This is a genomic window from Peribacillus sp. N1 (genome assembly GCF_054600815.1).
In genome coordinates, this window is sequence record NZ_BAAHZO010000002.1 from 1 (window position 1) to 57,671 (window position 57,671).

General features: G+C 42.0%; 61 protein-coding genes and 1 other annotated feature (1 of these 62 running past the window's edge). Of the genes, 11 read left to right on the forward strand and 50 right to left on the reverse strand.

The features are described from left to right. Positions 1-496: 496 nt before the first annotated feature. Positions 497-1,105, reverse strand: coding sequence for a superoxide dismutase SodA (sodA, locus tag ACYP5M_RS08440; protein ID WP_034308436.1), 609 nt, complete (start codon positions 1,103-1,105; stop codon positions 497-499). A gap of 145 nt (positions 1,106-1,250) precedes the next feature. Then, positions 1,251-1,736, reverse strand: a complete 486-nt coding sequence (locus ACYP5M_RS08445; RefSeq protein WP_459735132.1) for a DUF456 domain-containing protein — start codon at positions 1,734-1,736, stop codon at positions 1,251-1,253. 161 nt (positions 1,737-1,897) lie between these two features. Between ACYP5M_RS08445 and ACYP5M_RS08450 the strand changes: the two genes are divergently transcribed. From ACYP5M_RS08450 to ispG, 4 genes are all read left to right on the forward strand, one after another. Beyond that, positions 1,898-2,665 carry a DUF1189 domain-containing protein gene (locus tag ACYP5M_RS08450; RefSeq protein WP_459734910.1) on the forward strand — a complete coding sequence of 256 codons (768 nt, stop codon included), beginning with the start codon at positions 1,898-1,900 and terminating at the stop codon, positions 2,663-2,665. Between the two features lie 373 nt (positions 2,666-3,038). Continuing rightward, positions 3,039-3,173 (forward strand): anti-repressor SinI family protein, encoded by a 135-nt coding sequence (locus tag ACYP5M_RS08455; protein ID WP_286141409.1) that lies wholly within the window; start codon positions 3,039-3,041, stop codon positions 3,171-3,173. A gap of 114 nt (positions 3,174-3,287) precedes the next feature. Further along, positions 3,288-3,620: a LysM peptidoglycan-binding domain-containing protein gene (locus tag ACYP5M_RS08460; protein WP_230177020.1), complete on the forward strand. Its 333-nt coding sequence runs from the start codon at positions 3,288-3,290 to the stop codon at positions 3,618-3,620. 214 nt (positions 3,621-3,834) lie between these two features. After that, positions 3,835-4,947 carry a flavodoxin-dependent (E)-4-hydroxy-3-methylbut-2-enyl-diphosphate synthase gene (ispG, locus tag ACYP5M_RS08465; RefSeq protein WP_185116202.1) on the forward strand — a complete coding sequence of 371 codons (1,113 nt, stop codon included), beginning with the start codon at positions 3,835-3,837 and terminating at the stop codon, positions 4,945-4,947. A gap of 104 nt (positions 4,948-5,051) precedes the next feature. Here ispG and ACYP5M_RS08470 read toward each other — a convergent pair whose 3' ends face one another. Next, positions 5,052-5,522, reverse strand: a complete 471-nt coding sequence (locus ACYP5M_RS08470) for a DUF4190 domain-containing protein (RefSeq protein ID WP_232782915.1) — start codon at positions 5,520-5,522, stop codon at positions 5,052-5,054. Between the two features lie 168 nt (positions 5,523-5,690). Here ACYP5M_RS08470 and ACYP5M_RS08475 point away from each other — a divergent pair, with 168 nt between their 5' ends. After that, positions 5,691-6,275 carry a 5' nucleotidase, NT5C type gene (locus tag ACYP5M_RS08475; RefSeq protein WP_260358089.1) on the forward strand — a complete coding sequence of 195 codons (585 nt, stop codon included), beginning with the start codon at positions 5,691-5,693 and terminating at the stop codon, positions 6,273-6,275. Positions 6,276-6,311: 36 nt separating this feature from the next. On the opposite strand, the gene ACYP5M_RS08480 is transcribed toward ACYP5M_RS08475, so the two are convergent. The 3 genes from ACYP5M_RS08480 to ACYP5M_RS08490 are packed head-to-tail and all read right to left on the reverse strand — an operon-like array spanning position 6,312 to position 8,370. Further along, positions 6,312-6,737: a Fur family transcriptional regulator gene (locus ACYP5M_RS08480; protein WP_101222584.1), complete on the reverse strand. Its 426-nt coding sequence runs from the start codon at positions 6,735-6,737 to the stop codon at positions 6,312-6,314. Positions 6,738-6,750: 13 nt separating this feature from the next. After that, positions 6,751-7,584, reverse strand: a complete 834-nt coding sequence (locus tag ACYP5M_RS08485) for a metal ABC transporter permease (protein ID WP_063233033.1) — start codon at positions 7,582-7,584, stop codon at positions 6,751-6,753. Between the two features lie 21 nt (positions 7,585-7,605). After that, positions 7,606-8,370: a metal ABC transporter ATP-binding protein gene (locus ACYP5M_RS08490; protein ID WP_053535720.1), complete on the reverse strand. Its 765-nt coding sequence runs from the start codon at positions 8,368-8,370 to the stop codon at positions 7,606-7,608. 215 nt (positions 8,371-8,585) lie between these two features. Between ACYP5M_RS08490 and ACYP5M_RS08495 the strand changes: the two genes are divergently transcribed. Beyond that, positions 8,586-8,846, forward strand: a complete 261-nt coding sequence (locus ACYP5M_RS08495) for a DUF2624 family protein (protein WP_063233031.1) — start codon at positions 8,586-8,588, stop codon at positions 8,844-8,846. A gap of 90 nt (positions 8,847-8,936) precedes the next feature. On the opposite strand, the gene ACYP5M_RS08500 is transcribed toward ACYP5M_RS08495, so the two are convergent. Both ACYP5M_RS08500 and ACYP5M_RS08505 read right to left on the reverse strand, forming a co-directional pair. Next, the gene (locus ACYP5M_RS08500; protein ID WP_459734911.1) at positions 8,937-9,833 is read right to left on the reverse strand and encodes a deoxyribonuclease IV; all 897 of its coding nucleotides are present in this window, start codon (positions 9,831-9,833) and stop codon (positions 8,937-8,939) included. Positions 9,834-9,845: 12 nt separating this feature from the next. Continuing rightward, positions 9,846-11,159: a DEAD/DEAH box helicase gene (locus ACYP5M_RS08505; RefSeq protein WP_434167405.1), complete on the reverse strand. Its 1,314-nt coding sequence runs from the start codon at positions 11,157-11,159 to the stop codon at positions 9,846-9,848. A gap of 517 nt (positions 11,160-11,676) precedes the next feature. Here ACYP5M_RS08505 and vrrA point away from each other — a divergent pair. Both vrrA and ACYP5M_RS08515 read left to right on the forward strand, forming a co-directional pair. Further along, positions 11,677-12,363, forward strand: coding sequence for a VrrA/YqfQ family protein (gene vrrA, locus ACYP5M_RS08510; RefSeq protein ID WP_459734912.1), 687 nt, complete (start codon positions 11,677-11,679; stop codon positions 12,361-12,363). Positions 12,364-12,489: 126 nt separating this feature from the next. Continuing rightward, positions 12,490-13,434, forward strand: a complete 945-nt coding sequence (locus ACYP5M_RS08515; protein WP_101222589.1) for a 4-hydroxy-3-methylbut-2-enyl diphosphate reductase — start codon at positions 12,490-12,492, stop codon at positions 13,432-13,434. A 48-nt stretch (positions 13,435-13,482) separates the two neighbouring features. On the opposite strand, the gene ACYP5M_RS08520 is transcribed toward ACYP5M_RS08515, so the two are convergent. From ACYP5M_RS08520 to rpsU, 26 genes are all read right to left on the reverse strand, one after another. Continuing rightward, positions 13,483-14,601, reverse strand: a complete 1,119-nt coding sequence (locus ACYP5M_RS08520) for a Nif3-like dinuclear metal center hexameric protein (RefSeq protein ID WP_260358098.1) — start codon at positions 14,599-14,601, stop codon at positions 13,483-13,485. After that, entirely contained in the window at positions 14,598-15,305 is a 708-nt protein-coding gene (locus tag ACYP5M_RS08525) for a tRNA (adenine(22)-N(1))-methyltransferase (RefSeq protein WP_459735133.1), read from the reverse strand. Before ACYP5M_RS08525 ends, ACYP5M_RS08520 begins: the two co-directional genes overlap by 4 nt. A gap of 214 nt (positions 15,306-15,519) precedes the next feature. Beyond that, positions 15,520-15,888, reverse strand: coding sequence for a cytochrome c550 (cccA, locus tag ACYP5M_RS08530; RefSeq protein ID WP_101222591.1), 369 nt, complete (start codon positions 15,886-15,888; stop codon positions 15,520-15,522). A gap of 219 nt (positions 15,889-16,107) precedes the next feature. Beyond that, entirely contained in the window at positions 16,108-16,644 is a 537-nt protein-coding gene (locus tag ACYP5M_RS08535; RefSeq protein WP_452444807.1) for a hypothetical protein, read from the reverse strand. 170 nt (positions 16,645-16,814) lie between these two features. After that, positions 16,815-17,948 (reverse strand): RNA polymerase sigma factor RpoD, encoded by a 1,134-nt coding sequence (gene rpoD, locus ACYP5M_RS08540; RefSeq protein WP_034308477.1) that lies wholly within the window; start codon positions 17,946-17,948, stop codon positions 16,815-16,817. Between the two features lie 35 nt (positions 17,949-17,983). Beyond that, on the reverse strand, positions 17,984-19,789 hold the full coding sequence (dnaG, locus tag ACYP5M_RS08545) for a DNA primase (protein WP_101223468.1): 1,806 nt from the start codon (positions 19,787-19,789) through the stop codon (positions 17,984-17,986). Positions 19,790-19,840: 51 nt separating this feature from the next. Next, on the reverse strand, positions 19,841-20,296 hold the full coding sequence (locus ACYP5M_RS08550) for a YaiI/YqxD family protein (protein ID WP_101223469.1): 456 nt from the start codon (positions 20,294-20,296) through the stop codon (positions 19,841-19,843). Positions 20,297-20,808: 512 nt separating this feature from the next. Beyond that, positions 20,809-21,618: a pyruvate, water dikinase regulatory protein gene (locus ACYP5M_RS08555; protein ID WP_101223470.1), complete on the reverse strand. Its 810-nt coding sequence runs from the start codon at positions 21,616-21,618 to the stop codon at positions 20,809-20,811. A 28-nt stretch (positions 21,619-21,646) separates the two neighbouring features. Further along, positions 21,647-22,285, reverse strand: a complete 639-nt coding sequence (locus tag ACYP5M_RS08560) for a helix-turn-helix transcriptional regulator (protein ID WP_034308483.1) — start codon at positions 22,283-22,285, stop codon at positions 21,647-21,649. 160 nt (positions 22,286-22,445) lie between these two features. Beyond that, positions 22,446-24,515 (reverse strand): glycine--tRNA ligase subunit beta, encoded by a 2,070-nt coding sequence (gene glyS, locus ACYP5M_RS08565; RefSeq protein ID WP_459734913.1) that lies wholly within the window; start codon positions 24,513-24,515, stop codon positions 22,446-22,448. Then, a complete protein-coding gene (gene glyQ, locus ACYP5M_RS08570) occupies positions 24,502-25,398 on the reverse strand; it encodes a glycine--tRNA ligase subunit alpha (RefSeq protein WP_034308488.1) in 897 nt (298 codons plus the stop codon). The genes glyS and glyQ overlap by 14 nt, the downstream gene beginning before the upstream one ends. Positions 25,399-25,495: 97 nt before the next feature. Continuing rightward, positions 25,496-25,672: a binding site (T-box leader), on the reverse strand. 58 nt (positions 25,673-25,730) lie between these two features. After that, the gene (gene recO / locus ACYP5M_RS08575; protein ID WP_101222595.1) at positions 25,731-26,483 is read right to left on the reverse strand and encodes a DNA repair protein RecO; all 753 of its coding nucleotides are present in this window, start codon (positions 26,481-26,483) and stop codon (positions 25,731-25,733) included. Between the two features lie 33 nt (positions 26,484-26,516). Beyond that, the gene (locus ACYP5M_RS08580; RefSeq protein ID WP_101222596.1) at positions 26,517-26,660 is read right to left on the reverse strand and encodes a YqzL family protein; all 144 of its coding nucleotides are present in this window, start codon (positions 26,658-26,660) and stop codon (positions 26,517-26,519) included. Positions 26,661-26,759: 99 nt separating this feature from the next. Further along, positions 26,760-27,689 (reverse strand): GTPase Era, encoded by a 930-nt coding sequence (era, locus tag ACYP5M_RS08585; protein ID WP_101222597.1) that lies wholly within the window; start codon positions 27,687-27,689, stop codon positions 26,760-26,762. Then, entirely contained in the window at positions 27,682-28,080 is a 399-nt protein-coding gene (locus ACYP5M_RS08590) for a cytidine deaminase (RefSeq protein WP_101222598.1), read from the reverse strand. Before ACYP5M_RS08590 ends, era begins: the two co-directional genes overlap by 8 nt. Positions 28,081-28,119: 39 nt before the next feature. Beyond that, positions 28,120-28,497 (reverse strand): diacylglycerol kinase family protein, encoded by a 378-nt coding sequence (locus ACYP5M_RS08595; RefSeq protein ID WP_137019114.1) that lies wholly within the window; start codon positions 28,495-28,497, stop codon positions 28,120-28,122. Continuing rightward, positions 28,475-28,951 (reverse strand): rRNA maturation RNase YbeY, encoded by a 477-nt coding sequence (gene ybeY, locus ACYP5M_RS08600; RefSeq protein ID WP_101222600.1) that lies wholly within the window; start codon positions 28,949-28,951, stop codon positions 28,475-28,477. The genes ACYP5M_RS08595 and ybeY overlap by 23 nt, the downstream gene beginning before the upstream one ends. After that, complete coding sequence (locus ACYP5M_RS08605; RefSeq protein WP_101222601.1) at positions 28,948-31,122, reverse strand: HD family phosphohydrolase; 2,175 nt, start codon at positions 31,120-31,122, stop codon at positions 28,948-28,950. The genes ybeY and ACYP5M_RS08605 overlap by 4 nt, the downstream gene beginning before the upstream one ends. Before the next feature lie 190 nt (positions 31,123-31,312). After that, positions 31,313-32,275 (reverse strand): PhoH family protein, encoded by a 963-nt coding sequence (locus ACYP5M_RS08610; RefSeq protein WP_034308506.1) that lies wholly within the window; start codon positions 32,273-32,275, stop codon positions 31,313-31,315. Between the two features lie 3 nt (positions 32,276-32,278). After that, positions 32,279-33,466 carry a sporulation protein YqfD gene (gene yqfD / locus ACYP5M_RS08615; protein WP_459734914.1) on the reverse strand — a complete coding sequence of 396 codons (1,188 nt, stop codon included), beginning with the start codon at positions 33,464-33,466 and terminating at the stop codon, positions 32,279-32,281. Positions 33,467-33,481: 15 nt separating this feature from the next. Further along, a complete protein-coding gene (gene yqfC, locus ACYP5M_RS08620) occupies positions 33,482-33,766 on the reverse strand; it encodes a sporulation protein YqfC (protein ID WP_034308511.1) in 285 nt (94 codons plus the stop codon). Positions 33,767-33,891: 125 nt separating this feature from the next. Then, complete coding sequence (locus tag ACYP5M_RS08625; RefSeq protein WP_260358109.1) at positions 33,892-34,386, reverse strand: hypothetical protein; 495 nt, start codon at positions 34,384-34,386, stop codon at positions 33,892-33,894. 22 nt (positions 34,387-34,408) lie between these two features. Then, positions 34,409-35,398: a flotillin-like protein FloA gene (gene floA / locus ACYP5M_RS08630; RefSeq protein WP_413020384.1), complete on the reverse strand. Its 990-nt coding sequence runs from the start codon at positions 35,396-35,398 to the stop codon at positions 34,409-34,411. Between the two features lie 50 nt (positions 35,399-35,448). Beyond that, positions 35,449-36,768: an NfeD family protein gene (locus ACYP5M_RS08635; RefSeq protein ID WP_397315433.1), complete on the reverse strand. Its 1,320-nt coding sequence runs from the start codon at positions 36,766-36,768 to the stop codon at positions 35,449-35,451. Positions 36,769-37,072: 304 nt separating this feature from the next. Then, positions 37,073-37,516, reverse strand: coding sequence for a GatB/YqeY domain-containing protein (locus ACYP5M_RS08640; protein ID WP_101222605.1), 444 nt, complete (start codon positions 37,514-37,516; stop codon positions 37,073-37,075). A 14-nt stretch (positions 37,517-37,530) separates the two neighbouring features. Then, complete coding sequence (rpsU, locus tag ACYP5M_RS08645; RefSeq protein WP_028391853.1) at positions 37,531-37,704, reverse strand: 30S ribosomal protein S21; 174 nt, start codon at positions 37,702-37,704, stop codon at positions 37,531-37,533. 235 nt (positions 37,705-37,939) lie between these two features. Here rpsU and ACYP5M_RS08650 point away from each other — a divergent pair, with 235 nt between their 5' ends. Next, complete coding sequence (locus ACYP5M_RS08650) at positions 37,940-38,872, forward strand: Na/Pi symporter (RefSeq protein ID WP_459734915.1); 933 nt, start codon at positions 37,940-37,942, stop codon at positions 38,870-38,872. A 278-nt stretch (positions 38,873-39,150) separates the two neighbouring features. On the opposite strand, the gene ACYP5M_RS08655 is transcribed toward ACYP5M_RS08650, so the two are convergent. The 14 genes from ACYP5M_RS08655 to gpr all read right to left on the reverse strand — a co-directional run bounded on the left by ACYP5M_RS08655 (position 39,151) and on the right by gpr (position 54,618). Further along, positions 39,151-39,387 carry a hypothetical protein gene (locus ACYP5M_RS08655; RefSeq protein ID WP_459734916.1) on the reverse strand — a complete coding sequence of 79 codons (237 nt, stop codon included), beginning with the start codon at positions 39,385-39,387 and terminating at the stop codon, positions 39,151-39,153. A 51-nt stretch (positions 39,388-39,438) separates the two neighbouring features. After that, positions 39,439-40,110: a deoxyribose-phosphate aldolase gene (deoC, locus tag ACYP5M_RS08660; RefSeq protein WP_230177031.1), complete on the reverse strand. Its 672-nt coding sequence runs from the start codon at positions 40,108-40,110 to the stop codon at positions 39,439-39,441. A gap of 162 nt (positions 40,111-40,272) precedes the next feature. After that, positions 40,273-41,610: a tRNA (N(6)-L-threonylcarbamoyladenosine(37)-C(2))-methylthiotransferase MtaB gene (mtaB, locus tag ACYP5M_RS08665; RefSeq protein ID WP_459734917.1), complete on the reverse strand. Its 1,338-nt coding sequence runs from the start codon at positions 41,608-41,610 to the stop codon at positions 40,273-40,275. 6 nt (positions 41,611-41,616) lie between these two features. Further along, positions 41,617-42,369 (reverse strand): 16S rRNA (uracil(1498)-N(3))-methyltransferase, encoded by a 753-nt coding sequence (locus ACYP5M_RS08670; protein WP_101222609.1) that lies wholly within the window; start codon positions 42,367-42,369, stop codon positions 41,617-41,619. A gap of 138 nt (positions 42,370-42,507) precedes the next feature. Next, positions 42,508-43,449 carry a 50S ribosomal protein L11 methyltransferase gene (prmA, locus tag ACYP5M_RS08675; RefSeq protein ID WP_101222610.1) on the reverse strand — a complete coding sequence of 314 codons (942 nt, stop codon included), beginning with the start codon at positions 43,447-43,449 and terminating at the stop codon, positions 42,508-42,510. A 36-nt stretch (positions 43,450-43,485) separates the two neighbouring features. Continuing rightward, positions 43,486-44,601, reverse strand: coding sequence for a molecular chaperone DnaJ (dnaJ, locus tag ACYP5M_RS08680; RefSeq protein ID WP_101222611.1), 1,116 nt, complete (start codon positions 44,599-44,601; stop codon positions 43,486-43,488). A 302-nt stretch (positions 44,602-44,903) separates the two neighbouring features. After that, entirely contained in the window at positions 44,904-46,736 is a 1,833-nt protein-coding gene (gene dnaK / locus ACYP5M_RS08685) for a molecular chaperone DnaK (RefSeq protein WP_452444804.1), read from the reverse strand. Positions 46,737-46,772: 36 nt separating this feature from the next. After that, the gene (gene grpE, locus ACYP5M_RS08690; protein WP_101222613.1) at positions 46,773-47,363 is read right to left on the reverse strand and encodes a nucleotide exchange factor GrpE; all 591 of its coding nucleotides are present in this window, start codon (positions 47,361-47,363) and stop codon (positions 46,773-46,775) included. A gap of 99 nt (positions 47,364-47,462) precedes the next feature. Next, complete coding sequence (hrcA, locus tag ACYP5M_RS08695) at positions 47,463-48,491, reverse strand: heat-inducible transcriptional repressor HrcA (RefSeq protein ID WP_101222614.1); 1,029 nt, start codon at positions 48,489-48,491, stop codon at positions 47,463-47,465. A gap of 124 nt (positions 48,492-48,615) precedes the next feature. Then, positions 48,616-49,767, reverse strand: a complete 1,152-nt coding sequence (hemW, locus tag ACYP5M_RS08700) for a radical SAM family heme chaperone HemW (protein ID WP_101222615.1) — start codon at positions 49,765-49,767, stop codon at positions 48,616-48,618. 89 nt (positions 49,768-49,856) lie between these two features. Beyond that, complete coding sequence (gene lepA / locus ACYP5M_RS08705; RefSeq protein WP_095389815.1) at positions 49,857-51,692, reverse strand: translation elongation factor 4; 1,836 nt, start codon at positions 51,690-51,692, stop codon at positions 49,857-49,859. A gap of 176 nt (positions 51,693-51,868) precedes the next feature. Then, positions 51,869-52,192: a YqxA family protein gene (locus ACYP5M_RS08710; RefSeq protein WP_053535740.1), complete on the reverse strand. Its 324-nt coding sequence runs from the start codon at positions 52,190-52,192 to the stop codon at positions 51,869-51,871. Positions 52,193-52,213: 21 nt separating this feature from the next. Further along, the gene (gene spoIIP, locus ACYP5M_RS08715) at positions 52,214-53,413 is read right to left on the reverse strand and encodes a stage II sporulation protein P (protein ID WP_101222616.1); all 1,200 of its coding nucleotides are present in this window, start codon (positions 53,411-53,413) and stop codon (positions 52,214-52,216) included. 86 nt (positions 53,414-53,499) lie between these two features. Further along, on the reverse strand, positions 53,500-54,618 hold the full coding sequence (gene gpr, locus ACYP5M_RS08720) for a GPR endopeptidase (RefSeq protein ID WP_230177034.1): 1,119 nt from the start codon (positions 54,616-54,618) through the stop codon (positions 53,500-53,502). A gap of 274 nt (positions 54,619-54,892) precedes the next feature. Here gpr and rpsT point away from each other — a divergent pair, with 274 nt between their 5' ends. After that, positions 54,893-55,159, forward strand: coding sequence for a 30S ribosomal protein S20 (rpsT, locus tag ACYP5M_RS08725; protein ID WP_034308554.1), 267 nt, complete (start codon positions 54,893-54,895; stop codon positions 55,157-55,159). 89 nt (positions 55,160-55,248) lie between these two features. Here the strand turns inward: rpsT and holA are convergent, their stop codons facing one another. Next, positions 55,249-56,262 (reverse strand): DNA polymerase III subunit delta, encoded by a 1,014-nt coding sequence (gene holA / locus ACYP5M_RS08730; RefSeq protein ID WP_230177035.1) that lies wholly within the window; start codon positions 56,260-56,262, stop codon positions 55,249-55,251. A gap of 343 nt (positions 56,263-56,605) precedes the next feature. Here holA and ACYP5M_RS08735 point away from each other — a divergent pair, with 343 nt between their 5' ends. Next, entirely contained in the window at positions 56,606-56,740 is a 135-nt protein-coding gene (locus tag ACYP5M_RS08735; protein WP_081108861.1) for a YqzM family protein, read from the forward strand. Between the two features lie 76 nt (positions 56,741-56,816). Here ACYP5M_RS08735 and ACYP5M_RS08740 read toward each other — a convergent pair whose 3' ends face one another. Beyond that, a protein-coding gene (locus ACYP5M_RS08740; protein WP_459734918.1) for a DNA internalization-related competence protein ComEC/Rec2 crosses the window boundary here: on the reverse strand, positions 56,817-57,671 show its end. The gene runs 1,452 nt beyond the window's last position; 855 of the gene's 2,307 nt are visible here — the last part of the coding sequence; the start codon falls outside the window, past its right edge; it ends in the stop codon at positions 56,817-56,819.

Consider the following 57,671-nt stretch of genomic DNA (forward strand, 5'->3'; position numbering starts at 1 on the left):
GCCCTTATACTGTTTTCCTTAATAGCTTTTCCCTTAAAATCAGAAGAACAGTATAAAGAAAACTCTTCGATTGGCGAGCCAGGATGGCGATGACAGAGAAGTAGTTGCCCTTATACTGTTTTCCTTAATAGCTTTTCCCTTAAAATCAGAAGAACAGTATAAAGAAAACTCTTCGATTGGCGAAGACGAAGGGGATGATCATGAATTTGGAGTGTTTACTCGTGAATTCGATCCTTTTACTCGTGAGTTTCGAGATTTCACTCATGAATTGGAGAGTTTACTCGTGAATTTCGGGCTTTTACTCGTAAGTTTTGAGCTTTTTCTCGTGAGTTGCGAGCTTTTACTCGTGAATTGAATTTCTTTCACTTCTTTTGGCGAAACAGCATACGAGTTGCCTTTATATAGTTTTTCTTCAATGTTCCCGTTCGGATTAGAGAAACAAAAAAAAGACAGGATTCCTTTTCAGAAAAGGAACCCTGTCTTTTTTAATTACAAATTATTTTGCAGCGCTGTAACGTTTTGCAACCTCATCCCAGTTTACAACATTCCAGAAAGAATTGATGTATTCAGGACGACGGTTTTGGTAGTTTAGGTAGTATGCATGTTCCCAAACGTCCAATCCAAGAAGCGGTGTTTTACCTTCTGATAATGGATTGTCTTGGTTTGGTGTACTTGTTACTTCCAACTCGCCATTGTTGACTGCAAGCCAAGCCCAGCCAGATCCAAAACGAGTAGTAGCCGCTTTAGCGAACTCTTCTTTAAAGCTGTCAAAGCTTCCGAATTTTGAAGTGATAGCATCCGCTAATTCACCAGTCGGTTGTCCGCCGCCGTTAGGTGAAAGGATTTCCCAGAATAAAGTGTGGTTAGCATGTCCGCCACCATTGTTGCGTACAGCTGTACGAACAGCTTCAGGTACTGCGTCAAGGTTAGCGACGATTTCTTCAACGCTTTTGCTTAGAAGTTCTTGGTTACCTTCTAGGGCATTGTTCAGGTTTGTCACATATGTGTTGTGATGTTTAGTGTGGTGAATGTTCATTGTTTCTTTGTCGATGTGTGGTTCTAATGCATCATATGCATACGGTAATTGTGGAAGTTCAAAAGCCATAATAAAATTCCTCCCTATGTAAGCTTTTATTTTTTGAGGGCTTCAGTTCTCGAAAGATACATAAAGCTCGCTAGAAATAGAGTATCAAATTTTTGTAACCGTTTCAAACCTTATGCCTCAATTTTTCATTTTTCGATTATATTTCCTATGAGAATACCACGATTAGAAAATATCCAATCATCAAAACTTGGATGATGCCTTTTGTGATGACGCTGCTTATAAAGCCTACAACGGAACCAAGGCCGATTTTCGAAGCAGTAACCGGGTCTTTTTTATGTACTAGGATTTCTGCCAGGAATGCCCCGATGAATGGTCCTATTAGTATTCCGAGGAACGGGATCACGAATGGCCCGACCAGTAGCCCAATCGTACTGCCCCAAATTCCCGCTTTCGTGCCTCCATACTTTTTGACCCCGACCATGTTCGCAATGTAATCAGCTGCGAATAAAAGGATGACGAATAAAATTTGGACCGTCCAGAAAAACCAGCCAAATGGTTCAAAAGAATAAAATAGTCCATATAGCAATATTCCGCCGAAAATGAATAAAACACTTGGGATGATTGGAAAAATCAGACCGACAAACCCCATTATGAACATGAGGGTAATTATTATCCAAAATAGTGTATCCATCATTAACACACCCCTTTCTCATTTTATATAATTTGACTTTATCTCTCCATAATTACCTCATTACTGATGGTTGAAACCAATGAAGCAGAATACAGGTTGTTTTATTTTTCCCATATAGTTAAAATTGGTTAGGAATCTTATATAGTTAGGTGCTGAAAACATTGAACATATTCAAACAACTATGGGTAAGCTTGTATTCTCCTAAAGATATCGCTTCCTTTCAAAACCAAGGTATCGGGAAAACGATATTATTCGTTTTCTTTATAAGTCTCATCGCCTTTCTCCCTTCAGCTTTTTATTTCGGGACAATGATAGTTAACGGGATAGATGCCATGCACGAAACAGTATCCGAAGACTTACCGGCATTTGAAATCAAAAATGGCACGTTGACAACTGAACAAGATGAGCCGTTTAGCCTGAATAAAAACGGATATCAAATTTTTGTAGATGGCACGGGAGCTTTGACCCCGGAAGATGTAGCCACTAAAGCTGATGAAGCTGTCGCGCTTTTAAAGTCTGATCTGGTTTTCGTATCCGGAGGCAATGTGCAATCCTCTCCATATTCAGTTCTGGAGGGAGATAATAAGGAAATATCCACTTGGCTTGATTCAGTTGAATCTGTGCTGCCTATTATCCTTCCATTGCTTCTACTTATATTATACCTGTTTACTGCTAGCGGTATCTTCATTAAAGTGACGATCCTTGCCGCTTTCGGTCTTTTTTTCAAAAATGCTCTTGGCCGTCCTCTTTCCTATAGGCATCTATGGAGAATAGGTGCTTACAGCTTAACGCTTGCCACGGTATTCTTCGCCATCATGGATGCTTTTCAAGCAATGGTACCGTTCGCTTCCATCATTAGCTGGTTTGTGACATTGATGATGTTATTCTTATCGATTAAAGAAACATCAGCCAATAAGATCGGAAATTGACATTAATAAGATTGGACTCAGACTGTAGGGAAGCTCGATGAGAATCGAGTTTCCCTACAGTCTTTTAAGGCTTTGTAAAATTCGAACATTGATTGGAACCAGTGCGGTCTTTGCGCCTGCGGGGTCTCCCTAATACACGCTTTCGCGCAGGAGTCTCGCCCACCTGTTCCAATCAACTTTTTTAAAATTCAGATAGAACCCCATTTAATTCGACCACCGGGTCCGGCTCTTTTTGCTTAAATAAAATCGGGTAATCCATGCCTTTGCAGCATATGACTACAGTCATCATTTTTTTAATCTACTTAATTCGACAAAATACTCACTAAGTTATTCCTATACTTATGGTTGAAATAGTAATTAAGAGGTGATAGATGTGAAGGAGAGTCATATTGATGTACAGTGGTTGTTACTCATAATGGAGGCAAAAAAGAGTGGTCTGACCCCAAAGGAAATTCGCTCCTTTCTTAACACTCATTCAAATAATAAGGATGTTACTCAAATGAAATAGAAAAATTTGAATGGCCACTCTCATATTTCATTTGAAGAATTGCCCATTTTTAGGCATATTTTTTGCCCCCTCCAAGTATAGATGAATTAAAGACAAGCTTGGGAGGATGGAAAATTGAAACGGCTACTGCTTTTTATCTCATTCTGTTTCACTTTATTTATTATTTATTTTGATATGACTACGGGTACCCTGCCGGCTTCCCATCCACCGGCCTCTACAGGCGAACAGGCCGTCCCGGCCAGCAAGCCTGCATCCGCACCATCTGCCGCCTATAAAGAAATTACCATGAAACCGGGTGATACCTTACTTTCCATCGTCGAAACGGAAAAAGGCGGATCCAATCAGCCAATCGAAACGATCATCACTGACTTTCAAAGTTTGAATGAAGGATTGAAGCCCGAGGATATGCAGATTGGCAAAACATATAAGATTCCCGTTTACAAATAACCCCCATAATAGGAATCTCCTCCTTCACAAGAACCATTAAGGGGATTTCCCAGCATCGATTGTATCCAGAAATTAGGGGATGTCTCGTGATGAAAAAACATTATGCGTCCTATTTCCTTGTCAAGCGGTATGTACATTGATACAATATTTCAGAGAAACAAATTAAAAATCAAAACTGATTTTTTCCTAAAGGAGAGAATTCCACTTGAGTGAAATCATACATCGCACCAAGACGCGGCCAATTAAAGTCGGAAACTTAACGATTGGCGGCAATAATGAAGTTATCGTACAAAGCATGACAACGACAAAAACACATGATGTTGAAGCAACGGTTGCAGAGATTCTTCGCCTTGAAGAAGCTGGATGTCAAATCGTACGTGTCGCCTGTCCGGATGAAAGGGCAGCTGATGCAATCTCTGAGATAAAAAAACGGATAAACATCCCTCTTGTAGTCGATATTCATTTCGATTATAAACTTGCTCTGAAGGCAATCGAGGGCGGAGCTGATAAAATCAGGATTAATCCTGGTAACATCGGTCGCCGTGAAAAGGTTGAAGCAGTAGTGAAAGCTGCGAAGGCTAAAGGAATACCAATTCGCATCGGGGTCAATGCTGGTTCTCTTGAGAAGAAAATCATCGAGAAATATGGCTTCCCGACTGCTGATGGAATGGTAGAAAGTGCTTTACACCATATCAAGATCCTGGAAGATCTGGACTTTCATGACATTATCGTTTCCATGAAGGCTTCCGATGTGAATTTAGCCATCGAGGCATATGAAAAAGCTTCGAAAGCATTTGATTATCCTTTACATCTTGGGATCACGGAATCAGGTACGCTATTTTCAGGAACCGTAAAAAGCGCTGCCGGACTAGGTGCCATCCTAAGTCAGGGCATCGGAAGCACGATGCGTGTTTCCTTAAGTGCCGATCCTGTCGAAGAGGTGAAGGTGGCAAGGGAGCTTCTAAAAGTATTTGGCCTTGCTTCCAACATGGCCACTTTAATTTCCTGCCCTACTTGCGGTCGAATCGAGATTGATTTGATTTCCATCGCCAATGAAGTTGAAGAGTACATCCAGACGGTCAAAGCGCCAATCAAGGTATCAGTGCTTGGTTGTGCGGTAAACGGCCCTGGAGAAGCCCGTGAGGCTGATATCGGCATTGCCGGGGCCCGAGGTGAAGGTTTACTGTTTAGAAAAGGTCAAATTGTTCGTAAAGTGCCTGAAGAGACGATGGTCGAGGAACTTAAAAAAGAAATTGACAAAATCGCTGAAGAGTACTATGAAAAACAAAGAGCCGAAGCTGCTGCTGCAGCTTTACTAAATAAATAAAACAAAGAATCCCGAATTTTCATTATCGGGATTTTTTGTTTTATACCATTTGAAAAAACCCTTTGATGCATTTCGGAAAATGACATCAAAGGGTTTAATGGTGTTTAAAAGAACGGCAGGATGAATATGCCAACGATGATGGAGATTGCACCAATGACGATGGCCCAAGTACCTAAGTTCGATCCCCGGCTTCTGGCCACTATCCCTACAATGATACCCACAATCCCTAAAATGAAGGGCATCATGAATAAAGATATAATGGAGATGATCAAAGCTATGACACCAATCGCTTTCCCTCTTGATGCCACATCCCCAGAACCATTATCCTCTGCACGTCCATCATTTTTATATGACCTGATTCTCTGAGGCGGTGTTGAAATTTCGGCAGACGTTTCTTCCTGATACCGGTTATCCATATTGGTTATGGTCCCACGACTTTCATATCGTCTGTCATCTTCAGGTGTATCTTCATTATAATACCGCTCATGATGCTGATCATCCACAACGGTTGGTTCACTGCCCTCTTTCGCCAATTGCATTTCGTCGTCAATACTGGAGTATTGATCTTTTTCCATTCGTGCATCCCTCACTTTCATTTGTGAAGCATTTATAGTGTATGTAAAAATCGCGGATCCCATCGTGAAAATGGTTTCATATCTTGGAAATAAATACGGGTATTTACCAAAGCTATGATGGGATATGTTACACTATTACAAGTATTGAAAATGAGGGAGAGATTCATCATGAAAAAACGTTTTGGCATCGATATAGACGGGACTGTTACAAGACCTGATTCCATGGTCCCCTTTTTAAATAAAGCTTTCCAGCTGAATTTAGCTTATGAGGACATTACCGAATATGACTTATTCCCTTTCGTGAATGTTCCAAAAGAGGATTTCACTAAATGGTTCATTGAGAGCGAGCCACTCATCTATTCGGAATCATTATTGGCTGAAGGTGCGAAAGATGTATTGGAAAAATGGACTGAACACGCTAACCTTTATTTCATAAGTGCCAGAAGTAACCGTTTATTTGATGTAACCAAAAATTGGTTCACGTCGAATGAAGTCCTATATGATCATATTGAGCTTGTAGGCTCACACGATAAAGTGGCTGCAGCCAAAAAATTCGAAGTCGATCTCTTTTTAGAGGACAAGCACGATAATGCAGTGGCGATTTCGGAAGAGTGTAAAATACCCGTGATTTTATTTAATACTCCTTACAACCAAGATCCCGTGCCTGAAAGGGTGATTCGGGTCAACAATTGGCAAGAAGCGTCTGCATGGGTGAATAATTGGATGTCAGGGCAACCGGCAACTATAAAATGAGACAAGAAAAAACCATTGACTGGAGGTCAATGGTTTTTATGCATCCAAAGATACGCTACATGCGGGACAGCGTCCGTAAATTTCAAATTTATGACCCGAAACATCGTAGTCCTTCAAGCTTTCCTGAAGTTCCTGCATCGGGCACAGTTCGATTTCTTTCGTTTTTCCACAATTTAAACAGATGAAGTGGTGATGGTGGGAAGAATGACCGCATGTAAAACGAAAACGCTTTTCCCCTTCCAACTCGGTCGCTTCAAAGATGCCCAGTTCTACAAATAAGGAAAGATTTCTGTAAATCGTATCGAAGCTTAAACCTGGATAATCCTGTTTCATATTCTCCAATACATCTTTGGCCGTTAAATATTTATCGCTGGAAGAGAAAAGCTGCAGCATTTCTTCCCTCTTTCCTGTATGCTTAAAACCTTTATCTTTTAATAGTTGCATGGCAGTAGTTACGTTCATTACATCACCCCATCTATCGATTTTTCCACTTATCAAACAAAATTGACAAGATGAGAATTAGTACAGCTATTATTACAATGGTCCCGCCAGGAGCAAGGTCAAGGTTATATGATAAGAATAATCCGCCTATGACAGACACTTCACCGAATAAGACCGAATATCCAATCATCTGCTTAAAACCCTTTGCAAAGCGGAGACTAGCAGCTACCGGGAGCGTCATGAGTGAAGAAACAAGTAATATACCAATGATTTTCATGGAAGCGGCAATGACCAATGCGACCATTACAATAAAAATAAAATGAATCGCTTTATAAGGTATTCCGGACGCTTTCGCATGCTCTTCATCAAAAGATAACAGAAATAGTTCTTTATACAATAGGGTGAGCATCAAGGCTACGACTATCCCCACTGCCAAAATGACATATAAGTCAGCCCGGCTGACGGCACTGACACTACCGAATAAATAACCGTATAAATCCGTATTGAAACCATCTGCAATGGATATGAAAATGACACTGAGACCCATGCCGCCTGACATTATGATCGGGATTGCAAGCTCTTGATAATGCTTGTACACCCCTCTTAATTTTTCAATGAATAATGAACCACCTACAGAAAAGGCCATTCCTATATAAAGTGGATTCAATCCTGCTAAAGATAGAAAGCTCTTCTGCAGCAATAAACTAAACGCTATCCCAGCAAGCGCTACATGACTTAGCGCATCGGAAATCATCGACATCCGCCTTACCACGACAAAAACGCCCACTAATGGCGCAATCGCTCCGATGATGATTCCGGTCAAAAATGCGTTCTGCAAAAATTCAAATTGCAATATCCCCGATATCATTGGGCTATCCTCCAAAACATATTAATGATCATGATTTAAAAATTGGACCCCATGTCCATAAATGGACGAGAGCTCACCTTCATCCAGCTCATTATATTCACAGGCATCCCCGTGAAAATGAAGCTTTTTATTTAAACAGGCGACATGTGTGACTTTATCGGTAACAGTACCAACATCATGAGTTACTAAAATCAGGGTTATACCTAATTTTTTATTCAACATCTCAAGCATTTCATAAAATTGGTGGACGTTTTTTGAATCAACGCCAACCGTAGGCTCATCCAATATCATCAATTCCGGTTCGCTGACCAGTGACCGGGCAATGAACACCCGCTGCTGCTGGCCTCCGGACAATTCCCCGATATTGCGGTTCTGATATTCCAGCATATCCACGGATTCCAGAGCCTTCTTCACCTTTTGCTTATCCTCTTTGCCTGCAAACTTAAACAAGCCGATTTTTTTGGTCAAACCACTCTGAACCACTTCAAAAACTGTGGCAGGAAACCCAGAGTTGAAGGAGTTGGCCTTTTGGGAAACGAAACCGACCTTTTGCCAATCTTTAAAGCGTCGTATGTCTTCCCCGAATATTTCAATTTTTCCCTTTTGGAGCTTGAACAGACCAAGCAGCAACTTCAAAAGCGTTGACTTACCGGATCCATTCGGCCCAACGATTGCTAAGAAGGCCCCTCTAGGGATTTCAAGAGAAACATGTTCCAGCACTAGATCTTTTGTATATTTGTAAGATATATCTTCAAATTTAACTATGGGGTTTACTACATTATCCAAAGAGATCACCTATTTTTTTAAGAATCATTACGATTAACAATCGTTAGTATAAATCAAAGAAGCCAAGATGTAAAGAAACCGGTCCTCTGAACAAGTGCCGGTACGCTCTGAACCACAAAAAAGTGTGAGCTGAACCAAACTTACCGTAATCAAACAAAGTTTCATGTTCACATACGTCTTCCTCCTTCATATGTTTTAACAAAGGAGGAGATCGTTTGAAATTATTTGAAATGATGGTCAATCATAAAATCAACAGTATTCGCCCCGATGAACTGCTTTCCCTTGCTAAACAGCATAAGGTTGCACTCACTCAAAAACAAGCACAGGATATCACTGCACTTCTAGCAGGTAAAAATATTAACATTTTTGATATACGTCAAAGACAGAATGTGCTTGGTCAAATTACAAAAGTTGCCGGAGCAAGCACAGCCAGGGAAATAGAATCCCTCTTCAACAACCTTACTTCCACTTTTTAGAGATCTTAAGCCAGCTCCCAGCCTTATTTGAGCATACTTATGCAAATGAAAGGACGATTCATCTTTTTCGATGAATCGTCCCTATTATGATTATTGTTGAAATCTGATCTTATCCAATAGATCTTCCTCAAATTGATTATTCTTGAACATATCAATTTCAAATTTATATGGTGCCTTTTTGTCTTTTTTGTCTTCCCCTACATAAGGTGTTTCCAGGATTTTCGGAACACTGCTTAATTGCGGATGGTGAACAATAGCATTCAACGCCTTAAAACCAATATAACCAAATCCAATGTTTTCATGGCGGTCCTTGCGCATGCCGCGTTCATTTTTGCTATCGTTTATGTGAAGGACCTTGATGCGGTCAACACCGACCAATTTATCAAATTCATTCAGTACGCCATCAAAATCCTCGATGATATTATATCCGGCATCGTGAGTATGGCAAGTATCGAAGCAAACCGATAGTTTTTCATTATGGGTTACACCATCAATGATCATCGCCAGCTCTTCGAAAGACCTGCCACATTCAGACCCTTTGCCCGCCATCGTTTCAAGGGCAATCTGAACTTTATCGTCGGCAGTTAGCACCTCATTCAAACCTTCGATGATTCTCTTGATACCCAGTTCACTGCCTGCACCAACATGCGCACCTGGATGAAGTACGATCTGCCTTGCGCCAATGGCTTCGGTCCGATCGATTTCGCTGCGTAAGAAGTTGACTCCAAGCTCGTATGTGGCTGGATTCGTTGTATTTCCTATATTAATGATATACGGGGCATGGACTACGATATCGCTGATTCCATTCTCCTCCATATGCAGTCTTCCGGCTTCGATATTTAAATCCTCGATTTTTTTACGTCTTGTGTTTTGAGGGGCCCCTGTATAGATCATGAATGTGTTGGAGCCATACGAAGCCGCTTCTTGACTCGCAGCAAGTAGCATACCTTTCCCGCTCATTGAAACATGCGATCCGATCTTCAGCATCTGATTTCTCCCCTATTTCTTTCTCTGTATACGACGTTCACGTTTTTTAAAGTTTTCCACATCTCGTTGAATTTTCTTCTTGTATCCTGGTTTGACTTTAGTTGGCTTCTTGACGTGCCTGCTCGCTTTAACATCGATATCAGATTTTTGTTTTTTACGGTTTTTCCTTTTATTACGTTCATCGATATCAACCCAATCACCGTTTTGGATATCCGCATCACGGAATTCAATGCCCATTTTTTCAAGGCGGTTCAGTGAATCTTCATCGGATGTATCGTAAATGGTAGTGGCAATGCCTGAATATCCGGCACGAGCCGTCCTTCCCGTCCTATGGATATAAAAATCCAAATCTGAAGGCAATTCATAGTTAATGATATGACTTACACCTTCAATATCGATTCCACGGGAAGCCAGATCTGTCGCAACGATGAATTGATACTCCAAATCATTGATTTGCTTCATCATTTTTTTACGCTCACGAGGCGATAAATCACCATGAATACGGCCGACATTCAACCCTTTTTCAATCAAGGAGTTAGCCACATGATCCGCCATTTTTTTTGTGTTTGTGAAAATAATCGCCAAATATGGATTATAACGAACGATGATATCATGAAGTAACTGCTCTCTGTTACGGTGACGAAGCGGTACGAGAACATGTTCAATTTTCGAAGCGGTCGCCTGCTTGGGATTCACTTGAACATACTTTGGATTCTCCATATATTTATTTAAAAACGGCTTCAATTTTTCTGGGATGGTTGCCGAAAAGACAAGCATTTGAATTTTTTCAGCCATACGTGATGCAAATATATCGACATCTTCAATGAAGCCCATGTCTAGCATAAGGTCCGCTTCATCGACTACAAGCATTTTTGCTGTATAAACCTGTAATGCCTGAGCTGCAACCAAGTCCTTGATTCGGCCCGGTGTACCGATTACCAATTGCGGCTGTGTCTTCAATTTATCTATCATTCGCTGTTTATCAGTACCACCGATGAAACAACGGACTTGAATCTGCTCATCCTCAGGGAAATGATCAGCAATTTTCAAAGCTTCTTTGTAGATTTGGTTCGCTAACTCACGGGTTGGTGCGGAAATAATCGCTTGAACCTCATTCTTACCGGCATCAAGCCTGTTCATGATCGGCAGCAAATAGGAATGTGTCTTCCCTGTTCCTGTCTGCGACTGTCCAATTAAGCTACTTCCCTTTAAAAGCGACGGAAGCACGCGCTCTTGAATTTCCGTCGGCTTATCGAACCCTAAAGTACGAACCGCATCTAGAATGTAGCTTTTCAAATTAAATCGTTCAAATTGATTTTGTTTCATCAAAAAACTCCTTTATCCTGTCAGTCATTAGACATGTCCTGTTATTATAATAAATTTCACACAAAAAGCGCAAGCGCCTGGGTTGCTCGTGAAGAAAATAGGGATTGACCCATAAGGCGCTTTTTGCCTTATGAGGGCGATCATCTTTTTCACAACGAGCTAGGCGCTGAAGCTGGATTACACAAAAAGCGCAAGCGCCTGGGTTGCTCGTGAAGAAAATAGGGATTGACCCATATTGGGGCAGGCCATCTACTTTTTTCAATGTGACCCATTTACTTAACAAAAGCGCAAGCGCTGAGGTTTTCTCTTAAAATGGACTCTTGCAAACGAAAAGCCCCTGTCCTGGTCATAGCGTATCCCCCGCAGACATGGAGCTAAAAGACTACCGTTACCATCTTACCTTCTTTCCGGTTACTTCACAACTGCCCAGTCACTCTTTCCTCAAACCTTTTTTGTCGAGTTGCATAATTTATATAGAAGATTACACCAGCATATAAAATCTGAGGAGGTGAAACCTATGTTCCCAAATAGAAATCGTCAACCCGGACCCGGTTTTCAGCCACCCAATGGCCGAAGGATGCAGCAGCACCCTGCTCCATTGAGACAGTCACCGCAAATCCCCCACCCTTATCAGCAGATGCAGCGGCCGATGGTACAAAACAGAGGGCAGATGCCACAGGGACCTCAAGGTTTCCGAGGTCCCTTCAACCAACCGCAGCGGCAGGAGATGCCGCCAGCGAAGAAAGAAGGGTTATTGTCAAAAATACTCGGTAAGTCAAAACAAAAAGCAGCTGCGCCAAATTTATTTGCGCCAGCCGGTACCTCTAATCAAAGTTCTTCAAGAAGCAGCGGAGGCGGTATACTTGAAACATTAAAAAACCCAGAGTCCCTTAATAACATGCTTTCCAACACGCAAAAAGTATTGCAAGCGGCGGAACAATTCACACCTATGGTGGAACAATACGGACCAGTGATTAAAAACCTGCCTTCCATGTGGAAAGTTTTCCGGAGCATTTCATCAGCCGGTGATAACGAGGATCAGGGAGTTTCCGTTGAAAGCGAGCCAAATGTTGAGGTACAAAAGAACAGTGTGGTACAAACGGATTCGAAGAAAAAAGAAAAAGCTAAAGAAGCTACCCCTATCGCCCAAGTCCATACCGAAACCAAAAGGGAAAGGTCATCTGGTCCAAAGCTTTATATCTAAAGGCTGCAAAAAATTTACCAATAACTGATTTTATGTAAATATGATGTTTTGTAATATCATCTATGGTCTTATATAATAGAAAGGTATAAAAAGTGAGAGTTTCTTGCCTTGAAGGAGGACACATAGATGAAAGTGATTAAAATTTCCCCGCGCGGCTATTGTTATGGCGTTGTCGATGCCATGGTCATCGCCCGTAATGCGGCTTTAGATAAAACCTTGCCACGTCCCATTTACATTTTAGGAATGATTGTGCATAACAAACATGTGACGGATGCGTTTGAAGAAGAAGGCATCATCACGCTGGACGGCAGCAACCGCAACGATATCATCGAACAGGTGGACAGCGGAACCGTCATCTTTACTGCTCACGGCGTTTCACCTGAGATCAGGAAGATCGCCGAGAAAAAAGGTCTTGTTACGCTTGATGCTACATGTCCCGATGTTACCGCAACACATGACTTAATTCGGGAAAAACAAGCGGAAGGCTATCAAATCATTTATATTGGCAAAAAAGGCCATCCGGAACCAGAGGGTGCTGTCGGAGTTGCTCCTGATGTAGTTCACCTGGTTCAAAAGGATGAAGATGTGGAAGCCTTGACTTTGAATAGTGATAAGATCATTGTTACCAATCAAACAACGATGAGCCAATGGGATGTATTGGATATCATGGATAAGGTCAAGGAAAAGTTTCCACATGCCGAAGTCCATAAGGAAATTTGTTTAGCGACACAGGTTCGCCAAGAAGCGGTTGCCGAGCAAGCTGGTGAAGCTGATGTTTTAATCGTAGTCGGAGACCCCAAGAGTAATAATTCAAACCGCCTTGCACAAGTTTCCCAAGAGATTGCCGGCACGAGCGCTTATCGGATCGCTGACATTTCCGAGCTGAATCTTGAATGGCTAAAAGATGCAGAAACGGTTGCCGTCACTTCAGGGGCTTCCACACCAACTCCGATCACGAAGGAAGTTATCGCATTTCTAGAGCAATATGAAGCAAGTGATGAATCGACTTGGAATACCGAAAAGAAAACGCCATTGCATAAAATTTTACCTAAAATTAAAGTGAAGAAATGATTTCACACAAAAAAAGGCAGCCACTAATGGCTGCCTTTTTCGTGTTATTTAAATGAATTGGAAAGGGTCTGTATTCAGCCGGGATGGAATGAATTCCACATCGTAGCTCTTTTCGCGGCACATTTTTTCAAGGATTCGTGCCACCCCTTTTTTCATCACCTTTTCAACATTGTGGCCTGGATCCACGATATTCAATCCAAGCATCATCGCGTCATGCGCTGTATGGTAATACATGTCACCCGTAACGTATACATCAGCTCCCTTGAACTTCGCTGTTGTAAAGTATTTATTGCCGTCTCCGCCCAACACTGCCACTTTTTTGATTGGGCTTTGCAAATCTCCAACGACACGCACCTTTTCAACATCAAGTGTCCGCTTCACATGTTCGGAAAATTGTTCAAGTGTCATTTCTTCAGGAAGTACACCGATCTTCCCTAAGCCAAGAGACTCCCCTTTATTCTCCAGTTTATATATATCATGAGCAACTTCCTCATATGGATGGGCTTTGATCATCGCAGATAGCACTTTCTTTTCGATATTTTCCGGGAATATCGTTTCGACTCGCATTTCAGCTACTTCTTCAAGCTTTCCTTGGGAGCCAATTACCGGCTCACTGCCATCACCTGGCAAGAAGCGTCCGGTACCTTCCCCGGAAAACGAACAATTGCTGTAATTCCCGATCGCTCCGGCCCCTGCCTTACCTAGGGCTTCCCTCACCTTTTGTGCATCGGTCTTTGGAACATATACGACCAATTTCTTTAGAGTTGTCTCGGTAGTTGGAATCAATACTTCTGTGTCCTGCAATTGCAGCGCTTCGGCAAGTAAATCATTTACTCCGCCCCTAGCGACATCCAAATTGGTATGCGCAGCATAAACAGCGATATCATGTTTGATCAGCTTTTCGATGATGCGGCCTCCAGCAGTGTTTGTATCGATCCTTTTCAATGGTCGGTAAATAAGCGGATGATGGGCGATGATCAATTCCGCGCCATGTTCTATCGCTTCGTCTACAACCTCTTCCAGCACATCAAGGGCAATCAGCACTTTAGTAACCGGCTTATTGAGCTGACCGACATGCAGCCCGATCGGATCTCCCTCCATCGCATAATGCTTTGGGGAGAATTGTTCAAACGTTTCAATGATTTTGTGACCATTCACTGTCTTCACCCTTTAAGCACCTCCTCAATTACGGAAATTTGGGATTTTAATTCATTGCGCTTCGTTTCCAGTCCGCTTCTTCCGCTTTCATCCAATTGTTCGATAATTCTCTCCAAATGTTTTTTCTCTAGCTGCCATTTTTTTATGAAAATGTCACTGAATTGCTCTCTTAAGTATGGACCGAACGTGAGGCCTGCTTGCTTGTTTATCAGATAAGGGCGGAGCGGGTCCCCTTTTTCGGCAATTAAGATTTCATAGATTTTCCCATCTTCTTCAAGGATTTCCTCTCCAATAAGTTCCCAGCCGTTTTCCATTAGCCAGCTGCGAACATTCGCTGCACCGACATTTGGCTGAAGGATAAGCCTTTCTGCCCTGCCAAGTTTCCCTTTTCCACTTTCCAATATACTTGATATTAAAGTCCCTCCCATGCCTGCAATCGTAATGCAGGTCGCTTCATCAGGCTTCAATACTTCAAGCCCGTCTCCTTTACGGACCTCTATCTTGTCCCCAAGCCCCGACATTGCAACTTGCTTGCGTGCTGACTGATATGGCCCTTCTACAACTTCGCCGGCTATTGCACTGTCACACAAGCCGTTAGTCACAGCATAGCACGGCAAATAAGCATGATCGGAACCTATATCTGCAAGGATGCTTCCTTTTGGTATATGTATGGCAACACGTTCTAATCTCATCGATAGTTTTTCATGATTCATATTTATCAACTCTCTTAATTCAAATAATTTCTTACTATAATTAGTTTCCCATTCGATTATACCAAGTTCAATCGAAAAATTACAGAAAGGAGAAAGGACTCTTTCTATCAGTGGGCAGAAGAAACTTTCCATCTGGAATCTTCCTTTTCTGAATAAATGAAAAACTGACTCAAAAAGTTCGCTTTCCAACGATTTCTTGAGTCAGTTTCATGAATTATTTCAGTCCATGAATATATTCGGCCATGGCGTCAATGTTCTGTTCTTCGACTAAACCTGGTGGCATTGCACCTCGTCCATTCGTGATCACTTCTTTGACCTCGTCCACCGATAGACGATCGCCAACACCTTTTAGGGCAGGCCCGACGCCGCCTTGATAGGCGTCACCATGACATGAGATACAGTTTTGCTTATAGATGTCCTCAGGTGATGCTGAGGCACTTTCTGTTTCTTCTGTCTTTTCGCCGCCCTCTTTTTCCTTAGCAAGATCTTTGGCATCACCCAAACCTTTAAACGAAAGTAAAAACATAAGTCCAATACCAAAAACCATGATAATAATAAAAGGCATTACTGGATTGCGATTCATAGTATTTCCTCCCCTATGTAGAACCTAAACTTACCATATTTAATATTATATACAAACAGCTATATATTATTTTACTTGAAAAGAGTTTCAAGTAAAAGCCCAAAAATAGAAGATATTATATAATTTCTTAAAATTGTCAAAAACTTATGTATATTTCCAAACAGTTTTACTTTTTCTTACATATATTTCATAATACCCTAAAATCACTAATTAAAACCGCTAGAATGTCCTAAAAAAAAAGTAAAGAGTGACCATTGCTCCCAGGCCTCCCCCTATGGAAAAATGGAGCAGCTTCAGTTTTTTGCCCATTAAAATCCAAAGTCCGCAATTAATGAACAGGAAAATATAAAGGATACTCACTTGACCAGGTGCCATGAATTCGGCAAAACTGACTGTTAATAAAAGCAAAGATAGCGCCATTCCCATCAAGGCCATTTGAAAAATGATTTTCCTGCCGGCAAAGTGGCGGGCTCCCAGCCCAAAGACAAGAATTGAAATTGTTGTCATAAGCATTTGCATTCTTATGGGTATTTCAGTAAAATAATTCAAAAATACAATAAATGCAAAAAGGGCCCCAATCAACAACCCGGAAAAGATGTCGTTTTTTACGCTCCCGGATTTAGCCGAATTGGGTGGCGGCAGTTCACCTTGACAGTATAATGCAAGCAGATAATTACAATATTGCTCCGGAAGCATACGACTTTCCTTCCAGGAGTTTATTTCTTGAATGATGATTTTCTTTCTCATCTCATCCATGAATCTCACATCCTCATGATGATCATTTCTTTTTATGACTTAGCTTTCAAATTTTTTTACAGTGTATTGGTAATTATTGTTTTTATAGGATATTTTTACATCGGAACTAAAAAAAAGAGCCGCTCCCGAACGCTGGGCATTCAAAGAGGGCTCTGTGAAGGGCATATATTCTATTCCAGGAAATCTTTCAAGCGTTTGCTGCGGCTTGGATGTCTCAGTTTACGAAGCGCCTTCGCTTCGATTTGACGGATACGCTCGCGGGTGACCCCAAATACCTTCCCTACCTCTTCAAGAGTGCGGGTGCGGCCATCATCAAGTCCAAAGCGGAGTCTCAAGACGTTCTCTTCACGGTCAGTAAGAGTATCCAATACATCTTCAAGCTGTTCTTTCAATAGTTCATATGCTGCATGCTCCGATGGAGAAGTTGCATCCTGATCTTCAATGAAATCACCTAAATGTGAATCGTCTTCTTCTCCTATTGGCGTTTCCAATGAAACCGGTTCCTGAGCTATTTTCAAGATTTCACGAACTTTTTCAGGTGTTAAGTCCATATCCTCCGCAATTTCTTCCGGAGAAGGTTCACGTCCTAAATCCTGAAGAAGCTGTCTTTGGACACGGATCAATTTATTGATGGTTTCCACCATATGCACCGGTATCCGTATCGTCCTTGCTTGGTCGGCAATCGCACGGGTTATCGCTTGGCGAATCCACCATGTTGCATACGTACTGAATTTGAACCCCTTGCGGTAATCAAATTTTTCGACTGCTTTGATAAGTCCCATATTACCTTCCTGAATCAAATCAAGGAAAAGCATTCCGCGTCCGACATAGCGCTTGGCGATACTGACAACAAGACGAAGGTTAGCTTCTGCCAAACGGCGTTTCGCTTCTTCATCCCCATCTTCGATTCTCGTCGCCAGAGAGATTTCCTCTTCTGCCGATAAAAGGTCTACCCGACCAATTTCCTTTAAGTACATGCGTACTGGGTCATTGATTTTAACGCCAGGAGGAACACTTAAATCATTTAAGTCAAACTCTTCTTCTTTTGCAAGCTTCTTCTCATCCGGATCATCTTCATCCTCGTCCTCCTCACCATCAGTGAGTATTTCGACGCCGTTTTCTGCTAACACCTCATAGAACTCATCCATTTGATCGGAATCCAATTCAAAACCGCCAATCATTTCAGCGATTTTTTCTAAAGTCAAAGAGCCTCGTTTTTTACCTAGCTCTAGTAATTTTTCTTTCACCTGTTCAAGGCTAAATTCATTATCAACTTGTTTGGAACGTGCTGGTTTTTCAGCCATTAGTTCCCCTCCTTCCAGGACTTACACCTAAACGACTACAACATTTTACGCAATTTAATGATTTCCATGGCAATTTTTGCAGCAGTGACATAATCACTTCGCCTAACTGCATCTTTTTCTTCAACTTGTTTTTCTTTTATCTTTAACAATTTTTCATATTTCAACACTTGATTTATGCAATCGGTCAGTTCTTTATCGGTAACTTCCTCATTCACTGACATCATTTCTATTTCCGAAACGATCCTTCTCAAGTTTGGATCCGGTAAATAAGTAAGGAAAAAGCTTGTATCCGGTTCGTGTCCATCTTCATAGAACGCATATAAATAGGTGATGATTGCCTGATGTTCATCTACATGAAAAACCGTTTGTCCAAGCAATTGCTGAATTTTGAAGGTCATATCCCTGCTTTTTAGCATATGGGCGATCAACTTCATTTCAGCATTATGGTGAGCAGGCTTTAACTTATGCTCATATTGCAGGGACATTTGCTTTTGGGCTGCTGGCTGCGGCAGTGTCCCCTTCTTGCGTTCCGTAAAGAACACCTGACGCTGCTGCTGTTCCAGCGCATCCAATGATAGGGAAAATTCAGAGGATAGCTGCCGAAGATAATGATCCCTCTCCACTGCATTGGGCAATCGTGAAATTTCTTTAAGGACTTCTTCGATATATTGAATTCGATCTCCTTCATTATTTACATTTTTCCCTCGACGCAAATAATGCATTTTGAATGCCATGTAGGTTAAACTGGCCCCTATTACTTCAGAAACAAAGCTTTTTTCACCGAATTCCTTTATGTAGTCATCGGGGTCCAAGTTATCAGGCATGAGAGCGACTTTCACTGAAAACTCATGGTCCTGTAGCATATTAACTGCACGATTGGCAGCGTTTAATCCTGCTGAGTCCGAATCGTAGCATATAAGTATCTGGTCAGTATTTCTTTTTAAAAGCTGGATATGCTGGTCCGTCAGGGCAGTACCCATTGTAGCGACCGCATTCTCCACACCTGCGCCAACAGCTGAAATGCAATCGGCAAAGCCTTCAAAAATGACTGCTTGTTCTTTCTTTCGTATGTGTGGTCTTGCATGATGGAAATTATATAAAGTTTTACTTTTATTAAAGATTGGCGTTTCAGGACTATTCAAATATTTGGGCTCATCGTCCCCCATCGCTCTTCCTGAAAATGCAATCGTATTTCCTTGATGATCCATAATTGGAAACATGACTCTATTTCTGAAACGGTCAAAATATGACTCGTCTTTTTCCCTGTAAATAATAAGCCCTGCTTGCTCCATGTATTCCGCTGGAAAACCGCGTTTTAAAAGAAACTTGGACACGAAATCCCATGAATCCAAAGAGTAGCCAATTTGGAACTTTTCTATAGTCTCTTCAGTAAACCCGCGTTTAAGTAAATATTCGAGAGCATCCTGCCCCTCTTTCGTATTAACGAGGAGATGATGATAAAACTTCCTCAGCAGGTCATGTGCCTCGACCATTTGCTGCGAGCCTGCCGGCATGTTAGAACGCTTGGAATCCTTATTGATTTCAACATCCAAAGGAACATTTCCTTTTTCGGCTAAAACTTTTGCAGATTCCACAAAGCTGTAGCCTTCTATATCCATTAAGAAGGTAAAGATATTTCCCCCTGCCCCGCAACCAAAACAGTGAAAGATTTGTTTTTCCGTTGAAACGGAAAACGAGGGCGAGTTTTCACCATGAAAAGGACATAGGCCAAAGTAATTGCGCCCCTGCTTCTTTAACTGGACATACTCCCCAATTAAATCAACAATGTCAACAGCTTCGCGAATTTGATTAATTTTCTCATCTTCTATACGGCCATTTATCATTTTTCCACCTTGCAATATTGGTGATAGTTTTTAATTCGATACTGTTTTCTAATTCCCTGCAAAGTTCGACAATGTTTTCAAAAGTTTATTTGTGAAACATGCACGATCTTCCTTCGTGAATGCTTTCGGCCCTTTTGTATGCTTACCCTGCCTGCGGAGTTTCGCCGACTGATAGCGCATATCCAAGAGCATGAAAATATTCTCGTCAGTATATTCTTTTCCCCTTGGCGAAAGGACATAAACGTTTTTAGGAAGCAGGGTCCCAGCTAAACCAATATCTGCAGTAACGACAATATCACCCTTTTTTACTGAGTTTACTATATAAAGATCTGCCGCTTCTTTGTCTGCATCGACATATACCCATTTACCTTCAGGGTTATTCATCATATTTTTATATGATGCAACAAAACAGACTTCAACATCGTGCAAACTTGCACAATGAAGGATTTCGTCTTTCACCGGGCATGCATCGGCATCGACGTGTATCGTGGGTTTATTATTCATACCTTCTAATTCTACATCTTTCTGCATAATCCTTTTTCTCCCCTAAACTTTATGAAGATATGGTGAATTTTCAGCATTGATCCAGAGGGTTTCCTCTAAAAGAGCACACATAATTCTTCAAGGAATACCTGTTCATTTAAGTGAAAGCGGATCTTTTGCCTTGAAAAAGACCAGCCCCTCCTGAATTATACGGAACATGTCGAATTATTTTTATGATAAAAACCTTGACATCTCATTAACCTTTAGTTTATTCCTTATTAATTAAGTCTAAACCTTAAGATTACTTTTTTCTCACAATTTTTTATTATAGTCTATTTGATTAGAAGATGCCAACATTTAAATTCCGAATTTGTTTTCATGCAAATCAAAGGATTTACAGTTGGAAACAAAGAGAAATTTTATGTAATTATTTTGAACTTATTCTTTTTATTCCCTATTGAACCTTGGCATTAAAAGGTGAGCTGACACATAAAGTGCCTAGCTCACCTTTTGATTTGCCTTAATTATAAGGATTAACGGTTTTTGTTTTGAAGGATATTGATTATCAAATTGGCTGTTTCTTCAACAGCTTTATTGGTTACATCAATAATAGGACAGTTCAACCTTGATATGATTGTATCAAAGTATGTCAATTCTTCTTTTATACGCTCCACATTTGCATAAATCGCATGATCATTAAGCCCAAGCGACTTTAATCGTTCTTTACGAATATGGTTCAGCTTTTCCGGACTGATCTTTAAACCAATGCATTTTTCAGGAGGTACCAGGAACAGCTCTTCTGGAGGTTCCACTTCAGGCACTAAAGGTACGTTAGCCACCTTATAGCGTTTGTGGGCTAAATACTGTGATAACGGCGTTTTTGAAGTGCGTGAAACACCGACAAGGACGATATCAGCACGTAATATGCCCCGAGGGTCACGTCCATCATCATATTTTACAGCAAATTCAATGGCTTCCACACGCTTGAAATAGTCATCATCCAGCTTTCTTACAAGACCAGGTTCATTAAGCGGCCCTTTTGGCGCCCTTTCCTCAAGGATGTCCATGAGCGGCCCTAAAATGTCATAAGCAGACAGGTTTTCTTTCTCGACCTGTGCTTTCATATACGCTCTAATAGCTGGCTTCACAAGAGTATAAGCAATGATTGCCCCATCCAACTTAGCCAGTGATATCACTTCATCCACGTTTTGTTCATCTTCAATATACGGAATTCTCTTTATGGAAAATGCAGATCCCGAGAACTGGCTTGCAGCGGCTTTTGTAACCAATTCCGCTGTTTCCCCTACCGAATCCGATACAACATATATAATAGAACCGTTCATATTCTCCGTCATTCCTTTTGCAAGCCCCCTAATAGCCTTCATCAGCCAAAGCTACGAATGCTTTCGTAATATTGGTTTTTGTAATTCTTCCAATTACTTCATAGCCTTTTTCTGTGTCCTTGACGACCGGTAATGAGTCGATTTGTTTATCAATCAATTTCTTGGCCACATCAATCAAAAGGTCTTCTTTTGAACACATTGTAATATTGGGCATCCTAGTCATGATGATATTGACTGGAATGGAGTTAAGCTCCTGTTTCCCAATACTCGCACGCAACAAGTCTTTCCTTGATAAGACACCAACAAGCAATGCATGCTTATCGACCACGAACATTGTTCCGACATCTTCTAAAAACATCATGACGATTGCATCATATACGGAAATGCCCTCGTCAACAACGACGGGTATCGATTGGTAGTCTCGTACATAAAGATGGTTAAGGCTATCGGTCAAAAGCTGTGTACCTGACCTGCCTGTATAAAAATACCCCACTCGCGGCCTGGCATCAAGAAAACCTGCCATCGTTAAAATGGCTAGATCTGGACGAAGTGTCGCCCTGGTAAGGTTCAATCTATCCGCAATATGTTCTCCAGTAATCGGTCCGTTTTCTTTTACAATTTGTAAAATTTGCTCCTGACGCTTATTCAATTGGATTATAATCACCACCCCACTGCTTTCGCAGAGTAAAGTAACAAAAGTTATTCATTTAATAATTATATACTAAATTATTTAATAAGGGCATTTTTGTCCTATTTATTGACCATTATCTTTTTAAGAAATCGGAAACCCTATTTAAAGTGTTTCCGATTTCCATACATCCCTTCGATCATGTAAGGATGATTTTATTCATGGCAGCAAAACCAGCAACCAAATCACTGATTTCCTTCATTAAGGATAAACGGTTATTACGGATTGCTTCATCATCTGCCATGACCATTGTATTCTCGAAATACGACTCTATTTCCGATTGAAGCGAAACAAGCTGTTCAAACCGCTCATTCTCATCTCTAGATTCCATATAACGGATTGCCACTTTTTTATATTTTACATATAACGCATTTTCTTGATCATTTTCAAAGGCAGAAGGATCAACTGTCACCTTATTGTCACATTTAACGGCAATGTTCATGACCCGACTTAATGCTTCCAGGCTTTCCTTAAACCCTGCCTCTTCCTTTTTAGCATCCAAGACATGTGCACGTTCCACGATAGAGTGGATATAACCGATCTCATTGAACAGAACTGCATCAATCAAATCGTAACGGATTTGCTGTTCTTGAAGCAGGTGTTTGACACGCGCTTTAAAGAATGTGAACATATCCGCTTTAACTTCTTCAAGATCACGATTTAAGATGCCTTTTGATTCCAGTCCTTTAAGGCCTAAAACAATAAGCTCCTCTAGTGAAATATTCCATTTCTTCTCCGCTAGGATTTGGACGACACCGCTCGCCTGCCTTCTTAATGCGTAAGGATCCTGGGAACCGGTCGGAATGACGCCAATAGCGAAGAATGAAGACAAAGTATCAATTTTTTCAGCTAAACTCACAACCGCACCAATGACTGAAGGCGGTACATTGTCATCCGCATGTCTTGGCATATAATGTTCATTGATAGCCGCGGCCACTTCTTTGGCTTCACCTTTTAAGAGCGCATATTTTTCACCCATATACCCTTGCAATTCAGGGAATTCATAAACCATTTGACTCACCAAATCGAACTTGGCAATTGCCGCTGTCCGAAGCGCCATTTCTTTTTCCGCCTTTAAATTCAAAGCATCCGCAAGGTCACCCGTCAGAGCAGTTACCCGGGCAGTTTTCTCGGCTAATGTACCGATTTCTTCATGATAAACGATGCTGTCAAGCTTTTTCAAAGCATCCGAAATCTCTTTTTTCTGATCCTCTTTATAGAAGAATGCTGCATCAGATAGTCGGGCACGCAATACTTTTTCATTACCTTTAGAAACCTTATCCAAATGGCGGTCATCGCCGTTACGCACGGTTACAAAGTGAGCAAGCAGTTTCCCGTCCTGATCTTTAACAGGGAAATAACGTTGATGTTCCTTCATCGATGTGATAAGCACCTCAGCTGGGAGCTCAAGGAATTCTTCTTCAAAATTTCCAAATAACACCGTTGGATACTCTACCAAATTATTGACTTCTTCAAGCAGATCTTCATCGACTGGGATGATCCAGCCTTTCTCCTGCTCAAGCTCTTTAATCTGATCCAATATAACTTGCCGGCGTTTATCTGGATTCGCCATAACAAATTGTTCTTTTAGCGTATCTTCGTACAGTTCCGGCAGTTCGATGCTAGCGCTATCGCCCAAGAAACGGTGTCCTTTTGTTTCACGGCCCGTTTCCACATCAGCAATGCTGAATGGCACAATGTCATTGCCGAATAAGGCAATCAGCCATTTAATCGGACGGACGAAGCGGAGCTCCTGATTGGCCCAACGCATATTTTTCGGAAACGTCATGCCGCTGATGATTTCAGCAAGCTCAGATAAAAGCTGAACGGTCTGCTGTCCTTTTATGAATTTATTCACATGGACATATTCCACACCCTTGAGTTCTTTAAAATAAATGTCCTCTGAAGTCATTCCTTGACCCCTGACGAATCCCAATGCCGCTTTAGACCAGTTGCCTTCGCTGTCCAAAGCGATTTTCTTAGCCGGGCCTTTTGCTTCTTCTTCGATATCCTTTTGGGACTCTTCCACGTCTTTCACCAGTACGGCCAAACGTCTTGGTGTGGAAAAAGCTTCAACCGTTCCGAATTCAATCGCTTTTTCCTTTAGCCATTGCTGCACCTTATCTGACAACTGTTTCATTGATGCTGTCACAAAACGGGCAGGCAGCTCTTCCAATCCAATCTCCAATAACAAATCACGCTTGCTCATTTGTATTCTCCCCTTTCACTTTCAGAATCGGGAAGCCTAATTTTTCCCGCTCTTCATAGAAGGTCTTGGCAACCTTGCGCGCTAGGTTACGGCACCGGGCAATATAACCCGTTCTTTCCGTCACCGAGATGGCACCTTTGGCATCCAAAAGGTTAAATGTATGTGAACATTTCAAAACATAATCATATGCGGGATGTACAAGACCTTCTTCCATTTGGCGATGCGCTTCCTTTTCATACATCGTGAAAAGCTGAAACAGCATATCAAGGTCGGAGGTTTCGAACGTATATTTCGAATGTTCGTATTCCGGCTGTCCAAATATATCCCGAACTGTGAATCCATCTGTCCATTCCAGGTCAAATACGTTTTCCTTATCTTGAATGTATGAAGCGAGACGTTCGATCCCGTATGTAATTTCCACGGAAACCGGCTTGCACTCAAGACCGCCCACTTGTTGGAAATATGTAAATTGCGTTATTTCCATTCCATCAAGCCACACTTCCCAACCGAGACCGGCACACCCTAGTGATGGGTTTTCCCAGTTGTCCTCCACAAAGCGAATATCATGCTCAAGCGGATTTATCCCTAAAGCGCGTAAAGAATCCAAATATAATTCTTGGATATTGTCAGGCGACGGCTTCATGATCACTTGGAACTGATGGTGCTGATACAGTCGGTTAGGGTTCTCACCATAACGACCGTCAGCAGGACGGCGTGATGGCTCCACGTAAGCAACGCTCCAAGGCTCCGGTCCAATGGCTCTCAGGAACGTGTATGGGCTCATCGTTCCTGCCCCTTTCTCGACATCATAAGCATTCATCAATATGCAGCCTTGTTCAGACCAATGCTTTTGTAACGTTAAAATCATATTTTGAATATTCATCGTACACCTCCAGGTTATTTAAAACGGCTCTTTTTAAAATCAGGTCGGAACCCATCACATTTGGGCAAACAAAAAACTCCCGTCCCTATGCGAAATGCATAGGGACGAGAGTATACCCGCGGTTCCACCCTAATTGCCGTTTATAAAACGGCCTCTTTTCAAAGCAACATGCTCCGGAAACGCCCTTCCCTGTAAATCCATATCCCGGCTTCCACCGTCCCGGGTTCGCTTTTTATGGAGAATGACAGATACTCTTTTCCATCAACGCAATCTTCTTATTTTGATGTTTAGAATTTTATACAAACTAACAAGGAATGTCAATAGGTCAGATCCTAAAACATATCTTTCATCGTATCAATCTGATTCAGGAACTTTTTTGATTTCAAGTTCAGACCTGAATATTCCTCATAATAAGCATCGATGATCTTTCGCAGTTCTTTTTTCGTTTCAGGCTTGACGGAAATGTTTCCGAGCCTTGATAAATCGAAATAATAAAAGATTCGCAGCAATTTGACAGCTGCAGCTGAAATTTTATAATGATAAGGGTCTTTCCCCAGGCAGCGGTGACAGATAAAGCCCGCTTCCCGAAGCGAGAAGGAGAATTCCCCTTCCGTTTCACCACATACAGCACATTGATTCAGCACTGGGTTAATCCCATTGACGGGCAGCATCTTCATTTCAAAAATGAATTTCAATACCTCTGCGTCATATTCTTCGTTTATGTAATGCAAGGTTTGCGAAAGCAACTCATACAAATATGGATTCGGTTTCTTATCCTCGACACTTTTATCAAGCAATTCAACAATATAAGAAGCATAAGCAGTGGCAAAAAGATCCTCCCTTATGAAACGGAGTGAATCGACCATTTCGCCTTGCTGAAGACTTCCGAGTCCGGTTGATGTAGTTACAAGAAAATACCCGGAGCAAAAAAGCTGTGTGACGGCAGAAAGCCTGCTGTTAGGTTTACTGGCCCCTCTAGCCATAACGCCGATTTTTCCTAGCTCACGGGTATATATAGTAATGATTTTGTTATTTTCTCCATATGCAGTTCGCCTTATGACAATGCCCTCACATTTTTGGAGCATACCAAGACACCACCCATGCTCGCCAAGGCTAACCTATGAAACGGGAAAATCAATTTCTGCTAGCTCATCATTCAATACCAAGTGTCTTTCCTGTCTTTCGACTTCTATCTCCTTAAACAGCAAATAGGTGTCCACATTACCTGTTTCAGAAAATAATTCCCAGGTAAAATCCAACATATAAAGCCCACCTTTCATTTTTAACTAGCAATATGAATATCCGACCATATGATTAGCTTGACCGTTTTCCGAACTTTCATGACGCGTAAATTTTGTTAATTAATACTCGCTCTCATTGAAGCCATAATCACGAAGTTGGCTTGCTTTATTACGCCAATCTTTCTGCACCTTCACCCACAGTTCCAGGAAAACCTTTGAGCCCAATAAGTTCTCGATATCCACTCTGGCACGGCTACCGACTTCTTTAAGCATTTTCCCTTGCTTTCCGATGACAATGCCTTTTTGTGAATCACGTTCGACAACGATCGTCGCCATGACATTTATGGTGTCGCTGTTATCCATTTTTTTAATCGAATCGATGACAACAGCCACCGAATGTGGAATTTCTTCCCGTGTAAGGTGCAGCACCTTCTCGCGGACCAATTCGGAAATGATAAAACGTTCCGGGTGGTCGGTCACTTGGTCAGCAGGATAAAACTGGGGACCTTCAGGCAGATGTTCCTTGATTTGCTCAAGCAGTGTATCAACGTTATTTCCTTCAAGCGCAGAAATCGGAACGACTGCCGCAAAAGGGTAAAGCTGTTGGTATTTTTCAATGATCGGAAGTAAATCATCCGGATGCATCGCATCGATTTTGTTTACAACCAGGAAAACAGGCGTTTTTACGGATTGAAGTTTTTCAATGATAAACTCGTCACCGCGTCCGTATCCTTCAGTCGCATTGATCATGAAGAGAATCAAATCGACTTCCTTCAATGTATTCGTGGCCACTTTCATCATGAAATCACCAAGCTTATGCTTTGGTTTATGAATGCCGGGTGTATCGATGAAAATCATTTGTGAATCGTTTTGCGTAAGTACACCTTGGACCTTATTTCTTGTAGTTTGCGGTTTATCGCTCATAATGGCGATCTTTTGGCCGATGACCCGATTCAGAAATGTACTCTTCCCAACATTAGGTCGTCCAATAATCGAAATGAAACCTGATTTGTAATCTTTTACTTGTGTATCATTAAATAATTTATCCATTCAAATCCTCCGGTGAAAAAGCTCCTGGAAGCAATTCCTGTACTGTTAATTCTTTTATATCCCCATTTAAGTTGGTCAAAACAACCGGCATATCCTTTTCGCACAGTTCTGAAATAACCTGCCTGCATGCCCCGCATGGAGCAACGGGACCGTCGGTATCTGCCACGACTGCAAGTTTAACGAATTTTTTATCGTCATGGGCATAAGCACTGAATAAAGCTGTCCTTTCGGCGCAATTACACATGCTGTATGCTGCATTTTCTATATTACAACCATGATAGACCTTTCCATCAGCGGTTAAAAGGGCTGCCCCCACCTTAAATTTGGAGTAAGGCACATAAGCTTTATCCCTTGCTTTTTTAGCTTCCTCAATCAATTCCTTTGTATTCAATTCACATCTTCCTTTCAAATTGAGTACCATTTCGGCAACCTACAGGCCAAACTTGGGCAAAAATATAATCAATCCAACTATTATAGAAAATATAGCATATATGAATACAGCTCCGGCTGCAATATCTTTTGCCTGCTTGGCAAGCGGATGGATTTGATCCGTTACCAGGTCCACTACCCTTTCAATCGCTGAATTAACGAGCTCCAAGGTAATCGTGCCGGCTATGGCCGCTAAAATGAAAAGCCACTCCATCCCATTCAATGAGAAGTACCAACCAAAGAATACGACGATGACCGTTAACACGAAATGAATCTTGATATTGCGTTCAGTCCGAACAGCCTCCAAAATTCCCTGACAGGCAAAAGAGAAACTTTTTAGTAAAGGATACCTTTTTTTACCCTTCTCTTGAAAGTCCATATTCTTCCAAGATCTCCTTTTGTTTTGTGAACATCACTTTTTCATCTTCTTCATTCATATGGTCAAATCCTAATAAGTGAAGAAAACCATGCAGAGCTAAAAATCCAAGTTCCCGGTCAAATGAATGACCATATTCTTCAGCCTGTTCCTTCGTGCGTTCAATGGAAATGATGATATCCCCTAACATGCGGGGCATTTCGGCCCCGACAATTTCCACTTCATCTTCTCCCATTTCTTCAAGTGCAAAAGAAATGACATCTGTAGCTGAATCTTTATTACGATATTCTTTATTGATTTCCCGAATCCTATCATTGTCAACAAATGTAACAGACAGCTCGGTGTCTTTTTCAATGTTTTCTTTTCTTGCCGCAAATTGCAGAATGCTTTCAACAAGATGCTGAGCTTCCTCCGTTACTTCGTTCGTTTCATCCATTAAATCGATAGCTAAAATCATTCTTTCACCTTCTGTCCTAATTTATCCGACTCCGGATATTCAATCCTGGAGTGGAAGATACCATTAAGCGATTCACATAAGGAATGCTTCACGATACTCAATTCTCTCATAGTAATGTCACATTCATCAAATTGACCATCAGAAATCCTGTCCTGAATGATGAAACTTACCAGTTCTTCAATCTTCTCCGGCGTTGGGTGCTTCATCGATCTCACTGCAGCTTCCACACTATCGGCTATGCCGATGACGGCTACTTCCTTCATTACCGCCCTCGGTCCGGGATACCGGTAGTCCGCTTCGAGTGTGGACTCATCCTGTTTTTTTGCCTTATGGTAGAAAAATTTCAATAAAGTGGTCCCATGATGCTGCTCTGCAATATCCACAATCTCTTTCGGGAATTTGTGACTGCGAAGCATCTCCCCGCCGTCTACGGCATGGGCAATGATGATATCCCTGCTCGTTTCCGGCTGCAGCCGATCATGCGGGTTCTCTTCATTCATCTGATTTTCGATGAAGAAATGCGGCCGCTTCGTTTTACCGATATCATGATAATAACTGCCGACCCTTGCCAGCAATCCATTCGACCCGATGGCTTCACAAGCCGATTCCGCCAAATTGGCGACCATCACGCTATGATGATATGTCCCGGGAGCCTCTATCAAGATCCTTCGAAGTAATGGATGATTGGGATTCGCTAGCTCGATAAGCTTAATCGATGATAAAATCCCGAAACCAGCCTCGAAAAACGGCAACAGACCCATTGTCAAAACGGCTGCACCCACTCCAGAACCCATCGCAGCAGCAGCATAATACAAGTACTCCATTCTAGTATATTGGCTGTCCATAATGAAGATGAGCGAAAAAACAAATGCCATATTGATTAAAGCCAATAGCAGCCCTGCTACCAGCACCTTTGATTTGAAATTTGGCCTGGATAAAATGATGATTGCCGTCAATCCCCCGAAAATGATATAAAGCCCCATCGAGAAATCCAGATTTCCAGGTGTATCACCATTGAATATAATCGTACCATACGAACCTAACAATATGATCATCGCTACCGCTAACCTATCATTCAATAATATCTTGATGAGCATCGCCGCCATGGCACCCGGGAAAATGTATTCCAAGTTCGAGTTTTTCAGGTCTGCGAGAATGCTGACTGTTTTCATGGTAGCCATTGAAAGGATGAAGACAAGACTGAAGATCAATAACTGATTGTACTTGTTATCCTTTTTGGAAATGGAATAGTAGAAAAAGTAATAAAAAGCGGCAAAAGTCAGGACTATGAATAACAGCAGGCCGATATACGGGTAAATGGTAGACTCCGTATTTAAGAAGCCCGCCAATTCAAGCTGCCTATAAACATCCCTGTCCACTAATTGATTTTCTTCAACGATGATCTGACCTTGAAGGATCCTGATCGGCTCTACGCTTTCAACCGCTTTCCTGCGCTGTTCCTCGGTTTTGTCCTTATCGAAAAATACATTCTGAATGATTGCCGTACGCGCAAGGGAAGTGGAGGCTTTTTTCATATCGCCGCTGATGCTCATATAGCCCAATTCCTCTACAACCTTTTTCTTGGCATTTTCGACGTCACTTGCTGCGATTCGGGAGCTCATCACATTATTCACGGCTGTAATGGTTGAATCCTTCGCTATTTTCAACTCATCTTCATCAGCCTGCACTAATGCAAGGAAAACGGATTCCTCGATATTTTTATTCACTTCATCGGTCAATTTTTCTTTTAATATGGAAACTTTTTGAGCATCCGTCTTTATTGTCTCTTTTTTATCCTCTTTTTCCTCATCTTCTTTATGATCTTCATCGGGTTGCGTTTCTTTATTCACCTCTATCGCTGAATCGAAAATGGATGAAATCAGATCGACTTTATTTTTTGCATATTCTTTTTTTAGAGAATAAACATCCGCCACCTGTTTTGAAATCTCTTCTTTTTCCTGTTCCGTCTTATAGGTATCTTCCACAGTCTTGGTTGAACGGATCGTTTGTTCAGCAGGCTTAAACAGCTCTACCTGGACCCTTTCCGGCTTAACATTGGAGAACATTAACACATAAGCAAACAAACCAAGAATGATGAACAATAGCACTTGAAAAAAGCGATGGACCAACAGCCCTTTTATTTGAGTGAAAAATTTCTGGATACGATTCAAGGAAGGTCCTCCTAATAAAAATGATGTTTATTATTCTAGATATGTAAAATCATAACAGTTTTTATGTGAATTTTCACCTTCGTATTGATAAATGTAAAGCTTCCTTCATTCCATATCCACTTTTTTACCATAAAGTTTGTAATTTAGACACATCAAGAAAAATCCGCCGATTGAAATGGCGGATTTCTTCTTATGACTTCGCCTGCTCGTAAGCAGTAATGATTTTGGCGACAAGCGGATGTCTTACAACATCACTTTGTTCAAAATAAACAAAGGAAAGGCCTTTAACATTCTTCAAGATCTCTTCTACCCTGACAAGACCTGACTTCATGCCTTTTGGAAGGTCAATTTGGGTCCGATCTCCCGTAATGACCATTTTCGATCCGAAACCAAGCCTGGTCAAGAACATCTTCATTTGGGCTTCCGTCGTATTCTGGGCTTCATCCAATATGACAAAGGCATCTTCAAGCGTACGGCCCCTCATATAAGCCAGAGGAGCTATTTCGATCGTTCCGCGCTCTATCATCCTCTGCGTCTGTTCCATCCCTAGAAGGTCATGGAGAGCGTCATACAGCGGACGTAGATAAGGATCTACCTTTTCCTTCAGATCACCAGGCAGAAAACCAAGGCTTTCCCCTGCTTCGACGGCAGGCCGTGTCAGGATGATCCGTTTAACATGTCCATTTTTCAATGCATTGATGGCCATCACTACAGCTAGATAGGTCTTCCCGGTTCCGGCAGGCCCAATTCCAAATACAAGGTCTTGTTTCTTTATTGCCTGGATATAGTATCTCTGCCCGATTGTTTTGACTTTAATGGATTTCCCCTTAGCCGTTTTTGCGATTTCCTCATCATATAATTCGCCGAAATACTCCAATGTGCCTTTTCTTGCCAATTCAATTGCATAAAGCACATCTCTGGAACTGATTGCAATTCCTTTTCTGACCACTGTCAATAACGCCTTGAGGATTTCCTCCCCCATCGTTACCCGCTCGATATCCCCGGCAACACTCACCGCTTCACCTCGGGTTATGACGGAAATGCCTAGCTCCTCTTCGAGCACTTTTACATTTGAATCTCCATTGCCCAATAAAGCGATCGCTTCATTAGGTGATTCTATTTCTAGCTTAATTACTTTCACATCATCTGCCATTCGTTAGTCTCCTTGAATGATTGGCTGTCCAATCGCTATATCTTCAATAACTTGGTAATGTATAGATAATTTTACTTTACCATTCTCCATGCTTTCGTGCAAAATTTTTTCTTCGACGATTTCATCTTCCTCTTCCAAATGCTTTTTCAATTCAGCTTTAGCCATTTTCCTGCCTTCCTCCACGGCTTCTTTCTCCGTATAACTTCGTACAATATCTTCCTTGCTCCTAAAGGTCACTTGTTTATAGGAAATGGGCAGTTCCCATTGAAGAAAGTGAAACGGCCTCATTGTCGTTTCTTTTTCCTGTTTTTCATATCCCGGATCCTTGAAACCCCATACCGGAAGGGAAAAGCCCCCCATTTTTAAAAAGTGCCTGCTCGCTTCATCTCCGTTAAAAACAGAAAACTTGGTTTTTAACGGTACTTCCACTTTCGCTTTATACCACGTTTTCCCTTTTATTACTCCTTGTGCGGATACAATTTCCTGTTTATCCTCTTTTCCAATCCATCCTGAAACAAGAAGCTGTCCCTTTCCCACATAATCATTCACATTAACAATAGATTGTCCTTTTTGAACGAACATATCAGTGATGATCGCTTTTTTAGAAGCTACCAAATTCTGCGGAGATGTTTTCTCGACCTCTTTAGGCTGCCGTTTTTCTACAACCCGAAAATGGTATGTCGTTCCCTTCAGCTCTACCCCTACCCATGTCAATGCACCGATCCGGTCCGACAGCTTACGCTGAATCGTATCCACATCATCAACAAAGAATTGCACTTTACCGATCTTCACGCCCATCTTGTCCAATTCTTTCCGGATGGCATGCTCGGTTGCCGGTTTGGCATCTTGAACCTCGATGCCCCATACCATATTGGAAAGTACGAATATGCATAGCAGGAAAGCGATCATCCCCGCTAAAAACCCGCTGTTTTTCATGACTCTCTTCAATAGGAAAGGGAAACCCTTTCCCTGCATGAACTTTACTTTACAATCGCTCTTACGCATGACCTGACGGAGTTTTGGGATATCCCTGATATCCATATGGAAAATCAGGGATTCACTTCCGACACGCTTCACTTCCCAGATATGAAGCCCCCTTCTCGTCAGCATATTGATCAGCCGTTCTGCACCTTTGCCATAAGCCTTCACCTTTACATAGCCTGTATAATAGTTTGTCCATTGGTTTTTCATGGAGACCTCCCGGGATCATTCATTGATAAAATAAACCTTATCAATTTTGCCTTCGAGCATGATTTCTTCCGGCAAAATCGTCTTTATGACAAAGGCATTTCCCTTTATCAGCAACTGCCCATTTTTCAGCATCAATCGCACTTCGCTGTCTGTAAAAGCCAATAAGCCACGATGGTTTTCAATATAAATATGTAATTGTCCGATCATTGTAATTCGCGGCAGGTCCATCATGACATCTTGCGGAAGGTCCATTGTTTTGGTCATAAGCTGTTTCACTTTTTTTCCCCAATTGCGTGCCATAAAAAAGAACCCCCTTTCATCTCAATGTATGAAATGAAAGAGGGTTCTAGCACAAAATTATAAGGGAATAAAAGTCTATTTTTTCAGGCTTTTAATGACGGGCTTAAAAAAGCCCAGTCTCCGAATCACCTTCTGGATCTATGAAGACTTCTCTTCGCCCTTGGCGGTCCCAGCACTTCTGACATGATGATGCCATCAATCAGCTGTTTTTTGCCAAAAGACGGTCCTTTGCGATAGACCGGACTGTTTTTATCAGAAATCGTTGATGTAAGTTGATCTGCTTTCGCTTTTTGATATAAACGCTCTTGATCGTACTTCTGCTGAAGCCGTCTAAGCTCGGTAATCCTTTTGTTCGCTTCGTTCTTCGTCTCATCGATCACTTCAACAGCCTGTGCTGCCTGCTGTTCGACTTTCCTTACGGGAGGAGGTGCATGCTTTTGCTGCTGATTCCCTTGCGGCATTTCACCTTGAAGCTCCCGCATGACCTCCTGCCATTTCTTTTTCGGAGGCGTGCCAGGATCTTGAGTCTGCTTTTTCTTTCCTAACATGGACGTTAAAACACCGATCAAGACAATGATAAGGAATGGGTTCTCGAGAAAGAAATCAATAAAACCTCCCATTTAAAGACCTTCCTTCCCTGACCTAATTATTATTTTGGTTATTGTTGTTATCTTTTGGATTTTCGGATATTTTACTGATGGAATCGCGCATATCAGTGTCAGCCGTGATATTTTGGATATTCATATAATCCATCACTCCAAGGTTTCCGCTTTTCAGTGCATCAGCCATGGCCAACGGAACTTCGGCTTCGGATTGAACAACCTTCGCTCTCATTTCCTGAACACGGGCAACCATTTCCTGTTCAAGTGCAACAGCCATCGCACGGCGTTCCTCGGCCTTTGCCTGGGCTATCTTTTTATCAGCTTCGGCTTGGTCAGTCTGTAATATGGCCCCGATATTTTTACCGATATCCACTTCAGCGATATCAATGGAAAGTATTTCGAATGCCGTTCCTGAATCCAACCCTTTTGATAAAACCGTTCGTGAAATCAAATCGGGGTGTTCCAGTACATCCGTATGCATTTTCGAAGCACCGATCGTCGATACGATCCCTTCGCCTACACGGGCAATGATCGTCTCTTCACCGGCACCACCGACCAAGCGTTCAATATTGGCTCGCACCGTAATCCTTGCCTTCGCTTTCACTTCAATACCATTCATCGCCACACCAGAGATGAACGGGGTTTCAATCACTTTAGGGTTAACACTCATTTGAACGGCTTCCAATACATCACGGCCGGCAAGGTCAATAGCTGCACCCCGTTCGAAAGGTAACGTGATATTGGCTCGCTCTGCAGCAATTAATGCATTCACCACTCGATCGACATTACCGCCTGCAAGGTAATGGCTCTCCAATTGATTCGTTGAAACATTGATTCCAGCCTTATGGGCCTTGATAAGAGGATTGACGACCCTGCTTGGTATAACACGGCGAAGCCTCATTCCAACTAATGTAAATATGCTGATTTTGACTCCTGCCGCTAAAGCGGAAATCCATAGCATTACTGGTACGAATGTGAAAAATACTGCCAATACGATGATAGCAGCAATCACTGCCAGTACAATAAATATCGTTCCTGAAGTTATCACTTAATGATTCATCCTTCCTGTATCTTTTAATTTTAATTTGAATCCGGTATTTCCCGGACGACTACCCTTGATCCTTCAACTTTCACGATAACGATTGATGAACCTTTGGAAATAAAGCTTCCTTCGGTCACGACATCCACTCTTTCTTCTTTGACCAAAGCAGTTCCTGAAGGCCTCAAATCTGTAAGGGCCTTCCCTTCAACACCTAATAAATCCAAACGATTCGGATTGCTGACATACCCTTGTTCCGTTTTTGTTGCATCGGTTAATATCATTTTCCTGAAAAATTTCATCTGTTTTCCAAACACCTTTACAAGTAGGATGAATACCAAAATGGATACGGTGACCGCAATTAGCAAGGATATCGTCATATGGACCGGATCTCCTGTCGCGAGGAATAGACTCCCCACTATCGCTGTAAATCCGAGCAGCCCGATAATCCCCCCTGGGATAAAAAATTCAATGAGTACGAGAATGACCCCAATGATGAACATCGCTAACGATTCGTATCCGGTGATACCGGCGACAAGATGACCATAGAAGAATAAAACAAGACTGGTGATTCCAATGACCCCCGGAATTCCAAAACCGGGTGAAAACAATTCCATCACAATCCCGATTCCCGCTATCGTTAATAAAATGGGTACGACGATCGGGTTGGTCAAAAAGCGGGCAAGTTTCTCAGGAAAGCTTTCTTCGATTGACCGAATATCAGCATCCTCAACTCCAAGTATACTATACAGCTCCGCTTTCCCAGAGACGGTGCCTTCACTATATCCAGCCTTTTTTGCCTGTTCGGCTGTAAATGTCAGCAACTTTCCTTTTTCCGCTCCATATTCGGGTAGATCGATGTCAACATCCGCCATCGCCTGGGCGTAAATGGGATCACGTCCATTTTGTTCTGCAGCAGTCTTCATGGCTGCTAACCAATAAGATTGCGCTTTCTTACCTGCAGCGTTCCCTGTAGAATCAATTACAGCGGCAGATCCCATGGTGGCACTCGGAACCATATAGATCTCATCTGCACTTAGAGAAATGTATGCCCCTGCAGATAAGGCCCTGTTATTGACGTAGGCAACTGTCTTGATTGGTGAATCGGACAGTAACTTTGCAATTTCCCCTGCTGCATCCACAGCACCTCCAGGAGTATTCACCTCGAAAACGACAAGGTCTGCATCAGCTGCTTCAGCAGTGGTAAGCGCGCGTTCCAAAAATGCCGAGAGTCCCTTTTCCACCGTTTCTTCTATTGGTACATGGTAAACGATCTTCTCGTTTGCAGATACCGTCGATCCCCCAAAAGAAGACATGGTGAACAGCAATCCAAATAAGAGTACAGATAAATAACGCCAAATTTTCAACGGAACGCCCCCTTTCCCGCATTAAACGCGGTAAGTGCCTCCAATATTCAGGAGGAAAACCTACCAGTAAATTCAGCACTCAACTAAATTCGAATAAGGAGCAAATAAAGCAACCCTTTACTCTGTTCTTTAGTTATTACGTATGTATATGAAAAAGGTTTCAAAAAAAGCAAATAAAATTAAAAGTGCCCCTATTATCTTGGGCATCGTTTCAATAATATACGCATAAAATTCATGAAATACACAAAAACCACAGGCAAATTGCCTGCGGTTAGGTTTCGAGTTTTAAGTTTAGAGTTTAAGATAGATGTTGTTGTACTAATTTGTTTACTAGAGAACCATCCGCTTTACCTTTAACTTTAGGCATTAAAGCTCCCATAACTCGCCCCATATCTGCTTTGGATGTTGCATTGACTTCTTCAATCGTTTGTTTAACGATATTAGAAATGTCTTCTTCTGAAAGTTGCTCAGGCATATATGCCTCTACGTATACTAGTTCGGTGCGGACTTTATCCACGAGATCTGAACGACCTGCGTTTTCAAACTCCTGGAGGGAGTCTTTGCGTTGTTTTAATTCGCGAGAGAGCACTGTCAATTCTTCATCATCTGTTAAATCTTGCCTCTGCTTCAATGCTTCGTTTTGAATGGAAGCCTTCAGCATCCGAATAACAGATAGTTTGTCCTTTTCCTTGTTCTTCATCGCTTGTTTCATATCATTATTTAAACGCTCGAGAAGACTCATCTTTCCACCCTCTCTTAGAATTTACGTTTTCTTGCAGCTTCAGACTTTTTCTTACGTTTTACGCTTGGTTTTTCATAAAATTCACGCTTCCTAGCTTCCTGAAGCGATCCTGCTTTAGATACAGTACGTTTGAAACGACGAAGAGCATCTTCAAGCGATTCGTTTTTACGAACGACGGTTTTAGACATCTCTTTCCCTCCCTCCGAAAACAACACACTAACTCAAGTTGTCAACATGTTATACATGTACTAAACAATTATAATATATCATCTTTAGCAGGTCAACCAATAAAATCAAACTTATTTTGAATATCATCATGTTATTATCATAATTTTTCACTAAACAATCTTTCACTTGCATGAAAATCCAATTTATAGCATGTCTCCCGTTAATGGGCCATAAGCTTACTAAGAGGTGACAGTCATGCATGAGCTATTTTTATTCTTATTATTCATCGCGATATTTTTGGCGGGTATGTCAGTTTTACGCATCGGACTGTTCAATATGTCCGGTGCTGCATTAAAAAATTTTCTCTCGAAGGTAACGGATAAGCCATGGAAAGGCTTCATGGCCGGAACCATCTTTACGGGGATCCTGCAGAGCAGCTCGGCGGTCATGGTCATGACGGTCGGCCTCGTTTCCGCAGGGAGCTTAACGTTCCCGCAAACAATCGGGATTATTCTTGGAACGAATATCGGATCCACCTTTACAGCAGAGTTCATGACCTTTTCCTTGGGTCGTTGGATCATTCCCGGTGTCGTAAGCGGCGCTTTTCTTTGCTTCATGCCAAAAGCATTACCGAGAAGCATAGGGATGTCCCTGATTGGAATCTCGGCCATCTTCGCGGCGATGAGCGGTTTTAAAATGCTTTCGACACCGATTGCAGCCTATTCTTCGATACAAACGCTCATCCATTACATAGAGGATCATATGAGTTATGCCCTATTAGCCGGGATATTATTGACCGCACTCATTCACTCCAGTTCGGCAACCATCGGGATAGCCATGAGCTTTTTGATGAACGGGGAGTTATCCGTCTCCTCCGCAATCATCATCATGCTCGGATCGAATATTGGCACTTGCATCACCGGATACATGGCCAGCATCGGTTCTGGCAGACAAGCTGCCTTCACAGCTTATGCACATATTTGGCTAAACGTCATCGGGGTTGCCGCATTCCTGCCTTTTGTGGACATTCTGGAAAGCGCCGCTGCCTTTTTCACCGAAAACAAGGGGACACAGCTCGCCCATGCCAGTGTGATTTTCAATATCTTGACTTCTTTGGCCGTCTTGCCATGCTCACGGCAATTCTCCAACCTCATTCTTTTGGTGCATCGGCAACACTTAAAGAAATAAAGAGCTGTCCAAAACTCATTAGAGACTTTCTTATGGGCAGCTTCAGGGGAAGATGGACATAATGTGTAGCTGTAACAGATATAAAAGGATAAATGATTACCGGGAGGTTTTTAGCTAATCTTTTTATAATTAACTTTATGGTTTATTAAGCTCAAACCACTCAATATAACAGCAGCTAATATCTAAATCCACAAACCTATATTAGGTAGATGAAAAACGATTACTGCCATTATATATAAAAGAAAGTAAATCCCGTTTTTTCATTTTCCTCCCCCTGTTCATGCATTTAATATAAGTCTGTTTACTCCCTGTTTGATACCCCTAATATCCATTGAATCCACAATAAACTTTTTTCTGAATTTATAGGTTCCAAAAATGACAAGTAAAAGTCCAAAATTGAAACGTTTCTTCTTTTTCAAGGAAATAAGCGCAATGCATTGCACAAAGGCATGGGCACTCGATTTATAATCCGTTTTATGGAAGTAATAAAAAACAGGCGGAGAAAAATAATTCATTTTTCTCCGCCTGTTTTATTTTAAGGACTTATTATACGGTCCCTTACAAAATCAATAATCGGAATCAGCCGTTAAGCCCTTTACGATGGAAACACCTGCACTCGCACCAATTCTTGTTGCACCAGCTTCAATCACTTTCTGGGCATCGCTCGTGTTGCGGACTCCGCCTGAAGCTTTGACACCGATATCCGGGCCAACTGTTTTTCTCATAAGCGTGATATCTTCAACAGTCGCTCCGCCGGTCGAGAAACCAGTTGATGTTTTCACAAAATCCGATCCGGCTTTTACGGCCAATTCACATGCACGGACTTTTTCTTCATCAGTCAATAAAGAAGTTTCAATGATCACTTTTGACAGAGCCTTACCAGTGGATGCCGCTACAACAGCACGAATATCCCGCTCTACCAACTCATCATCCTTGTCCTTCAATGCGCCGATATTGATCACCATATCGACTTCGTGAGCGCCATTGGAGATGGCGTCTTTCGTTTCAAAAGCTTTGGTTTCCGGTGTGGTTGCACCTAGAGGGAAGCCGATAACGGTACAAACTTTCACTTCTGAACCTTCCAAAAGTTCGCTTGCATATTTCACCCAAGTTGGGTTCACGCATACGGAAGCAAAGTTATACTCTCTAGCTTCTTCGCATAATACCTTTATTTGCTCTTTGGTTGCATCTGCTTTTAATAACGTGTGGTCAATTAAACCTGCTACATTTTGTGACATTAATAAATCCTCCTCAAAAACAATCTATACCTAGTTGTACGTACCTCTCATAATACCATAGTTTATCCACTTTGACGATATATATAGTCTTTACCCGAAAGTGCCAAGATAACACATTTAAAAGAGGATAAAAAAAAGACAGCGATTTACCGCTGTCTTAGATTAAATATTGGATACTTGTTGCAACGGAAAATCCTTCACGACCGTCACGAACTGACCTTCACTAAATGGATAGCCAGACTTTGTAATCTTCACTTTGACGATTTCACCGACCATTTCTTCCGAAGCCGGGAAGACGACTTTCATGTAATTATCGGAATAGCCCTCATAAAGGCCATTTTCCAACTTCGTTTCAGGAATGACTTCAAGAACTTCCCCCTCGAATCGGGAGGCATACTCTTTTGCCAGCTGATCCGACAACGTGATAAGGCGATGTACGCGCTCATTCTTGACATCTTCATCGACTTGATCTTCCATACGGGCAGCCGGAGTCCCTGTCCGTTTTGAATAAGGGAAAACATGAAGTTCGGAGAATTTATATTTTTCTATAAAGTTAAATGTCTCCATGAATTCTTCTTCTGTTTCACCTGGGAAACCTACGATGACATCAGAGGTAACAGCAAGACCCGGAAGCGCAATTTTCAACTTCTCGATCCGATCCCCGAAGAAATCCATCGTATATTTACGTCTCATCCGTTTTAGAACTGTATCGGAACCCGATTGGATTGGTATATGCAAATGACGTACAACTTTTTTCGAATTCGTCAGCACTTCAATGATCTCATCTGTAATCTGGCTGGCTTCGATGGATGAAATACGGATACGCTTCAATCCATCGACTTTTTCCAAGTCACGCAGCAGCATCGCCAAATTATAGTCTTTCAAATCGTCTCCGTAGCCGCCAGTATGAATTCCGGTGAGGACTAGCTCTTTATAGCCTGCCTTGACAAGCTGTTCAGCTTGGTTAACGACTTCCTTTGGATCGCGGGAACGCATCAAGCCACGGGCCCAAGGGATGATGCAGAAAGTACAGAAATTATTGCAACCTTCCTGAATCTTAAGTGAAGCTCGTGTACGGTCTGTAAAAGCTGGTACATCCAACTCTTCGTAGACACGGTTTTTCATGATATTCCCTACGGCATTGATTGGCTCACGCTCAACCTTGAATTGCTCGATGTAATCAAGAAGTTTAACCCTGTCCTGTGTTCCTACAACAATATCCACACCTGGTATGGCCATGATTTCTGCCGGTGAAGTCTGTGCGTAACATCCCGTTACCGCTATGACGGCATTCGGATTTTTACGAATGGCACGACGGATGACCTGACGGCTCTTCTTATCGCCAGTGTTTGTCACCGTGCATGTGTTGATGACATATACATCGGATGTATTTTCAAACTCAACACGATCATATCCTCCAGTTTTGAATAATTGCCATATGGCCTCTGTTTCATAATGATTCACTTTACAGCCTAATGTATGGAAAGCGACCGTTGCCATTTTTCATCACCTCAAAAGTTCTACATGATAAGAAACAGCGGAAAGTGCATATAAAGGTGCTGTTTCAGTTCTTAATATTCTTGGTCCAAGACCGCAAGCCATAAAACCGGCATCAGTCAGTTTTTCTATTTCCTTATCTGCTAAACCACCTTCAGGCCCAAAAACGAATAAGATGGATTGCCCAGCGGTGATATCTTTCAAGACAGAAGCGAGCACAGAAGTTTCCCCCCGTTTTGCCACTTCTTCAAAAGCGATTAATTTATGATCGAAACCGGAAGCATAACCAGCTAGCTGATCTGCCGTCATCGGTTCCTTGATGGCAGGGATAACCGTGCGGTGAGATTGCTCAGCCGCCTCTTTTGAAATCTTCTGGAGCCTCTCCAATTTTTTACCTACCTTTTTGTGGTCCCATTTTACCACCGAACGAGCAGCAATAAAAGGGATAAATTCAACGGCACCCAGTTCAGTACCCTTTTGAACGATATATTCCAACTTATCCCCTTTAGGCAGACCGCTCGCTATCACAACCCTTACAGGAAGTTCCTTTTCTTCATTCTTCCATTCGGAAACGGTCCCTATAACAGCATCATCAGTAATTTCCGAAATTTCCGCGACAGCTGTCATACCATTACTTTTTACCGTAATGATCCGCTCCCCTGGTCCCATCCTCATCACCCTGGCGATATGGTGAAAATCATCGCCTGATATCGTCACCGTGTTTCCTTTGATGTCTACATCGTTAAGAAAATACCGTTGCATACTGCCACCCACTTCGTCTAGTCTAAAAAACTCACAGGCTAACAGTCAGGAATCCAGAATGCAAGCCATGCAAAGATTCAAGCTAAAAAAAGGTACTCTGACTATCAAAATACCCGATAATCAGAGTAACTTTTTCAATTAATCATTTCTTTTCGCGATTATTGCCACCCAATCTTCCATCAAGATCGTTTCCTCAATGGTGAAACCAGATGCAATAATCGCATCCTTCACATCTTGTTTCTTAGTTTGAATGATTCCGGAAGCGATGAAATGTCCGCCAGGTTTAACGACTTTCGCTACATCATCCGTAAAACGCATGATCACCTCGGCAAGAATATTAGCCACGACGATATCCGCTTGTTCATTCACACCGTCCAGCAAATTGCCTTGTGAAACGGACACTTTATCCTGCACGTTATTTATTTCCACGTTTTGTATGGCTGACTGTACTGCCACTTCATCCAAATCAAGGGACTGGATTCGTTTTGCGTCCAATAATGCAGCTGCAATGCTTAGAACACCAGAACCCGTTCCTACATCAACGACTAAATCCCCAGGCTGTACTGTACGCTCCAGCGCTTGGATGCACATGACCGTCGTCGGGTGTGTACCCGTTCCGAAAGCCATGCCTGGATCAAGTTCAATGATCAATTCGTCACTGCTAACTGGAGTGTAGTCTTCCCATGTTGGCACGATGGTAAAACGTTCGGATATCTTGACGGGGTTATAATATTTTTTCCAAGCCGTCGCCCACTCTTCCTCATTCACTTCACTAATTGAAACAACATTTTTCCCAAGGTCTATATCAAAAAGAAGGAGATTATTGATTGATTCCTTAATAGCATCAACGGTATCGTTAAGAAAGCTGTTAACGGGCAGATAAGCCTTAATGACTACACCTTCATCCGGATAATCATCTGGGTTTAAGTGGTAGATTTCGCCAAAAACATTTTCACGTTCCTTGACTAATTCTAGAGGATCCTCAATGACAACACCGCTCGCACCTGCCTCATGAAGAATATTCGAAACAGGTTCAACCGCTTCATTCGTTGTTTGGATTGCAAATTCAGACCACTTCATAATCTACCAACTCCCAATTTGTTCTTTTACTTTTATTCACCTATCTTTAAAAGCACGCTTTACTTTTGAGAAAAAGCCATCATCTTGTTCATCTACGCCTTGTCCGCTGATATCACTAAACTCACGAAGCAAGTCCTTTTGTTTTTCCGTTAATTTCTTAGGGGTGACCACTAATACGACCACATGCTGATCTCCTTGGCCATACCCTCTTACATTCGGAACACCTTTGCCTTTTAAACGGAAACGAGTGCTTGTTTGTGTACCTGCTGGAATCTTCAGCTTCACTTTTCCATGCAGCGTCGGAACTTCTATTTCATCACCCAATGCTGCCTGGGCAAACGTAACCGGCATTTCACAATAAATATCATCGCCATCCCGCTCAAAGAATTCATGGCTGCGTACATGGAAGACTACATACAGGTCTCCCGCCGGACCGCCATTTATTCCTGGCTCTCCTTGGCCGGTTACACGCAACTGCTGGCCATCATCAATTCCTGCTGGCACCTTGACTTGGATTTTTTTACGTTTTTGGACTTTTCCGTCGCCGCCGCATGTTGAACATTTATTAGGAATGATTTTTCCTGTACCTTGACAATGGTGACATGCTCTCCGGTTCACAATCCTTCCGAACGCTGTGTTTTGTTCAACATTCAATTGACCGGTTCCATGACAATGTGAACAGTTTTCCACTTTTGTACCAGGTTTGGCACCGGATCCTTTACATGTATCACAATTCTCTTCACGCGGAATTTCAATCTCAGTTTCTTTTCCGAATGCAGCCTCTTCAAAAGAAAGCGTCATCGTATACTGTAGGTCCGCCCCTTGACGCGGTGCATTAGGATCTCTCCTGCGACCGCCGCCGCCAAAGAAGCTACTGAAAATATCTTCAAAACCGCCGAAACCGCCAAAGTCCTGACCGCCAAAGCCTTGATTGGGATCTGTATGTCCGAATTGGTCATAATGGGCCTTTTTCTGTTCGTCACTCAATACTTCGTAAGCTTCCTTGATTTCCTTGAATTTATCCGCAGCATCGTCCGCTTTATTAATATCAGGGTGATATTGTTTGGAGAGCTTTCGATACGCTTTTTTGATTTCATCCTTCGAAGCACTTTTCGAAAGGCCTAACACCTCATAATAATCGCGTTTACTCATATCTAAAATCCACTCCCGATTCGATTCACATAAAGGTAATATTATCACTGAACGAAGATAATAATCAACTAGAAAAGTACAAACGGCGTTGACACATTTTTGTAATTGGTACTGCCAGCCCCGATTTGCACATCTTTTTCTCTAAAATCCCATGATTCCCCACCAGCGATTGAAACACTTCCTGACAATGATTCCATCCATTGTAAAAAAAGCCAAAGTCAAGATAACCTGACTTTGACTTTTTTACAATAGCAGGCAGAAACTAACTGCCCAATATTTCAGTGCCCCGATTGGGCCACTTTTTATTTTTTCTCTTCTTCGTTAACTTCAGTGTATTCAGCATCAACCACATTATCGTCTTGAGCTGTTTCGCCAGCACCGGCTTCTCCAGCTTGCTGAGCTTTTGCCGCTTCTTCATAAAGCTTCATTGTCAAAGCTTGAACGATTTCGTTAAGCGCATCTTTTTTCACGCGGATTTCTTCAAGCTCATTTTTCTCGATTGCAGCTTTCAGTTCATCCTTCGCTTCATTCGCTTTTGTTACTTCCGCTTCGTCCACTTTACCTTCTAGATCTTTCAGCGTTTTTTCCGTTTGGAAAACTAATTGATCAGCTTCATTACGAAGTTCAACTTCTTCTTTACGTTGTTTATCGCTATCGGCATTTTCTTCTGCTTCACGTACCATGCGTTCGATCTCTTCATCAGAAAGTCCTGAAGACGATTTGATAGTGATCGCTTGTTCTTTGTTCGTGCCAAGATCTTTCGCACGAACGTTCACGATACCGTTTTTATCAATATCGAATGTCACTTCAACTTGCGGAACTCCACGCGGTGCCGGTGGAATGTCACTCAATTGGAAACGGCCAAGAGTTTTGTTATCCGCAGACATTGGACGCTCACCTTGAAGGACATGGATATCAACTGCCGTTTGATTATCAGCCGCTGTCGAGAACACTTGTGATTTACTTGTCGGAATCGTAGTATTACGGTCAATCAGTTTCGTGAATACTCCGCCCATCGTTTCAATTCCAAGTGAAAGTGGAGTTACATCAAGAAGGACAACGTCTTTAACATCCCCTGTTAATACGCCACCTTGAATTGCTGCACCCATTGCCACCACTTCATCAGGGTTTACACCTTTGCTTGGTTCTTGACCGATTTCCTTTTTGATTGCTTCAACAACCGCAGGAATACGTGTAGATCCACCAACAAGGATTACTTTGTCGATTTCAGATGCTGAAAGACCAGCATCTTTCAATGCTTGACGTGTTGGTCCCATAGTGCGTTCCACAAGACCTGTAGAAAGCTCATCGAATTTAGCTCTAGTCATTGTTACGTCCAAGTGAAGCGGGCCAGCTTCTCCAGCAGTGATGAATGGTAAAGAAATTTGAGTTGACGTTACGCCGGAAAGATCTTTTTTCGCTTTTTCAGCTGCATCTTTCAAACGTTGAACCGCCATTTTATCTTTTGAAAGGTCGATTCCGTTTTCTTTCTTGAATGCTTCAACCAGGTAATCAATGATGACTTGGTCGAAATCATCCCCACCTAGACGGTTGTCACCAGCTGTGGACTTAACTTCGAAAACGCCATCTCCAAGTTCCATGATCGACACGTCAAATGTACCGCCGCCAAGGTCGAATACAAGGATCGTTTGATCTTCTTCCGTTTTATCCAAACCGTATGCAAGTGCTGCAGCTGTCGGTTCGTTGATGATACGTTCCACTTCAAGGCCTGCAATTTGCCCAGCATCCTTAGTTGCTTGGCGTTCTGCATCATTGAAGTAAGCAGGTACAGTGATAACCGCTTTAGTCACTTTTTCGCCAAGATACTCTTCAGCGTATGATTTCAAGTATTGAAGGATGATTGCAGAAACTTCTTGAGGTGAGTATTCTTTTCCTTCAATTACTTCTTTATGGTCAGTACCCATATGGCGTTTAATGGAGATGATCGTATTAGGGTTTGTAATCGCTTGGCGTTTTGCCACTTCCCCTACTTGCCTTTCTCCATTTTTGAATGCCACTACGGATGGAGTTGTACGGTTTCCTTCTGGATTCGGGATTACTTTTGGTTCCCCGCCTTCAAGTACAGATACACAAGAGTTTGTTGTACCTAAGTCAATACCAATAATCTTGCTCATAGTTTCACTACCTCCCAATTATTTATATGTAAAAATCTATTCGTTCACTTTTACCATTGCAGGTCGAATCACACGGTCTTTAAGAAGGTATCCTTTTTGGAATTCCTCGACGACGATGTTCGAACCGAAGTTTTCATCCTGAACTTGCATGACCGCTTGATGCAAACGCGGATCGAACTCTTCGCCAACCGAACTGATCGGTTCGATGCCTTCTTTAGACAATGCATCAGTAATCGCTTTATAGACCATTTCCATGCCTGATAGCAAGGATTTCGTCTGTTCATTTTCCGCTTCGATTTTTGTAGCTCTTTCAAAATTATCAAGAGCCTCCACTAAATCACTAGCAATGCTTTGAACTCTATATTTTTGAGCCGCCTCCATATCAAGCTTGGCACGGCGTCTTGAATTATCAAAATCGGCCTGCAGACGAAGATAACGGTTATCCATTTCCTCGATTTTCGCCTCAAGTTCAGCAATCTTTTCATGAGCCAATTGAAGTTCATCTTTTTCAACCGGACCTTGGTTTTCTTCCGCTGGAATTTCTTCTTCAGCGAAAACTGCTTCTGCAGAACTTTCCTCGATTGTTTCATTTTCCAATGTTTGTTCTTCGTTTTTATTTTCTGTCACAATCTCACCTCCCTAAAAGGGTTATACAATTTATGCTAAAGTAATATGCCAGGCCGCGGAATATGCTTCTCCGCCACCTTAACAATATTACCTTTGCTACTATTTTTGATACAGTTTTGTCATCAGGGCCGTTAAATCTTTCGAGAAGAACGAAAGCAAACTGATCACTCTCGAATATTCCATTCTCGTTGGACCCAATATGGCCAATGTGCCAACTTGCTCCTGCCCGATTGAGTAGGTCGCCGTAATCAAACTGCAGTCATCGAGCACTGTGTTTTGATTTTCACGGCCGATCTTGACGTGGATGCCCGATGGATTTTGAGTAATTAGTTCATAAAATCCCTGTTCCTGCTCAATCATCGATAAAAGCGTACTTACTTTAGCAATATCATGGAACTCCGGCTGCCTCAGCATATTCGTTTTCCCGCCAAAAAATATTTTTTCGGGCTTTGTGTCCGTCAGGGTCTCCGCAAGGGTCGAGACCATCGATCCATAGTTATGAATGTGGCGGCTCAATAGAACTGCCACTTCCTTATAGATCTTATCCTTTAGATCAACTAGCGGAACATCGACCAAACGGGAATTCAATATGTTCACCATCTTCTCGATTTCGTTTATATCAAAAGAAGGCGGTAAGGAAATCATTCGATTTTCCACATGACCTGTATCTGTAATGATGATGGCTATTGCCGTTTCAGGACTTAAAGGAATGATCTGGATTTTTTTCAGCTTATGCTCATTCACTTTTGGCCCCAGTACAATCGCCGTATAATTCGTCAGTTCCGAAAGTATTTTCGCTGACTTCTGTACGATCTTTTCCAATTCATAAATTCGTTCTACAAAAACGGATTTTAATATCTTCACTTCATTCTTTTTCGGAGCTTGAGGAGAAAGTAAATGATCCACATAATATCTATACCCTTTTTCAGAAGGGATCCTACCGGAAGAGGTATGGGTTTTTTCTAAAAATCCCATTTCTTCAAGATCGGACATTTCGTTGCGAATTGTGGCAGAGCTGAACGTAATTTCATCTTTCTTCGACAAGCTTCGTGACCCGACTGGCTGGGCAGAATGGATGAAATCCTCGATTATCACTTGTAGAATCAATAATTGACGATCAGTTAGCATGTATGATCACCTCTGTTAGCACTCTGTCTCATCGAGTGCTAATATACTAATAAATTATCAAATGAAGCTTATGATGTCAACAATGAAAACCGCTAATTCACCGTTAAAATAACTTGAGTTTCCTTCAGTCGGAATCAATAACGCCCAAAAATGATTGGAACACTTCATTTCCAAGCAGTTTGCCCTGCTCAGTCAAGCGCACGAACCCGCCTTCCACCTTAAGCAGACCCTTTGCCGATCCTTCTTCGAGCGGTTTCCTGAAAATCTCCGTCATTTCAACAAAAAATTTATTCTTGAAGATTTCCAATGAAACTCCTTCCGTTTTCCGGAGCCCCAAAAACATCTCCTCTTCCATCCGTTCATGAAGCGGTACTGGGTGCTCTTCCAATACAGGCAGTTCGTTCGCCAGCAATGGCGTGATATATTTCTTCACAGGTCCATGATTGGCAACCCTTTTACCTCCAGTATAGCCATGTGCACCGGCACCAATCCCATAATACTCCACATTATCCCAATATGTCAGGTTATGCCTGCTTTCAAACCCAGTTCGGGCAAAATTACTGATTTCATATTGATGCAGACCATGCTTCTCCATCTCTTCCATCAGTTTCTCATACATCGAAGCCTCGAGCTCCTGAGGCGGCAGGTTCAATTTACCCCTTCGCATCTGGTTATAAAAAACAGTCTTCGGCTCAACGATCAATGAGTAGCTGGAATAGTGCGGCAATTGAAGGGCAATCGCTTTATCCAGCGTATCCTTGAAATCTTCCATCGTTTGGCCCGGCAATCCATATATCAAGTCGATGCTGATATTCGTAAAGCCAACCTCTTGAGCCAAATGAATCGTTTCATATACTTCTAGAGCCCGGTGAGTCCGGCCTATTCGTTTTAACAATTCATCATTGAAGCTTTGCACTCCAAAGCTAAGTCTATTGACCCCTGAGTCATAAAGTATCTTCAGTTTTTCCCTAGAAAGGTCCCCTGGATTGGCTTCGAATGTATATTCAGCCTTTTTGGGATCAAAGGGCAGGGTTTCATTGATCGCTTCACATAAGAATGCAAGCTGCTTTTCATCAAGAGAGGTCGGTGTCCCTCCACCGACGAAAACCGTATCCAAACCGGCAGTCGGGTATTTGGAAAGCTGCATCACCATTTCCCTTTTCATCATCTGTAAATATTCTTCGACCGGCTGTCCCTGCAAAAATACTTTATTGAAATCACAATAGTGACAAATATGTTCACAAAATGGTATATGGAGGTAGGCGCTTTTAATCATTGTGTTCACAACCTTTTAATCGAATGAGTCGATAGAAAAAGAGGCTAGATTTCCTCTACCCTCTTTTTACTATCTATCGTTTATTTTATTTATTTCTTTGGTGTCGTATCATCCATTTTCAAAACAGCCATGAAAGCTTCTTGCGGCACTTCAACGGAACCTACCTGTTTCATCCGCTTTTTACCTTCTTTCTGTTTTTCGAGCAACTTACGTTTACGGGAAATATCGCCGCCGTAACATTTAGCCAATACGTTTTTGCGCATTGCACTAATTGAAGAACGGGCGATGATTTTTTGCCCGATTGCTGCTTGGATCGGCACTTCAAATTGTTGTCTTGGAATCAATTTCTTCAATTTTTCAACGATGACTTTACCGCGCTCATAAGCAAAGTCCTTATGAACGATGAAACTTAAAGCATCGACAGTTTCAGCATTCAGCAAGATATCCATTTTCACAAGCTTGGACGGTTTATAGCCGATCAGCTCATAATCGAATGAAGCATAGCCTCTTGTATTGGATTTCAATTGATCGAAGAAATCATACACGATTTCCGATAATGGTATTTCGTAGTGAATGCTTACACGGGTCTCATCGATATATTCCATATCAATGAAGTTTCCGCGTTTATTTTGACAAATTTCCATGATCGCCCCGACAAACTCCGTCGGCGCCATCATCGTCGCTTTGACATATGGCTCCTCGACCCGTTCGATCTTTTGAGCATCAGGCATATTAGACGGGTTATCCACTTTCAGGACCGTTCCGTCCGTTTGGACCACATCATAAATAACACTCGGTGCAGTGGTGATCAGGTCGATTTTGAATTCACGTTCAATCCGTTCCTGGATAATTTCCATATGAAGGAGTCCAAGGAATCCGCAACGGAAACCGAAGCCCAATGCTTGTGATGATTCCGCCTCGAACTGCAGCGCTGAATCGTTCAATTCCAATTTCTCCAATGCATCCCTTAAATCATTGAATTTCGATGCGTCAATTGGGTATAGGCCGCAATATACCATCGGGTTCATCTTCCTGTAACCCGGCAATGGTTCTGTCGCACTGTTCACGGCACTTGTAATCGTGTCACCAACAGTCGTATCACCAACGTTTTTAATGGCTGCCGTAAGGAAACCTACATCACCTACGTTCAGTTCATCCAACAGCTGGGTTTTAGGGTTGAAGACACCCAATTCGGTAACATCGAATTCCTTGCCAGTGGACATCATTTTGATTTTATCGCCCACTTTAATGGAACCCTCAACAACACGGATATAGGCAACTACACCTCGGTACGCATCAAATAGTGAATCGAAAATAAGCGCCTTGAAAGGAGCATCCGGATCACCTTGTGGAGCTGGAACCAATTCAACGACCTGTTCCAGAATCTCCTCGATTCCGATTCCCGCCTTAGCAGAAGCCAAGACTGCATCGGAAGCATCCAACCCGATCACTTCCTCGATTTCTCCACGCACACGTTCCGGATCTGCACTCGGCAAATCGATTTTATTGATGACCGGAATGATTTCCAGGTTGTTGTCCAATGCTAAATAAACGTTTGCAAGCGTTTGGGCCTCAATACCCTGTGCCGCATCGACAACAAGGACAGCTCCTTCACAAGCTGCAAGGCTTCGTGACACTTCATACGTAAAATCGACATGTCCCGGTGTATCAATAAGATGGAAGATATATTCTTCTCCATCTTTCGCGTTATATTTCAATTGAATCGCATTCAATTTAATCGTAATTCCACGCTCACGCTCTAAATCCATGGAATCCAACAGCTGACTCTTCATTTCACGCTGAGTCATGGCGTTCGTTTTTTCAATGATACGATCCGCCAATGTAGATTTACCATGATCAATATGAGCGATGATGGAAAAGTTACGAATTTTTGATTGTCTTTTTAATTTTTCTTCTCTATTCATGACGTTCACTCCCACTTGTCGACACAATACACTATTTTTTATTATATCAATAGAAAATGCAAGATTCAACAGAATAGTTACAAAAGAAGCCTCATTGCAGGGCATCGGATAAAAAAAGGCTGCATTCCGGATTCGGATGCAGCCTTTTGGCAGGGCACACTCAACTTACTTCATACCTAAATCATATCAATAAGTGCTTGAAAGGCCCCTGATATGGTCTCTCCAAGCGTTTTGCCGATCGATGAGAAAAAGTTGAAGGCCTTCATTTCTTCAAGCTTTTCTTTTTTCGTCTCCAAATCATGACTGGTTACTTTTTCGCCAAGGATATCCGCTTCCATCTCCCCTTGGTCCGATTGGTTAATAATGAATGCACTATTCAAAGAGGGATCTTCATACCCCTTCATTTTTTTCATCCCGTCGTTCGCTTGCTGCATCCCGATTAGAACACCTAAAAATAATACGAGCACAATCCCTGTACATTTCAACCAAAATCGAACCATGATAAGAGAACTCCTTTCAAATTACTGCGCTTCCGAATCCCCGGTCGGGTTATCCACTGCTTTGGCATCCCAGTAAAATTCACTGAAAACCTCGGTAAAGGCATCAACGGTCAAGTACATTTCCTCGAAAGTATTATCAACACCGCCAATTTCCAAGAGCATGGCATTGCCTGACAAATCCTGATTGTATACTCCATTATGTCCCGCTCCGCCTTGTTTCATAACCCCTCGTGAAATGCCAGGGTATTTTTTCTCCAAAGCTTTATGAAGCTTATTGGCAAGCGCTGCATTTTTTTCGAAGTTCGGGTTATTGCCCCCGACCACGAAGGCAATCTTGGCATAATCTTTACCGTTAATGTTAATGGTCGTATGTTTTTTTCGTTTAGAATCACGATGGATATCAATGATATATTCTAAATCTTTGTTATTGGCCAATGCCGTCTGGACGGATTTTCGTGACTCTTGATAGGATCTGGCATAATTCAATCCTTTATTATTCAGATTTCCCATGATATCCGTTTTATCGAGCGAGGAGCCTATCCCCTTATCAGCCATATCTTCAACCATCCGTTCCCCGAGTTTCGTAATATTGATTTTCGAATGATAGGCTAGATCCGGGTTAGTCACTCCTTTTAAATATGGAAGATATGACTCCCGGTTATGGCTATGGTATATCTCGACCACTTTCCGTCCATTTGTCGTTTGTTTCGGCTGATCGGCCACTCCTTTTTCCGGTTCTTCAATCTCATCCAGGTTTTGCAGGGATGCATCCCTTTCTTCATTCAGGACGTCCACTGGCGGCGAGGATTCGTATGGCATATTCGTATAATTCGTTCCTTCCCCGGCAACGAGGATCTCATTATCAAAAATCGAAAAGCCAGGAAGTTCCCTGCCAAGTAAGCTCCGCGGGTCCTCCAGCGAAATGTTGGTCGAAACTTTTATCAATTGATTCGTGATCATCGATTCCTGCTTACCTTCCGGCAGGGCATTAAAAAGATAATGGTTTTCATTGGCCAGCATCGAGAACAGCATTTTCCCCGAGAATTGGTTGGCTACAGTATGTACGGAATTAGAAGATATCCGATACTCCGGTCTTAGGGAAGTCATGACCCCACTGACTGAAAAAACAAAAAGAAGCAAGGCGAGAATACCTAGAAAAGTTTTTATTATTGTTGATCCGTGAACGGCTGTTATGATTCCTGGGGAATTTCTTCTTTTCATCCTTCCACCCTCTCTATAGCTTGTCTATTAATACCTATGACTTTGCTAGAAAGGGTAGAACACCATTTTTGGGCACTAAAAATGATTTAACGGGTGTAGTAGCCGGTATTATCTTGATTTATTGAATGATGCAAGGCTGCATTTAACCCATTGGCTATTAAATTGGCCATATCCTCAATGAAAACATCGACTTCTTTCGGTGTAACCATTAAATTTTGACCAAGCGGTGACAGTACCTCATAAATCAATTTCCGTTTCTCTTCATCAGGGAGGACACCTATCATTCCCAAGAAGGTTTGGCGCTCCTTTTCACCTGGCATATCCTCTTCTGTCAGCTTTGTGCGCTTTCCAAAACTGAATCCAGCGGGCGCCAGCGAACGTGATGGTCTGTCCCCTTCATTCAGTTCCTTGCCAAAGTGCTTCAAAATATAATCTATCGTATCGCTGGCAATTGATACGGCATCCACGACGGTAGGTATACCAATCGCTATAACAGGAACACCCAATGTAGCCTGGCTCAATTCTTTTCGTTTATTCCCAACACCAGACCCAGGATGGATGCCTGTATCCGTTATTTGAATCGTCGAATTCACTCGATCGATCGAACGGGCAGCCAATGCGTCTACGACGATCAGGAAATCAGGATTACTTTTTTCGATGACTCCTTTTATGATGTCACTCGTCTCGATTCCCGTAATCCCCATCACCCCGGGGGAAATCGCACTTACCGGCCGATAGCCTTCCTTGACGGACTCCGGCTGCAATTCGAACAAATGTCTTGTGACCACAAGGTTCTCAACGACTGCAGGCCCGAGAGCATCGGGAGTAACATTCCAATTACCAAGACCGACAACCAAACAACTGCTTTCTTTGGTGATTTTATTCCGTTTCAAAAAGGAAGCCAGTTCATTGGCGAACACCTTTTCCACCCGTTGCTGCGTATCCGTATCCTGCTGGCGGATCCCCTGCACTTCGATGGTCAAATAGCTGCCCTGCTTCTTCCCGATTTCTTTTTCACCCTCAGCCGTAACCTCGACTAAGGATACCTTCAGATCATCCACATCTTTTTCTTTAATAATGACCCCTTCGATACGGGATACATCCACTTCCTCTACAACACCTTTATGTTCAAGGGCAATTTCCTTTGCTTCAATCGCCAAATCTGTACGAATTCCGTATTCACTAAGGTCCAAATTATTTTCCATAACGGCCTCCTGATGTTTGAATTGAATCTAATCTAGTATTTTCAATAGTCTCTCTTAAACATTCTGTCGTTTTTGCTTTTTTATTATTCATTTTTTTGGTACAATGAGTGATGACGAGATGAATTTATTCCCGAAATTATAATTCCTTTTCGATTCTCAATCTGAAGTATTGCATATTTATGGGCAGTCTGATAGAATATCACTTGTGCTATTTGATATGGATTTGAAAAGTCGAGTTCATATAATCTCGATTTCTTTGTAGGAGGTGAACGGAATGCCAAACATTAAATCTGCTATTAAACGTGTAAAAATCAACGACAAAAAACGCGTTCATAACATTACTGTTAGATCAACTATGCGTACTACAGTGAAAAACGCTGAAGTTGCATTAGCTGGTGAAAACGTTGAAGCTGCTAAAGAAGCTCTTTTAACAGCTGCTGTGAAATTAGACAAAGCTGCATCTAAAGGATTAATCCATAAAAATGCGGCAGCCCGTAAAAAATCTCGTTTAGCGAAAAGACTTAACGCTCTTAACGCATAATGACAAAAAATTAAACGATCCAACCGGATCGTTTTTTTTGTGCCGTTTTTTTGCATAAAAAAGGTGACAGGATACCTGCCACCTTTTTATCATCTAATTTTTAAAAGCAGCAGCTCAAGCGTGATTGCCTTATCGGCTTGGCCGGTCTTCATTTTATAATCCGCTTCCGCTAAGTCGTTAATGATACTCAACAGCTCGCGTTCCTGGAATCTCCCCGTCTTTTCAAGTGCCAGCTTTACCCTGTAAGGGTGCACCTTCAATTGACCTGCAATTTTTTGCTGGCTATAGCCCTGGCGGGAAAGCTCCTTCACTTGATACATGAGCCTTACCTGACCCGCCATGACGCTCAAGATTTTGATCGGCTCTTCATTCTGCCTGAGTAGATCGTGCAGTATCGTCATCGCACTCTCCATCTTTCGCTGTAACACATGATCGACAAGCGTAAAGATATTCTGTTCAAGGGATTTAGCAACCAGCTTTTCCACTACCTCGACCGTAATGTGTTTATCAGCTTCTGCATAAAGCACCATTTTATCCAATTCATTCGTAAGCATCATCAGATTCGTTCCTGCAAGTTCAAGTAAAAGCTCTGTAGCCTGCTCATCTATTTGGACTGAAGAAGCTTCGACCCTCTCCTTCACCCATCCTTTTAACTCATGATCACCAAGCTTCTTCGCTTCAACAAGAACCGCCTTACGCTTCAGTTCCTTGGTGATTTTTTTCCGTTCATCCAGTTTCTCATAAGGTGCGGTCAATACGACAATAGAATAAGGAACCGGGTCAGCTAAATACGCTTCCAGTCTTTTCACATTATGTTCAACTCTTGATTTCGTTTTTTCAGCTGTCAAAAAAAATGGGTTTTGCATGAAAACAAGACGCCTTTCCCCAATAAACGGGAGGGTTTCAACATCTTCAAGTGCAGTTTCAACAGGCGTCTCTTCTAAATCAAATTGAGAAAAGTTAAAATCCATCTCATCCTCGTGAAGGACATTCTCGATCAATAGCTGCTTCGTTTCATTAATTAGATAGGCTTCCGACCCATATAACAAGTATACCGGAGCGAATTGCCCTTTTTTTATACTTTTCCAAACATCTAATACCAATAGAATCCGCCTCTTTACTATGTATTCTTCTCTAATGGTATAGGTGGATGGACCATTTGACAAGCTATAAAGGGAACTAGCCCTATAAAAGGGCTAATTCCGGATCTATATGAACACTTTCAAGAAAGGCCCGGGTAATCTCCCTTGAAAGCGGGTAGAGTATTCATGTAGAACAAAAATTGAGCTTTTCTTTTTCGCTTGCTTTGTTTGTACTGTTATTTTGACCTCAAAATCCCAAACTATTTGTGACAACTCTTGTCAGTAAAGGAAATGAAGGAATGAAGCCTGTAGATTTTTTTTTGGTAATGTTTTATACTATTAGCAGAAATAGGAGGGGTAAACAATGAACGAATTCGAAAAGAATGTTCAATCAAAGACAGATGACGTCGCTGATTCCGCTATGGGATTCATCGGTTCTTTTGTATTTTTCGCTGCCATGTTCACCATAGCTGTCGTCATTAAAGCTGTCGGATCCTGATTTCATTTACTACATGCACTTATTTTTCCTGATGGAGGCTGCTGCTGCAGTCTCTTTCTTTTTGATTTTCTACATACTATGGGAGAGTCTTCCGAAAGGTTCCACTGCTTTTGTAATACTTGTAAATAATAGAACCATCCTCGTCGGTCCTGAACACCTTAATGCCATTTCTCTCCAGATTCCCAATTACGTCTCGATGAGGGTGACCGTAGCCATTATCTTTTCCAACTGAAATAAGCGCCGCTTTCGGCTGCAGCTGTTCAAGGAAGGGCGTGGAAGAAGAAGTTTTACTGCCATGGTGACCGACCTTCAAGATATCCGCCTGCAACTGCGGAAATGTTCTCAAAAGTTCACTTTCCCCTTCTTCTCCCATATCGCCAGTCAATAACCATGACAATCCCCCAAGCTCCGTGAATAGAACTATGGATGAATCATTCTTATTTTCTTCTTTCTCATATGGACTTAGCACAGCAAACGGCGCTCCTCCCGCCACCCAATGGTCCCCCCTTTTCAGGACAGTCATTTTCATTTGTTTATCTCTTGCCACAGTCACAAAATCCATATCCCTGTATTGCTCTTCACTCCAGCCTCCAATTATGATCTCCCCAACTTTAAAATTTTCTATTAATTCTTTTGCACTTCCCATATGATCTGCGTCCGGATGAGTTAAAATCAGCTTGTCCAATTGGTGGATTCCCTTACTTTTCAATAATGGAATTATGATATCATCCGCAGTGTTGAACTTCTTTCGCTTTTTTGCCCACATGTCGATTGGAAATGTAATTTGCCCTCCTGTATCAATCAAATAGTTACCGCGATTGAAAGGCAGGATAATTAAAATGGAGTCACCTTGCCCAATGTCGATGATCTGCACTTCACCAAAAGGCGACAACCTTTGTAAGTTATATTGCAAAAGTAAAAGGACAATTAT

Coding starts and splice junctions, on each gene's coding strand:
- sodA (WP_034308436.1), bottom strand. CDS start 1,105: ATGGCTTTTGAACTTCCACAATTACCGTATGCATATGATGCATTAGAA.
- ACYP5M_RS08445 (WP_459735132.1), bottom strand. CDS start 1,736: ATGGATACACTATTTTGGATAATAATTACCCTCATGTTCATAATGGGG.
- ACYP5M_RS08470 (WP_232782915.1), bottom strand. CDS start 5,522: ATGGAAAAAGATCAATACTCCAGTATTGACGACGAAATGCAATTGGCG.
- ACYP5M_RS08475 (WP_260358089.1), top strand. CDS start 5,691: ATGAAAAAACGTTTTGGCATCGATATAGACGGGACTGTTACAAGACCT.
- ACYP5M_RS08480 (WP_101222584.1), bottom strand. CDS start 6,737: ATGAACGTAACTACTGCCATGCAACTATTAAAAGATAAAGGTTTTAAG.
- ACYP5M_RS08485 (WP_063233033.1), bottom strand. CDS start 7,584: ATGATATCGGGGATATTGCAATTTGAATTTTTGCAGAACGCATTTTTG.
- ACYP5M_RS08500 (WP_459734911.1), bottom strand. CDS start 9,833: ATGCTGAAGATCGGATCGCATGTTTCAATGAGCGGGAAAGGTATGCTA.
- ACYP5M_RS08505 (WP_434167405.1), bottom strand. CDS start 11,159: ATGAAACAAAATCAATTTGAACGATTTAATTTGAAAAGCTACATTCTA.
- vrrA (WP_459734912.1), top strand. CDS start 11,677: ATGTTCCCAAATAGAAATCGTCAACCCGGACCCGGTTTTCAGCCACCC.
- ACYP5M_RS08515 (WP_101222589.1), top strand. CDS start 12,490: ATGAAAGTGATTAAAATTTCCCCGCGCGGCTATTGTTATGGCGTTGTC.
- ACYP5M_RS08525 (WP_459735133.1), bottom strand. CDS start 15,305: ATGAATCATGAAAAACTATCGATGAGATTAGAACGTGTTGCCATACAT.
- cccA (WP_101222591.1), bottom strand. CDS start 15,888: ATGAATCGCAATCCAGTAATGCCTTTTATTATTATCATGGTTTTTGGT.
- ACYP5M_RS08535 (WP_452444807.1), bottom strand. CDS start 16,644: ATGGATGAGATGAGAAAGAAAATCATCATTCAAGAAATAAACTCCTGG.
- rpoD (WP_034308477.1), bottom strand. CDS start 17,948: ATGGCTGAAAAACCAGCACGTTCCAAACAAGTTGATAATGAATTTAGC.
- ACYP5M_RS08550 (WP_101223469.1), bottom strand. CDS start 20,296: ATGAATAATAAACCCACGATACACGTCGATGCCGATGCATGCCCGGTG.
- ACYP5M_RS08555 (WP_101223470.1), bottom strand. CDS start 21,618: ATGAACGGTTCTATTATATATGTTGTATCGGATTCGGTAGGGGAAACA.
- glyS (WP_459734913.1), bottom strand. CDS start 24,515: ATGAGCAAGCGTGATTTGTTATTGGAGATTGGATTGGAAGAGCTGCCT.
- glyQ (WP_034308488.1), bottom strand. CDS start 25,398: ATGAATATTCAAAATATGATTTTAACGTTACAAAAGCATTGGTCTGAA.
- recO (WP_101222595.1), bottom strand. CDS start 26,483: ATGCTCCAAAAATGTGAGGGCATTGTCATAAGGCGAACTGCATATGGA.
- ACYP5M_RS08580 (WP_101222596.1), bottom strand. CDS start 26,660: ATGTTGGATTTTACCTGGGAATTATTTTCTGAAACAGGTAATGTGGAC.
- era (WP_101222597.1), bottom strand. CDS start 27,689: ATGGATAAATTATTTAATGATACACAAGTAAAAGATTACAAATCAGGT.
- ACYP5M_RS08595 (WP_137019114.1), bottom strand. CDS start 28,497: ATGGACTTTCAAGAGAAGGGTAAAAAAAGGTATCCTTTACTAAAAAGT.
- ybeY (WP_101222600.1), bottom strand. CDS start 28,951: ATGATTTTAGCTATCGATTTAATGGATGAAACGAACGAAGTAACGGAG.
- ACYP5M_RS08610 (WP_034308506.1), bottom strand. CDS start 32,275: ATGGCAGATGATGTGAAAGTAATTAAGCTAGAAATAGAATCACCTAAT.
- yqfD (WP_459734914.1), bottom strand. CDS start 33,466: ATGAAAAACCAATGGACAAACTATTATACAGGCTATGTAAAGGTGAAG.
- yqfC (WP_034308511.1), bottom strand. CDS start 33,766: ATGGCACGCAATTGGGGAAAAAAAGTGAAACAGCTTATGACCAAAACA.
- ACYP5M_RS08625 (WP_260358109.1), bottom strand. CDS start 34,386: ATGGGAGGTTTTATTGATTTCTTTCTCGAGAACCCATTCCTTATCATT.
- ACYP5M_RS08640 (WP_101222605.1), bottom strand. CDS start 37,516: ATGAGTCTTCTCGAGCGTTTAAATAATGATATGAAACAAGCGATGAAG.
- rpsU (WP_028391853.1), bottom strand. CDS start 37,704: ATGTCTAAAACCGTCGTTCGTAAAAACGAATCGCTTGAAGATGCTCTT.
- ACYP5M_RS08650 (WP_459734915.1), top strand. CDS start 37,940: ATGCATGAGCTATTTTTATTCTTATTATTCATCGCGATATTTTTGGCG.
- ACYP5M_RS08655 (WP_459734916.1), bottom strand. CDS start 39,387: ATGAATTATTTTTCTCCGCCTGTTTTTTATTACTTCCATAAAACGGAT.
- deoC (WP_230177031.1), bottom strand. CDS start 40,110: ATGTCACAAAATGTAGCAGGTTTAATTGACCACACGTTATTAAAAGCA.
- mtaB (WP_459734917.1), bottom strand. CDS start 41,610: ATGGCAACGGTCGCTTTCCATACATTAGGCTGTAAAGTGAATCATTAT.
- ACYP5M_RS08670 (WP_101222609.1), bottom strand. CDS start 42,369: ATGCAACGGTATTTTCTTAACGATGTAGACATCAAAGGAAACACGGTG.
- prmA (WP_101222610.1), bottom strand. CDS start 43,449: ATGAAGTGGTCTGAATTTGCAATCCAAACAACGAATGAAGCGGTTGAA.
- dnaJ (WP_101222611.1), bottom strand. CDS start 44,601: ATGAGTAAACGCGATTATTATGAGGTGTTAGGCCTTTCGAAAAGTGCT.
- dnaK (WP_452444804.1), bottom strand. CDS start 46,736: ATGAGCAAGATTATTGGTATTGACTTAGGTACAACAAACTCTTGTGTA.
- hrcA (WP_101222614.1), bottom strand. CDS start 48,491: ATGCTAACTGATCGTCAATTATTGATTCTACAAGTGATAATCGAGGAT.
- hemW (WP_101222615.1), bottom strand. CDS start 49,767: ATGATTAAAAGCGCCTACCTCCATATACCATTTTGTGAACATATTTGT.
- lepA (WP_095389815.1), bottom strand. CDS start 51,692: ATGAATAGAGAAGAAAAATTAAAAAGACAATCAAAAATTCGTAACTTT.
- ACYP5M_RS08710 (WP_053535740.1), bottom strand. CDS start 52,192: ATGGTTCGATTTTGGTTGAAATGTACAGGGATTGTGCTCGTATTATTT.
- spoIIP (WP_101222616.1), bottom strand. CDS start 53,413: ATGAAAAGAAGAAATTCCCCAGGAATCATAACAGCCGTTCACGGATCA.
- gpr (WP_230177034.1), bottom strand. CDS start 54,618: ATGGAAAATAATTTGGACCTTAGTGAATACGGAATTCGTACAGATTTG.
- rpsT (WP_034308554.1), top strand. CDS start 54,893: ATGCCAAACATTAAATCTGCTATTAAACGTGTAAAAATCAACGACAAA.
- ACYP5M_RS08735 (WP_081108861.1), top strand. CDS start 56,606: ATGAACGAATTCGAAAAGAATGTTCAATCAAAGACAGATGACGTCGCT.